Genomic DNA, 45816 nt, shown 5'->3' on the forward strand with positions numbered 1-45816 from the left:
TGCCGACCGTCACGTCGACGCACGAACTGGGCGTGGAGTTCGGCAACTATCGCCATCAGCAATTGCAGGCCGACTTCTCCGGGCCGATCGCCGGCGACCAGCATTACCTCTATCGCTTCACGGCCATCGCGCGCCAGGAAGACGGTCAGGTGGAAAGCACGCGCAACGAGCGCATCGCCGTCGCGCCGTCGTTTACGTGGCGTCCCGACGATAAAACGTCGCTGACCGTCTACGCGCTCTATCAACGCGATCCGGCCAGCACGTCGTATGGCAGCGTGCCTTCGGTCGGCACGGCAATCTACGATCCGCTCGGCACCATCGCACGCAACTTCTACGACGGCGAGGAATCGTTCGAACGCTTCAGCCGCACCCAGGAAGCGCTCGGCCTGAAATTCGAGCATCGCCTGAACGACACGTGGCAGGTGCGCTCGAACGCGCGCTACTACCACATCAGCCAGGACTACCGCAGCGTCTACGGCAGCGGCCTCGAAGCCGACGGCTACACGCTCGACCGCGCGTCGATCGCCTCGTATGAACAGCTCAACTCGTTCGCGATCGACAACCAGGCGGAAGGCAACTTCTCGACCGGCCCCGTCGATCACACCGTGCTCGCGGGCTTCGACTATCAGCACTTCGGCACCAACTACGCGACCGGCTACGGCAGCGCGCCGTCGATCAACGTGTTCGATCCGGTCTACGGCGCGGACATCGACATGCCCGCGCTCACGAAGACGCACGCCACGAGCAATCAGTACGGCATCTACGCGCAAGACCAGTTGCGCTACAAGAAAGTGCTGATGACGCTCGGCGTGCGCCAGGACTGGGCCAACACCACGACGCGCGACGTCACCGACAACGGCACGCCGCAATGGCAGAACAATCACGCGTTCACGTGGCGCGGCGGCCTCACGTATCTGTTCGACAACGGCGTCGCGCCGTACTTCAGCTATTCGGAGTCGTTCGCGCCGCAGTCGGGCACCGACATCAACGGCAAGGCCTTCGATCCCGAGCGCGGCCACCAGTACGAACTGGGCATCAAGTTCCAGCCGAAGCGCTACAACGCGCTGTTCACGGCCGCGATCTTCGATCTCACGCGCAAGAACCTGCTGACCACCGACCTCGCCAATCCGAACTATCAAACGGAAGCGGGCGAGGCGCGCTCGCGCGGTCTGGAACTCGAGGCGAAGCTGAGCCTGACGAAGTCGCTCGACGTGTCGGCGAGCTATACGTATCTGAACACGGTCTACACGAAGGACAACAGCGGGCTGCAAGGCAAGCATCTGGCCGCGATTCCGTCGAACCAGGCGTCGCTGTGGGCGTACTACACGATCCACGGCGGCCCGCTCGCGGGTCTGTCGCTCGGCGGCGGCGGACGCTACACGGGCGCGACGTATAGCACCGATAACAGCTTCGAAGTCCGAAGCTTTTTCCTCGTCGATGCCTCGCTGCGTTACGACCTCGGCTACGCGATCCCGCGCATGAAGGGCGCGGAGCTGTACGTCAACGCGCAAAACCTGTTGAACAAGACCTACGTGGCCTCGTGCTACTACGGCAACTGGTGCGCGTATGGCTACGGCCGCCAGGTGTTCGCGGGAATGAACTACCGCTGGTAAGCGGTGGATGCGATTGATGCGATTGATGCGGTCGATGCGGTCGATGCGGTCGATGCGCGAGCGCACCAACCGCGCGAGCGCTCAGCCGGCCTGCGCAAGCAGGCTGGCCGCGCCCGCGTGACGATGCAGCCAGCGGATCATGTCCGAGTGCCTGACGACGCCGACGAGCCGCCGCGCGTCGTCGAGCACGGGGACTTCGTAGTACGCGTGATCCGCGAAAATCGGCACGAGGCTCGCGAGCGGCGCGCCGCGATGCACGGCGTGCACGCCCGCCGCCATGACGGCCTCGACCGTCTCTTCCATCTCGAGCGTGCGGCGGCGCAGGACGCGCCATAACGCTTGTCCCAGACCCAGCCCCAACGCCAGCCTACCCCCTCCCTCAGGCCGCCGCGCCGCCAGTTCCCGATGCGTCACCACACCGACCACGCGACGCGCCTCGTCGACCACGGGCAACGCATGCGCGCCATGCCGATGGAGACGCTCCCACGCGGCGTGGCGCGCCATCGTCAAGGGCACGGCGTGATCGGCGGCTGTCATCACGTCTTCGCAGGTTAGCGCGTCGAAGGTTTTGGCTTGTTGTGCTGCCTGTTGTGCTGCCTGTTGTGCTGCTTGTTGTGCTGCGTGTTGCGCCACCTGCCGCGCCGACGCCAGCGCAGCCACCACGTCGCGCGGATAGCGGTGGCCCGTGAGCGCATGAAAGCACAGCGCGGCGCCGAGCAAGGCCATCGACTGAAACGCGATCGGCGTGGCCACGAAGCCGAAGCCCAGCGCATGCACCGGCGGGCCGCCGAGCACGGCGGTCAACGCGACCGCGCCCGAAGGCGGATGCACGCAACGGCACACGAACATCGCGCAGATCGCGAGCGCCACCGCGACCGCCGCCGCCGCGACCGGCACGCCGATCCAGCGCGCGCACGCCACGCCCACGAGCGCCGAGACGAAGTTGCCGCCGAGTATCGACCACGGCTGCGCGAGCGGACTTTCCGAGGCGCCGAACAGCAGAACCGCCGACGCGCCCATCGGCGCGACGAGCATCGGAATGTCACGCGTGCCGCCGAACACCAGATGCGTGGCGACGCCCGTAACCGCGATGCCCACCAGCGCGCCCGCCGCGCGCCGCACGCCTTCGCGCCACGACGGTGCGGCAGGGTGCGGCCTGAAACGCCTGAGCCAGGCGAGGAGCGCGGTGCGCGACATGCGGGTATCCGGTAAAGATGACGTGGACTCAGCCTACCCGTTCGCCCGGCCTGCCAACAATTGAACTTTCTGAGCGGATATATAATTCATTGTTAATGCATGTTTAAATGCGCGCGATGAATCCCGAGCTTTCATTTACGTTTCGACACGCGGAAATTAATTCGGATTCCAGATTATTAAGCCACGAGCGAGGCTAGGCATTGTACCCGCCCGCGGCGCGCCCGCTACGCGCTACGACGCGCCACACTGACTAACGTTAGGAAACGTCACACATCAAACTAAAAATACCGACAAAGAATGTTAGCCTTGGTGTGCAATGTCTGGTCAGCATGTGCAGCGTTCGGATCATCGAATACAGGGAAAACAACAGGAGCTAGACGGTGACGATCAGGAGGCAACCTACTCGGAATACGCAGCGGAATACGCAGCGCCGTGCCACGCAAACATTCCAGCGCACCTTCAGGCGCACCGCCTGTCAGGCCGCCGTCGTCGCACTCGGGCTGGCCGGAGCCACCACCGGGCACGCCACGGAAAGCGCGCTCGGACGGCCGGTGGCCGGCACCAGCGTGCTCACGGGCGTGGGCGAGGTGCCGCCGGCCGGCATCTATGTCGTCAATATCGAGGACATTTATCTCGACGGCTCGATCTCCGGTTCGCGCACGGTGCCGCTCAACGGCAAGGCCTCGCTCGGCATCGACGCCAAGATCAACTTCACGCTCGCCTCGATCCTGCGCGGCTGGGGCAGCCTGGGCGGCTGGAGTTTCGCCTCGGGCATCACCGTGCCCTATATGTGGACCGAAGTGACCGGAACGGCGAGCGTCGGCCGGTTCGGGAATTCAACCACGCAAACCGCGTCGAACTTCTACGACCTCTACTTCACGCCCATCGAAGCCGGTTACAGCTTCTCGGCAAACTCGCATATCGCGCTGAGTTTCAACTTCTGGGCGCCCACGGGTTCGTACAATTCCAGCGCACTCGCCAACACGAGCCTGAACAACTGGACCTTCGTGCCGCAGGTCGCATGGACGCAACTCGTGCCCGAATACGGTCTGGAATTCGACGTGGTCGCCGGGCTGCAGTTCTATACGCGCAATCACGCGACCGATTATCAGAACGGCACGCTCTTCACGCTCGACGCGCTCGCGCTCAAGCGCTTTTCGAACGGCGTGGGCGTGGGTGTCGTGATGGGCACGGTCCAGCAGCTCGCCGACGACACCGGTCCGCTCGCCGACCGTCTGAATGGCTTTCGCGGCCACGACTTCTCGCTCGGCCCGATCATCACGTACGACACCAAGCTCGGCGGCAAAGCGCCGTTTTCGGCGAGCCTGCGCTGGGTGCCGAGCATCGCGAGCACCAATCGTCTGAAGAGTACGTCCACCTTCATGGCCACGGCCACGCTCGCATTCTGAAGGCTTCATCGAACGGACGAAAACCGTCCGTCTCGCGCACGCGCGTCCATCCGCCGCATGAGTCGGGCATAAGCCGCAGCTTGACCCGGTAAGTTAAATGACACGGCTGTCATGCAACGCCGCGTGCGCCTGCGATTTTCACGTCGCGCGCCCGCCCGTCGTCACGTTCGCGCCGCTCGCAAAGTCTGCGCAACTTAATGCTTTCTAAATTAGTTTTCATGTTTGGTGCGCGGCAACTTAAAACACCGCAACCGTACCGGAACCGATAATCCTCTACAGATTCAGGACTGAGAGGAATGCACCATGCAAAAGCCGATGTCGGTCGAACTCGTAAATGAATATGGCGAGCAGGCGCTCTGCGTGAAAGTCGACGGCAACACCGCGCTGCTCGACGCCGCCGAAGTCGATGGCTTCATCGAGGAACTCAGCAAGCTGCGCGCGTCGATGCGCCCCGCCGTGCCCGATCAGCCTTTGCGCTCGCATGAATATGTGATCGAAATCGATCCGTGCTGGTACACGGAACGCAATCCGCTGTTCGACGGCGCGGTGCTGTTCCTGCGTCACACCGGCCTCGGCTGGGCGGGTTTTGCGATTCCCACCGAAAGCATGCATCGACTCAAGGACGCACTGAGCGCGCACGAAGCCGCCGCGCAGCGCGAGTCGCACCTGCCCATGCACGCGCTGCCCAACTGAGTGCGTGCACGGCGCGCCGCCGGGCGTGCACCGTCCCGGTTCGACGCAGTCCGCCGCAGTCACTGTACTCCGCCACATCCCGTGAATCCGGGCCGCGCGTCGCGGACCGGGCAAGCGCGTTCGCCTGCGCGGCGCCGGCTCGTCCCTGCATTTCAGGGCATGTTTTACGGACCCATTCGCGCAGCCTCGTTTTGAGCCTTTACCGGCACGGACTCGTCACATGAACCAGCTACAAGCCATGCGCGTGTTCACGCGCGTCGTCGATCTGAGCAGCTTCAGCCTCGCGGGCAAGCAGCTCGGCATGTCCGCCGCGGCCGTCACGCGCAGCGTCGGCATGCTCGAAGCGCATCTGAACATGCGCCTGTTGAACCGCTCCACGCGCAGTCTCTCGCTGACCGAAGCGGGCCGTCTCTATCTGGACGGCTGCCGTGCGGTGATCGACAAACTCGACGAAGTCGAGTCGGAACTCGTGCGCGCCACGCGCGATCCGAGCGGCGTGCTGCGTATCGCCGCGCCTTCGGTGTTCGCCAGCGGCGCGCTGACCACGCTGCTGAGCGCGTATCGCGACGTGAACCCGCGCGTCGATTTCGACGTGACCGCTTACGACACGCATATCGACATGATCGAAGGCGGCTTCGACGTCTGCTTCGCGACCGATCGCCAGCAGGTGAACGCGTCGCTCGTGAGCCGCAAGATCACGTCCGTGAAGGAAATCGTGGTCGCCACGCCCGCTTATCTGTCACGCCGCGGCGTGCCGCGCGCGCCCACCGATCTCGCGCAGCACGATCTGCTCGCGGTCTCCGATGCGCCGCGCTCCTGGGAGTTCGCCGACACCGACGGCGTGCAGCGCGTCAGCACGAACGGGCCGCTCACGGCGAGCGGCTATGCGACCGTGCGCGCGGCCGTGCTCGCCGATATGGGCGTGGCGCTGCTGCCGCTGCCGCTCGTCGCCGACGACATCGCGCGCGGCGTGCTGCTGCCGGTGCTCAACGCCTTCGACGTGAACGGCGGCATGCAGCACGTCTCGATCGTCTATTCGGGCCGCAATTATCTGACGATGAAGGTGCGCAGCTTCATCGACTTCGCGGTCGAGCAGTTCCGCTCCCAGCACGGTCACGCCGCCGGCAACCTGCACGCCCCGCCGCTCGCACTGCGCGCCGTAGCCTGACGCGCGGCGCGCGGCAACGCGGCTTGCTGTTGCATCTGTATTTGCGAACGGCCCGCGTGCGGCTGCGTTTTCGCCTGCGTTTTCGTCTGCGTTTGCACCCACGTTTGCGCCCACGTTTGCCCTCGCATTCGTGCCGCTTTCGCGCGTCCGCCCCGTGCGTTCCGATTGCGCGCGCGGCCCGGCGCGCGACTCCCCGACTCCGTTTCCCCTGCCACGACGCCTGGAAAGCCATGCCCAGAATCCTCACCATCGAAGACGACGCCGCCACCGAGGCGAGCGTCGTCCCCACGCTCGCCTCCACCGGCTTCACCGTCGATGTCGCCCGCTCCGGGCGCGAGGGCATCGCGATGGTGATGGCCGGCGACTACGACGTGGTCGCGCTCGAACGGCGCCTGCCCGATCTCGACGGCCTCACCATCGTCACCACCATGCGCGGCGTGGGCATCGAAACGCCCGTGCTCGTCATGAGCTCCACGACCAGCGTGGAAGAACGCATCCAGGGCCTGCGCGCCGGCTGCGACGACTACCTCACGCGGCCCTTTTCGATCGATGAAATGTCGGCGCGCGTCGAGGCGCTCGTGCGCCGCCGCACGCGTCCCACCACGACCGAAACCGTGCTGCGCGTCGGGCCGCTCGAACTCGATCTCGTCAAGCGCAAGCTCACCTGTCGCGACAAGGTCCTGCGTCTGCGTCCGACCGAGCTGCGTGTGCTCGAATTCATGATGCGTCACGCGGGCCAGGTGCTCACGCGCACGATGATCTTCGAAGGCGTGTGGGGCGGCCGCTTCGATCCGGGCACCAATCTCGTCGACGTGCACGTGGGCCGCCTGCGCAATCGCGTCGATACGCCCGGCGAGCCCTCGCTCATCCGCACGATCCGCGGCTCGGGTTATCTGCTCGGTTGACGTTTTCGATCGCATGGCATACGGCTATTTTCCTTTTAGCGTTTCGTAGTCCTTTTTTTTAAAAAAACCGGCCGATAACTAAAACTTGTTTCATTTGTCTGGTTGCCGGACGTTACAACCCGCCCGCCACAATACCGGCGTCGGACTCCCCCGAGGAGGGCAAGCCTTGCCCGCTTTCGCCACGAGGGATCCGACGCCGATGTTCTGAACGGAGCCCCTTCTGATGCTGAAAATCGTCCGGCTGGCCTTGAACCGACCGTACACGTTCATCGTGCTGGCCCTGCTGATCCTGATCGCTGGCCCGCTCGCTGCGTTACGCACGCCAACCGATATCTTTCCGGATATCCGCATTCCCGTGATCAGCGTGGTGTGGAACTACGCCGGTCTGCAACCCGACGACATGTCGGGCCGTATCGTCACTTACTACGAGCGCACGCTCGGCACGACCGTCAACGACGTCGCGCACATCGAATCGCAGTCGTTCCGCGGCTACGGCATCGTGAAGATCTTCTTCCAGCCGACCGTGGACGTGCGCACGGCCACCGCGCAGGTGACCTCGGTGTCGCAGACCGTGTTGAAGCAGATGCCGCCCGGCACCACGCCGCCGCAGATCCTGAACTACAACGCGTCCACCGTGCCGGTGCTGCAACTCGCGCTCACGAGCAACACGCTCAACGAGCAGCAGCTCGGCGACTACGCGACCAACTTCATCCGCCCGCAACTGCTCTCCGTGCCCGGCGTGGCGATTCCCACGCCGTACGGCGGCAAGACGCGCGAAGTGCAGATCGACCTGAATCCGCAGGCGCTGCAGGCACGCAAGCTCTCCGCGCAGGACGTGGCGAACGCGCTCGCGCAGCAGAACCAGATCATTCCGGCGGGCACGCAGAAGATCGGTCAGTTCGAGTACAACGTGCGCCTGAACAACAGTCCGCTCACGATCGACGCGATCAACAATCTGCCGATCAAGACCGTGGACGGCGCCGTGATCTACATGCGCGACGTGGCGCACGTGCGCGACGGCTATCCGCCGCAAGGCAATATCGTGCGCGTGGACGGCCACCGCGCGGTGCTGATGTCGATCCTCAAGAACGGCTCGGCGTCCACGCTCGACATCATCGCGGGCGTGAAGGCGAAGCTGCCGCTGATCGAACAGTCGCTGCCGCCGAGTCTCAAGCTCGTGCCGCTCTCGGATCAATCAGTGTTCGTGAAGGGCGCCGTGAGCGGCGTGGCGCGCGAAGGCATCATCGCCGCCGCGCTCACCTCGGCCATGATCCTGCTGTTCCTCGGCAGCTGGCGCTCGACGCTGATCATCGCGGCCTCGATTCCGCTCGCCGTGCTCGCGGCCATCGCGGGTCTCGCGGCCTGCGGCGAAACGCTCAACGTGATGACGCTCGGCGGCCTCGCGCTCGCGGTGGGTATTCTCGTCGACGATGCGACCGTGACGATCGAGAACATCAACTGGCACCTGGAACAAGGCAAGGACGTGCGCAGCGCGATTCTCGACGGCGCCGCGCAGATCGTCATGCCCGCGCTGGTTTCGCTGCTGTGTATCTGCATCGTGTTCGTGCCGATGCTGCTGCTCGACGGCATCGCGCGCTACCTGTTCGTGCCGATGGCCGAGTCGGTGATCTTCGCGATGATCGCCTCGTTCGTGCTCTCGCGCACCTTCGTGCCGATGATGGCGCGCTATCTGCTCAAGCCGCATGCGTCGCAAGGCCATGCGTCGGGCGAACTCGCCGCCGTGATGGCGCCGCATGGCGCGCACGATCACGTCGCGCCGTCGCGCAATCCGCTCGTGCGTTTCCAGCGCGGTTTCGAGCGCCGTTTCGAACGCGTGCGCGCCGGTTATCGCGGCGTGCTCGGTCTCGCGCTCACGCATCGCAAGCCGTTTATCGTCGGCTTTCTCGCGATCGTGATGCTGTCGTTCGCGCTGGTGCCCTTCCTCGGCCGCAACTTCTTCCCGAACATCGATTCGGGTGAAATCGAAATTCACGTGCGCGCGCCGATCGGCACGCGCGTCGAAGAAACCGCCGACCTGTTCGATCACATCGAAGACACCGTGCGCGAGGCGATTCCCGCCGACCAGCTCACGAGCATCATCGACAACATCGGCCTGCCGAACAGCGGTATCAACCTCACGTATAACAACAGCGGCACGATCGGGCCGCAGGACGGCGACATCATGATTTCGCTGTCGAAGGACCACGCGCCCACCGCGCAATACGTGAAGGCGCTGCGCACGCAGTTGCCGCGCCTGTTCCCGGGCACGTCGTTCTCGTTCCTGCCCGCCGACATCGTGAGCCAGATCCTGAACTTCGGTGCGCCCGCGCCGATCGACGTGCAGGTCAGCGGCCCGAACATGACGGCGAACCGGCACTACGCGAACGAACTGCTGCGCCGCGTGAGCAAAATTCCGGGCATCGCCGATCCGCGCATCCAGCAGGCGTCGACCTATCCGCAGCTCACCGTGGCCGTTGACCGTTCGCGCGCGGACGAACTCGGCATCACCGAACAGGACGTGACGAATTCGGTGGTCGCGAGCCTCTCGGGCACGAGCCAGGTGTCGCCGACCTACTGGCTCAATCCGAAGAACGGCGTGTCGTATCCGATCGTCGCGCAGACGCCGCAGTACCGCATGACCACGCTTTCGGATCTGCAGAATCTGCCGGTCACGAGCAAGGGCGGCGGTTCGCAGATTCTCGGCGGCATCGCCACGATCACACGCGGCACCGCCGACGCCGTGGTCTCGCACTACAACATCGAGCCGCTGTTCGACATCTACGCAACCACGCAGGGCGCCGATCTGGGCGCGGTGTCCGCGCAGATCCAGAAGGAGATCAAGGCCACCGTGAAGGACGTGCCCAAGGGCTCGACCGTGACGATGCGCGGCCAGGTGCAGACCATGAACAGCGCGTTCGCGGGCCTGCTGCTCGGTCTCGCGGGCGCGGTGCTGCTGATCTATCTGCTGATCGTCGTGAACTTCCATTCATGGGCCGACGCGTTCGTGATCGTCTGCGCGCTGCCCGCCGCGCTCGCGGGCATCGTCTGGATGCTGTTCACCACGCACACGCCGCTGTCCGTGCCGGCGCTCACGGGCGCGATTCTCTGCATGGGCGTGGCGACCGCGAACGCGATTCTGGTGGTGTCGTTCGCCCGCGAACGCCTCGCCGTCACGGGCGACGCCATGCGCGCCGCGCTCGAAGCGGGCTTCACGCGCTTTCGCCCCGTGCTGATGACCGCGCTCGCGATGATCATCGGCATGGCGCCGATGGCGCTCGGTCTCGGCGACGGCGGCGAACAGAACGCCCCGCTCGGCCGCGCCGTGATCGGCGGCCTGATCTGCGCGACCTGCGCGACGCTGCTCTTCGTGCCCGTGGTGTTCAGCCTCGTGCACCGCAACGACAAGCGCGATGACGACAACGACATCGCCGACGCATCCCACCATTCGGAACACCTTGCCCTCGAGGGAGAATCCCATGTCCACTGAAGTCGACATCGCCTCGCCGCAACCGCTGCGCCATCTGAAAACCGTCGCCGCCGTGGCGCTGCTGGTCGCCGCCGGGATCGTCTCCGGCGGTCTGTTCAGCCGCGTGCACGCGCATCAGGAACTCACCTCCTGGACCGACGCGCAGGCCGTGCCCACGGTCGCCACCGTGCTGCCGGAACCGAGCCCCGCTTCGCAGATGCTGGTGCTGCCCGGCCATCTGGCGGCCTACATCAACGCGCCGATCTACGCGCGCGTCTCGGGTTATCTGCACGCCTGGTACGCCGATATCGGCACGCACGTGAAGGCCGGGCAACTGCTCGGCGTGATCGACACGCCCGATCTCGACCAGCAATTGCAGCAGGCGCGCGCCGATCTGCAGAACTCGATCGCGAACGAAAAGCTCGCGGCCACCACGGCGAAGCGCTGGACCGAAATGCTCAAGCAGGATTCGGTCTCGCAGCAGGAAGCCGATGAAAAGACCTCGGACCTGATCGCCAAGCAGGCGACCGTGGAAGCGAATCAGGCGAACGTGCGCCGTCTGGAAGCGCTCGAATCGTTCAAGCGTTTGACGGCGCCGTTCGACGGCGTGGTCACCGCGCGCAAGACCGACGTGGGCGCGCTGATCGACGCGGGCAGCGGCAGCGGTCCCGAACTCTTCACGGTCTCGGACGCGAGCACGCTGCGCGTCTACGTGAGCGTGCCGCAGAGCGACGCGGCGTCGATCCAGCCCGGCATGCACGCGACGCTCACGGTGCCCGAGCGCCCCGGCATGAAGTTCGACGCCAAGCTCGTGGACACCGACCAGTCGATCTCGCCCGCTTCCGGCACGATGCTCGTGCAGCTCGCCGTCGACAACAAGCAGGGCCTGCTGTTCCCCGGCGAGTACACCGAAGTCCATCTCGCGATGCACGGCGACGCGAACGCGCTGTTCGTGCCCGCGAGCGCGCTGATCTTCCGCGCGCAGGGCATGCAGGTCGCGGTGGCCGGCGCCGATCACAAGGTGCAGCTGCGCGACGTGACCATCGGCACCGATCTCGGCACGCGCGTGCAGATCATCGCCGGTCTCAAGGCGGGCGAGCGCGTGATCGACAATCCGCCCGATTCGCTCGCGAACGGCGACGTCGTGCGCCTCGCGGCCACGGCGGCGACGAACGCGCCGGGGGCGGCGAGTGCGGCGAATGCGTCCGCGAACACCCCCGCGACCCAGGCCACGCAAACCGCGCAGACGGCGGAGCCGGCGCATGGTTAAGGCGTCCGGTTTGCACACCAAAGTGCGGCTCGTCGCGCTTGCGGGCGCGATGCTGCTGAGCGCGTGCTCGTTCGCACCCACGTATCACGCGCCGGCCGCCGCGATTCCCACGCACTTCAAGGAAGCCGGCGACTGGCAGACGGCGCAGCCCGCCGACCAGATGCCGCGCGACGGCTGGTGGAAGGCGTTCAACGATCCGATCCTCGATCAGCTCGAACCGCAGGTCCAGAAGGCCAATCCGAACATCGCCGCCGCGCTCGCGCGTCACGACGAGGCCGATGCGCTCACGTCCGAGGCCCGCTCGGCGCTGATGCCGACCGTCGGGCTCGGCGCACAGGTGCAGCGCGACCGGCAGTCGGCGCTGCGTCCGCTGCGCGGCTCCGACCAGCCGAACGTGTACGAGACCAACACGCTCGGCGTGAGCATCGGCTACGACCTCGACTTGTGGGGCAAGGTGCGCAACGAGGTGAAGGCGGGTCAGGCGAACAGCGAGGCGAGCGAAGCCGATCTTGCGTCGCTGCAACTGAGCCTGCAGGCGAAGCTCGCGACGACGTGGTTCGACCTGCTCGGACTCGATCAGCAGTCGCGGCTGCTCGACGACACGATCGCCGCCTACCAGCGCGCGTTGAAGCTGACCGAGAGCCGTCATCGCGGCGGCATCGCCTCGGACCTCGACGTGTCGCGCGCGCAGAACCAGCTCGCCGCCGCGCAGGCTTCGTCCGACGACGTGAGCGCGCGCCGCGCGCTTTACGAGCACGCGATCGCCACGCTCGTGGGCGTGCCGGCTTCGGAGTTCAACGTCGCGCCCGACACGCTGCGTCCGCGCCTGCCGAACCTGCCCGCCGGGCTGCCTTCGGCGCTGCTGCAACGGCGTCCGGACATCGCCGCCGCGGAGCGTCGCGTGGCCGCGGCGAATGCGGAGATCGGCGTGGCCAAGGCCGCGTTCTTCCCCGACATCTCGCTCGATCTGCTCGGCGGCTATCAGAGCGACACGTTCAATCCGTGGCTGTCGGCGCCCAACGAGATGTGGGCGATCGGCCCGTCGCTGATGGAAACGATCTTCGACGGCGGCCGCCGCGAAGCGCTCGTGCGCGGCGCGCGCGCGAAGCTTGCGGAGAGCGGCGCGGACTACAAGTCGGTCGTGCTCAACGCGTTCCAGCAGGTCGAGGACAACCTCGCCCTGCTCCATCACCTCGGCGACGAGGCGCAGCGCGAGAACGAGGCGCTCGACGCGGCGCAGCGCACGCTCACGCTGTCGATGTCGCGCTATCGTGACGGCGTGGTGAGCTATCTCGACGTGGTGACGGCGCAGACCACCGCGCTCTCGACGCAGATTTCGTCGCTCGAACTCGACACGCGGCGGCTCGACGCCACGGTCGGTTTGATCCAGGCGATCGGCGGCGGCTGGAGCACGAAGCAGCTCGATGGCGATACGGCGGCGGCTTCTGCGCCTACGAAGGCCGCTACCGCGATAGCACCCGCAGCGACGAAAACCGAAGCGAGCGCCGCCGCGCCCGCGAAGGCGTCGTAACGCGCCTTCATCGGTTCATCACTGCGTCGGTTCATCGACGCAGCGCCCCAAGCGGCGCACGCGGCACGCCACACAGAGTGGGCGCGCCGCGTGCGCCGCTTTTTCGTGGGCGGCCGCGCGGCCGTCGGTCGGCAATGTCATCGCACGGTCATGTAAGGCAGCCATCGTTTCGCCGACACTCCACGAAGCTTGCGACGAAGCGTGCACGATCCGCCGCGCATTTTTCGCACGGCAGCGCTCGCTTCGACGCTCCATTCACGAGGCGATGGCAGATGACCCAGAAAAACAGTCCCGACACCGAGAACACCGGCAGCAACAACAGCACCAGCAACACCACCACCGGCAGCTACCTCAACGCGGAAAACGCCGCGAACGTCTCGCGGCGCGGCTTCCTCAAGCTCGCGGGCGCGTCCGGTTTCGCGAGCGCGGCGGGCGCCGCCGCGGCGCTCGCGGGCGTCGCGCGCGCCGACACAACCACGCCCGACGGCACGCCCGAGCAGATCCACCTCACGTGGGGCGCGGACCCGACGAGCGAAGTCGTGATCTCGTGGGCCTCGCTTGCGGCCGCCACACATCCGCGCGTGAGCTACGGCGCGGACCGCGGTCGCCGCGAAAACGTCGACGCGCTCCAGCGCACCTACACGGACGGCCTCACCGGCGTGGTCGTGTTCACGTATCACGCGCGCCTGCGCGGCCTGCACGCCGACACGACCTATCGCTACGAAGTCACCGCCGACAACGACAGCCGCGCGGGCAGCCCCTTCAACGCGACCTTCACGACCGCGCCGCGCGGCCGCAAGCCGTTCCGCTTCACGAGCTACGGCGACCTCGCCACGCCCAATACGGGCTGGGTGCTGTCGTCGCCGCAAAGCCGCTTCGCCGTCGAAGCCGTCGAGCGCTTCCAGCCGCTCTTTCACCTGCTCAACGGCGACCTCTGCTACGCGAACCTGAACCCCGCGCATCAGACCGAGGTGTGGCGCGACTTCGGCAACAACGCGCAGACGTCGGCCTCGAACCGCCCGTGGATGCCCTGCCCCGGCAACCACGAAATCGAGTTCTACAACGGCGCGCAGGGGCTCGACTCGTATCTCACGCGCTACACGCTGCCCGACAACGGCTCGCGCTTCGCGGGCCGCTGGTATCGCTTTCGCGTGAGCAACGTGCTGTTCATTTCGCTCGACGCCGACGACGTCGTCTATCAAGACGCCGCCGCCTTCGTCGCCGGCCCCGCGCCGCTCGTGCCCGCCGCGAGCACGGGCAACGCGCCTGTCGCGCCCGGCACGTCGTTCTACGTGCGCGGCTACAGCAACGGCGAGCAGACGCGCTGGCTCGAACGCACGCTGAGCGAAGCCGCGCACGACGAGGACATCGACTGGATCGTGGTGCAGATGCATCAGGACGCGCTCAGTTCGTCGAAGACGGGCAACGGTTCGGACAAGGGCATCCGCGAGGTCTGGCTGCCGCTGTTCGACCGTTACGGCGTCGATCTCGTGGTGTGCGGCCACGATCACGACTACGAGCGCAGCTATCCCGTGCGCGGCTGCAATCATCATGCGGGCACCGATGCCAAGACGGGCGCGCCCGTCGATACGCTGCAGCCGAAGCCCGTCACGCACGCGCAATCGGCGGCCAACACCTTCGACACGCGTCACGGCACGATCCACCTGATTCTCGGCGGCGGCGGCACCAGCGCGCCGCTCGACGTCTACGGCGTGGATGCGGGCAACGGTCTGCCGCAGGCGCAGATCTTCACGAAGCCCAATCGTCCGGTGGCGGGCGCGACGGCGGGCACCTTCGTGCGCCCCGCCGCCGACGCGGTCGAGGACGCCATCTGGTCCGCGCAGCGCGATACGGGTACCGGTTATGGGATCGCGGTGTTCGACGTCGATCCGGGCGCGCATGGCGGCAAGACCACCATCACGATGAACTACTATCACGCGCCGGGCGCCGACCAGACGCCGACGCCGAACTACGAACTGTTCGAGACGATCACGCTCAAGAAGTCGCGCGGGTAGTCGCGCGGGTAGTCGCGCGGGTAGTCGTACGGGTAGTCGTACGGGTTGCTGTACTTCCGCGCCAAAGAAAAAGCGCCGCGATGTGCGGCGCTTTTTTCATTGATGCGCACGGCAAGCGGCGCGCTTTGTCACGCCACGCCGGGCGCCGCCGCTTCGTACACGTCGATGCGCCTGGGCACGAGGCCGAGTTCGAGAAAGGTATCGGCGATCTTCTGCTGCTCGCCGAGTATCGCCTTCGTGATCGGCACCGTGCCGAACTGCGTGCGCGCCACGGCCTGCTCGACGATCGGCGCGGGCAGGCCCCAGAGCTTCGCCAGCTCCCCCGCGTACTCGCTGCGATGCTGCTTGCCCCAGTCGTCGGCCTTGGCGATTTCGTCGATCAGCGTGCGAATCACATCAGGGTTGCGCTTCGCATAATCGAGCGACGAAAAATAGTAGCCGCGATTGCCGACCACGCCGCTCGCGTCGGCGAGCACGCGTGCGCCGAGCGTCGCCTGCGCCGCCGCGTAGAACGGGTCCCAGATCACCCAGGCGTCGATCGAGCCGTTCTCGAAGGCCGCGCGCGCGTCGGCGGGCGCGAGAAACACCGGGCGCACGTCGCGGTAATCGAGGCCGTGGTGGCGCAGCAACTGCACGAGGAAATAGTGCACGTTGCTGCCCTTGTTGAACGCTACGCGCTTGCCCTTGAGATCGGCGACCGTGCGCAGCGTCGAATCATGCGGCACCAGCACGGCTTCCGATTGCGAGCGCGGCAGCGTCGCGGCCACGTAGGCGAGCGGCGCGCCGGCGGCCTGCGCGAAGATCGGCGGCGCGTCGCCGACGTCGCCGAAATCGATCGAGCCGACGTTGAGCGCTTCGAGCTGCACCGGTCCCGCGTTGAACTCGGTCCACGTGACCGATACGCCGAGCGGCGCGAGCCGCGTTTCGAGCGTGCCGCGGCCTTTCAGGATGCTCAGCGCGCCCTTCTGGTTACCAATGCGCAAGGTGCGCGCGCCGCTCGCCGCGAACGCGCGCGAAGGAGCGAGGGTGCCCAGCAGCGGCAGCGCCGTCGCGGCGGCGCCGAGCGAGAGTTTGAGGAAATCGCGGCGTGTGCTCATGGGATCGGATCGATTTTCGTATTGGCTGTTATCAACAACGGCATCGGATTGAAAGGTCCGATCGATTCTACGAAGCCGCGCGCCGATTCAGAACGATTGAGTTTTGCGATTCAAATCAGCCACAGGACTTAAGCATCGCGCTTTCTCAACGATTTCTCGCTCCCCGATGAACGTTTCTTCATATTGCTGCATCGGGTTCGATAGGCTGACCTAACTATTCTCTCTCTACCGGGATGCGATTTATCGCATTCGCTTACCGGCCAATCGAATATGTTCTCTGGAGGATAGTCCCATGAAATCGCTCATGATCGTTGCTGCGCTCGCCGGTGCCGTCGTCACCACGTCCGCCTTCGCGCAAACCACCAATCCCGCCGCGTCGCAAACGCAGACGCAAACGGCGGCCGCCACGCAAGTCGCCGCGACGAGCACCGCGCCCGTCGCGCAAGCCGGCGGCTGGGTAGCGCCGTATGGTGAACCGGTGCATCAAAAGACCCGCGCCGAGGTGTATCACGAACTCGTGCAAGCCGAGCAGGACGGTCAGCTCGCGTACCTCAATTCGACGCTCTACGCGCATTGAGCCCTTGCTGCGCGGTGTTTTCGCGCACATCGGCACGCAGACAAACGGCACGCGAGGTTCGCGTGCCGTTTCTTTTTGGGGTGCACAGGTGCACGGCGCATCGCGCGCACGTGACCTCAGTTCCCACAGATGGTTACCTTGCGCTTGCGCGGCGCGAAGTCGGATGGGCGATCAGGCGCGCGCGCCGTTCGCGCCGGGCAGCGTGAGTTGATAGCCGTAACGGCTGATGGTTTCGATGCGCATTTCGATCGCTTCGCGTTCGAGCTTGCGGCGCAAGCGCGAGACGACGAGATTCACGGTCGACGGATCGATATCGTCTTTCTCAGGCCACGCATAGCGGATCATCTGATCGCGCGGCACCGGCATGTTGGCTTGGCGCAGCAGGCATTCGATCAGCAGATATTCGCGCCGCGTGAGTTCGGCGCGGCGCGCGCCTTCGACGATCTCGCGCGTGCTCGCGTCGAGCAGCGGCGTGGCCGCCGCGTTGTCGGCCGCCGGCGAAACCGCGAGCGCGGGTCCGATGCGCAGCAGCGCGAGCATGCGCTCGTGCATTTCGATGAACGAGAACGGATAGCGGAAGCACGCATCGGCGCCCGCGCGCAGCAGTTGCGAGCGATCGTGCGCGCTCGCCTCGATGCCGAGCACGGCGATGATCGTCGCGCCGTTGGTGACCTTCGCGAGCGAGGGCAGGAGCGCGTGCAATTCGGGCAGCAGCGCGCGTTCGAGCGCGACGGCGATCACCACGTCGAACGGTTCTTCACCCGCGACGTAGAGACCGTCGCGCAGCTCTTCCGCGCGTTGCAGACTGTGCGCGCTTTCCTGCAGGGCCTTTTGCAGCCACGCGGCTTCGGCGTGGCTCGGCGAAATGAGGAGAATGCGCATGGGTTCTTCTTGAGGGTGACGACGGTCAGGTGAGCGCGCGCGACCAGCACTCGACGCTCATGCGCACGCCGGGGCCGCCCGGGCGGCGAGGTGCGCTTTGCGGCGCGTCGGCCTGGGTGCCTTGATGTTCGCCGTCTTGCTGGCCTTCGTGCGCTTGCGCGCCGGCATCGGACGCATCAGCTGCATCGATGGCATCGTGGGACCTGGCGAACTCGGGCGCGTCGTCGATGCGCAGCGTGAAATCGTGCACGCGCATCACGGCGGCCACCACGCTCAGGCCGAGGCCCGAGCCGGCGATGTGACGCACGGCGTCGCCGCGATAGAAACGTTGCAGCACGGCCGCGCGTTCGGCGGGCGCGATGCCGGGGCCGTTGTCGGCGACTTCGAGCTGCGGACCGAGCGGCGTCGCGCGCAGCGTCACGCTGACGATGCCGCCTTCCGGCGCGAACTTGATCGCATTGTCGATCAGATTGCTGAACGCCTCGAACAGCAGCGCGCGGTCGCCGTGAATCTCGCTCACCGTTTCCGCGCTCACGCGCCATTCGATCTCGCGGCTTTCCGCGAGCGGCTCGTACAGCTCGGCCAGTTCCTGCACGAGCGACTGCAGATCGACGGTCGCGAAACCGCCGCGCCGATGCAGCGTGCCGATCTCGGAGATGCGCAGCATCGCGCGAAAACGTTCGAGCAGCTGGCCGGTTTCGGTGCGCGCGCGCTCGAGCATGTCGGCGCCTTCTTCGTCGGCGCGCAGGCTTTCGCGTTCGGCGATGCGCGCGAGCAGCGTATGCAGATGCACGAGCGGCGTGCGCAGATCGTGCGCGATGCCGTCGCACGCGCCTTTCACTTCGCTCATCAGCCGCTCGATTTCATCGAGCATGTGATTGACGAGATGCGCGAGCATGTCGAGTTCGTCGTCGCCGCCCACGGGCAGACGCTGGTCGAGATCGCCGCGCGCGATGCATTGCGTGACGCGGCGGATTTCGCGCACGCGGCGGATCTGCCGCATGCCGAGCACGAGACCGCCCGCGGCCGCGCCGAGCAGCGCGAGCACCGCGCCCACGGCGAGCGTGCGCACCACGAATTCGCGGATCTCCAGCACGTTGGTCATGTCGCGCGTCACCACGAGGCGCATGCCGTTCGGGCGGATCTCGCCCATCGCGCGCACGATCGGCGACTGTTTGCGGTCGCGCAGCTTGAGCGTGTGCTTGAGCGTGCAGCCCACGCGGTCGTAGGTGATGTTGGGCGGCACTTCGAGCAGGTCGCCGGCCACGTAGCGGCCGTCGGCGGTGAACAGGCCATAGTAGTTCACGTGCATGCGTTCGTGCTCGAGGCGCTGATAGATCGCGTCGGGCAGTTGCGCGTCGGGAATCGAATCGAAGTAGATGAGCTGCCAGCTCATGATCGAGTCGGTGTCGCGTTCGATCGAACTGGTCGCACTCCACGCGATGAAGCCGACGAGCAGCGTGAGAAACACGCCGAACATCGCAGTGTAGGCGCACAGCCAGCGGAACGTCGTGGTGTGCCAGCGCCGGCGCGGCATGGCGGGCGCGGCGGCGGGGGAGGGACGGCTGGACACGCGGGATTATCCGAGAATATAGCCGGAGCCGCGCACGGTCTGGATAAGCGGCGGCACGCCCGGCGGATCGATTTTCTTGCGCAGGCGGCCCATGTGGACGTCGATCAGATTGGTGCCCGGATCGAAGTGATAGCCCCACACGGCCTCGAACAGCATGGTGCGCGTGATGGTCTTGCCCGCGTGGCGCATCATGAATTCGAGCACGCGGTATTCGGTGGGCAGCAGCGCGACTTCTTCGCCGTCGCGGCGCACCTTGCGCGAAATGAGGTCGAGTTCGAGCGGCCCGACGTGCAGCGCGGTTTCGCGCGCGACCGTCGCGGCCTGGCGGCGGCGCAGCAGCACTTCGAGCCGCGCCGTGAGTTCCTCGGGATCGAAGGGCTTGGTCAGATAGTCGTCGCCGCCCGCGCGCAGGCCGCGCACGCGTTCGTCCACGTCGCCGAGCGCGCTGAGCATCAGCACCGGCGTCTGGATGCCGACCGTGCGCATCGCCGTGAGAATCGACAGGCCGTCGACGCCCGGCAGCATCCGGTCGAGCGTGATGGCGTCGTATTCGTCGCTCATCGCGCGCGCCATGCCGTCGCGGCCGTTGTCGACCCAATCGACGGCAAAACCGCGCTGTGTCAGTTCACTGACGATTTCGTTGGCTGTGACGGCATCGTCTTCCACCGTCAATACACGCACCTGGCTCATGTCCTCGCACTCCGCCGCGCGCCCTCGCGCAGCCTCTCTCGAAATGCAAGTTTACCGTCGTGAGGCCGCCGTGCCGCGTTGGCTTTCATTAAATTAAATTTAAGTTTGCAAACAGCGAAACAGTGGTGGCGGCGGGCGGGCACGCCGCCACCGGCTTGCAACGGGCTTACGGACCGACCTCCCTACGTCGGCGCGGGCGTGCCGCGCAGATCGAGCTGATAGCCGAAGCGGTTGATCGTCTCGATCTGCGTGCGCGCGCCGTGCGTGATGAGCTTGCGGCGCAGCCGCGAGACCACCAGATTGACGCTCGACGGCTCGACGTCGCCCTTTTCCGGCCACGCGTAGCGGATCAGCTGCTCGCGCGCGACCGGCGCGTTGGCGTGCCGCAGCAGGCATTCCACGAGCAGATATTCGCGCGTGGTCAGCGAGATGCGGCGCTCGTCCTCGACCAGATCGCGCGTGAGCGGATCGAGCCGCGCCGCGCACGGACCGGACTGCGCGAGCGCGGTCCGGCGCAGCGCGAGCATGCGCTCCTGGATTTCGAGGATCGACCAGGGCTGCACGAAACAGGCGTCGGCGCCCGCGCGCAGCAGTCGCGCGCAATCGGCGGGCGTGCCGCGCGTGAGCGCGATCACCACGGCGGGCGCGTCGGGCAGACGCGTGAACGAGGCGAGCGCGTCGTGCAACCCCTCGGGCGCGTTGACGCTGGCCGCGCACAGGATCACCGTATCGAACGGCTCGTGCGAGGCGAGATAGACGGCGTAGTAGAGGTTGTCGGCAACCTCGACGCTATTGAGGCTTTCGCTCAGCGCCTTGTATAGATAGCCCCGCTCCGCGTCGGAGGAGGAGCACAGCAGAACTCTCATTGATAACGCGTATTGGGCCAGGAGTGGAAGGGCCAGCAGTCGATGGCGACCGTGGTGCCCGTGGAGATGGCTGCTGTCGTGGGCGCGTCGGCGAGCGTGGCTGCGCCGGTGTGAGCGCTTGTTGCGCTTGTTGCGCTCGTCGCGTTCATCGTGCTTACGGCGAGCGTCTGCGGGTCGGCATCGCCGATCGACAGGCGAAAGTCGTGCAGACGCAGCACGGCGGCCACGATGCCGAGCCCGAGTCCGGTGCCAGGCACGTGGCGCGCGGCTTCGCTGCGGTAGTAGCGGCCGAGCACGGCGTCGCGTTCTTCGGGGGCGATGCCGGGGCCGTTGTCGGTGACGCTGAAGCGCGGCCCGGCGTCGCTCGCGCGCAGCGTCACGCTGACGAAGCCGCCGCGCGGCGCGAACTTGATCGCGTTGTCGAGCAGATTGCTGAAGGCTTCGAAGAGCAGCGCGCGGTCGGCGTGGATCGGCGCGACCTCGGCCACGGCGATGCGCAGCTCGACGTCTTTCTCCTCGGCGAGCGGCGCGTAGAGATCGCAGAGTTCGTCGACGAGCGCCGGCAGCGCCACCTGCGCGAAGCCGCTGCGCCGCTTGATCGCGCCGATCTCCGAAATGCGCAGCAGCGCCGCGAAGCGCTCGAGCACCGTGTCGGCCTCGTTGCGCGCATCGACGAGCACGTTCGCGATGGCCGGCTCGCCGCGCCGCTGCATCGACTCGGCCGCGTGCGACAGGCGCAGCCGCAGCCGCGTGAGCGGCGTGCGCAGGTCGTGCGCGATGCCGTCGCAGGCGCTTTTCACTTCGGCCATCAGGCGTTCGACTTCGTCGAGCATGCGGTTGACGAGGTCGGCCAGCATGTCGAGTTCGTCGCGGCCCGCGACGGGCAGACGCTCGCCCAGCTCGCCGCCCGCGATGCGACCGGTCGCGCGACGGATCTCGGCGACGCGCCGGATCTGCCGCATGCTCAGCAGCAGGCCCGCGCAGAGGCTGCCGCACAGGCACAGCAGACCGCCGCCGAACAGCGCCTTGAGCAGTTCGTCGTGGACGTGGTGGACATCGGTGAGCGAGCGCGCCACGACGATGCGTGCGCCGTCCGCCCGCACTTCGCCCATCGCGCGCAGGGCGGGGACGGCCGTGCCGGTATCGAGGCGCACGGTCTGGCCGCTCGCGTGTTCGTGCGAACGGCCCCAGGGATCGAGCGTCAGTCCGGCGGGCAGGCTGTGGATGTCGCCCGCGAGCCAGCGGCCGTCGGGCGCGAACAGACCATAGAAGTTCTCGCGACGGTTTTCGCGATGCAGGCGCGTGTCGATGGCGGCGCCGAGCGCATCGTCGCTGCGCGAATCGAAATAGCGCAGTTGCCAGCGCAGGCCGCTGTCGGTCTCGCGGATCATCGCGCGCGTGACCGAGAACTCGATGAAGCCGAGCAGCACCATGAACGACACCGAGAAGATCGCGGCGTACGCGGCGAACCAGCGGAACGTGGTGGTCTGCCAGCGATCGTGGCCGATGGCCGCCGGGGCGGCGCCCGAGCGCGGCGCTTCCGGTACGAACGCGCCCGCGCGGCCGGCGACCCAGCCGGGGAGATTCATCGCGTGCCTCGCGCCGGCGCGTGCAACGCCGTGCCGCGTGCGAAGCATGCGGCGCGTTCTGCGCTTGCTGTGCGCCCGGCGTATCCGGCCCGCGATCGCGGCGTGAATGCGCTGACTGACATGATGACCTCCCCGATGGCTTGCTCCGCCGACGACAATCGATCGTCGCGCGACGGTCCGATCAGGACGGTTGCGCGCGTGCCCGGTCATGATAGTGGGGGCTTCACCGCGCAACGGCATCAAGACCATGAAGAGCGAGTCATGTTCTTACCGGCGGTTGACGCGTAGCTGTCAGTTTGTCAATGCGGGGGAACGCGAGGAGGACTTGGGTGCAGGGGCATCGATCGGCGTGCGAGGCTGCGCCGGTGCTTTTCGCCAATGTTCGGCTCGCGCTCATCCATGAACGTTGTTTCATCCTGCTGAGCGGATTGCGAAGTGAGCGGCTGCTTATTCTGGATTTCGCATGGGTGTCTGTACGGATGGGGATCGGGCGTAGCGGTGCTGTGCATCCTGCTCGGCCTTGCCATCGCCATCGTCATCGAACCGGATACCAATGTGTTCGTCCAGTCCGCTCACATTCAAAGGAGACAGCCGTGAAACCTCTGCTCAAGTTCGCGTTACTTCCACTCATCGGCGCGGCGAGTGCGAGCGCCTTCGCCGCCCCGCATCTCACGCCCAGGGAATGTCATGGCTATCCGTTCGTGCGGCCCGCGCACGAGGTCACGCATCAACAGTTGATGCAGGAGCTTCACGACCTGTCGCTGGTCGGTTACGACGAGCACGCCGTGGACAACGATTACCCATCCGATCTGCAAGCGGCCGAGCAACGGCTGGCCGAGCTTTATCGGCAGGATTGCGGCGCGCGCCATACCGCGTCGACCGCGCAACCGACTCGCTCCGCTCAAGCCGATTGATCGATTGATTGATGGGCGACGGTGCGGTCGCCGTCAGGTCACCGCGCCGGATTTAGCAGTGCACCTTCAAGGTGACCACCGGTCCGCAATGAGGTCGCGCTGCGCTTTTCTTCTCCTCCGATCGCTATTCATCACTCTCGATCCCATATTCGGGTACCTGGCCCGGGTAACCGGATATGGGAACCGGCTACCTTTACTTGAACTCCGCAGCCGCAAAGGTCAGTGTGATCGGCAAAGCCACAGCTCAAACGCTCCCATAGGCGGTGACCTCATCTGCAGGTTTTCTCCCATAACTTGCAACCACACCAATTTTCCTCCTTAATAATCAATGTATTAGTACGTATACTGAAAGTGGTTAACGAGGTAAACACGCCAAGGTAGCGCAATGTGGGAGCCTTCCAGCGGTTCACGCTCACAAGGTTACCGGCTATGGGGCCACGGAAGTTGGTGATCACTTACATTTGCAAAGGGTACCGGTTTTGGGAGATGTCTCTCTTATCGGACGCGGGTTTTAGTGTTTACCAAATACGCTTTAGAACCTTTAGTAAACCTTTAGGCGGCTGGAATCCTTGCCTGGCGTGGGTTTGCGGCCGAAAAGGTGTCGCACTATGGGGACTGCGGTACCGGCTATGGGGGCTCGGGGTTGTGGATATGGGATTTCGGTGCCCGCGGATGGGGATTTGAGGGTGTGGATATGGGAGCAAGGTCGCCCGGTATGGGAAAAATGCCCGGAAAGTCCTCAAGTCCACGTTTATGGGAAGCCTCGAAGGTCGCGTTTTATGGGACTTCTTGACTGCGTCGAGCCTGATTTCAGTCGCTGAATGGCCCGATTGGGTCACGCGTTATGGGAGATTCGAAAGGTAACCCCTTATGGTGGGCGTCGATTGACGCTCACACAGGTAGCCGAGATCGCATTTCCCGTGAACTCCAGCTGACGTGACCTGGAGAACAGGGCCTTTTCAAGGGTATCCAGTTATGGGATCGATTGAAGGTAGCCAGTTATGGTGGATCGAACGGCATCGACGTGCTGGAAACGGGCCGGTGCGGGCTGTTTCAGGTCGCCATTTATGGGGACAAGCAAAGGTTACCGCCAGTGGGACGATTCTCCAGTGCGAGGCACGGCAGACGTCGACCGCGCCTGAATGGCCAAAATCCCATATCCGTGCACCTGTGGGTAACTTTGTTTCGAGAGTGAGTACTCACATCTTTTCTAAAGGTTGCCGAATATGGGACGAGAGACGAGCGTTTCAGTCCAAAAGGTCACTGGATTTGGGATCGTTTCGTTGCAAGCTGGTCCGGGAGGAACTCGGCCCGGCGGCCTTCCCCACCGGGTTGAGTACTGCATCTGTCAACTTTTCCGACACACGATGTCGTGCTCTCGCACAGACGCGACGGCGGCCTTGAGTCACCTGGTCGCTTGGTATACAGTTACCAACCGACCAGGTTCCCTTTTTACGTGGGTCATATGGCAAGAAAAAAGGCCGACGCCGGCGATGCCGACAAGCAAGGCGCACTCGTATTTCAAGGCCAGCCGCCTGATCTCTTCCGCAAAGCGGTCCCCGCGATTCACATCGCCCCGAAGTCCGGATCGATCAGTCTCCAGCAGCGCAAGATGTTCAGCTCGCTGATCAAGAACGCGATCCGTCAGGACTCACTCGAGCCCGGCCGCTCCTCGTTCGAGATCACGATTTCCGCCCTGTCGCAGGACGTCGATCTGAACAGCAACAACACCGAATACGTCAAGGAAACGATCAACTCGTTGATCAGCACGGTCGTCAACTGGGACTACCTCACGCAGGATAAACGCAGCATCTGGAAGGCATCCGGTCTGCTTGCGGGCGCCGAACTCGAGCGTTCGGTGCTGCGCTATACGTTCTCGGAACAGATTCGCGGCGAACTGCTGAATCCCGAAATCTACGCGATGATCGACATGCGGATCACGCGTCAATTCAGGAAAGCGCATTCGCTGGCGCTCTGGGAAAACGTCGTGCGATACGAAGCGGTCGGCGTGACTGCGCGCTTTCCGCTCGCGACCTTGCGCGATCTGATTCTCGGCCAGGATACGTCGGCGCAATCGTACAAGCTCTACAAGCAATTCAAGAGCCGCGTGCTGGTGCCGTGCATCAAGGAAGTCAACGAGATTTCGGATCACAACTTCGAGCTGATCGAGCACAAGGTGGGGCGCTCCGTCGTCGCGTTGCAGTTTCGCGTGACGCGCAAGCCGGAGACCGATCCGTCGCAAGAACTGCGCGCCAATGAGACGCTGCTGATCGGCGAGATGTCGAAGTTCAGTATTCCGGTCTCGGAAGCGCGTCGTCTGTTCAAGCAGTACGGCGAGGAAAAGATCCGCACCGCGGTGGCCTACACGGCGGCGCGCGTGGCGCAGAAGAATGCCGCGCCGCTCGCGAATGTCGCGGCCTACTTCCGCAAGGCGTTGATGCAGGGCTACGAGTTGCCGGGCGCGAATGCCGCGGCCGGCGCCGCTCCCGATGCAGGCAAGGCGCGCGAAAGCCAGGATCAGGTGAAGGACCGCTACATCGCCGCGAAGATCAACGAGGCGCGTTCGTACTTCAACGAGCTCGAATACGACGATCAGACGGCGCTGATCAAGCGCTACAACGAGACGGTCGGGATGGACAAGCTCAAGGTCTCGACGTCGAAAGTGCCGAGCAAGATGGCATCGACGAACTTCTTCCGTTGGGTTGTCCTGGACACCTGGGGCCAACCGACGGCGACCGATCTGCTCGAATTCCTGCTTAGTGGACAGCAAGGCTCGGGTGCCGGCGATACGCAAGCGATGGGCGATATCGAACTCGCGTTGAAGACGCGCGAAGAGTGATTGGCGAATCGGGGTAGTGGTTTTGCCTCGGCGCATATGGGCATCATCGAGATGCTCAGTCTCGCAATAAAATCTGGCGAAATTTACCCAATAAAAATACATAGGTAAATTTCGACCGCTCTATTTCCCCTGATCTTCTGATCGTTGGATGCTGCGTTGGCGGCAGGTTCGGATCGAGCACGGGCGTTAGCGCTCGTTTTGACGTGGCTGTAGATTCCTGACGAATGGCGCCTGTTAATCTCCACGTGGAGATTGAGTATGTGGCGCTGACGATAGTACGGCGGCATAGGCCTACGCAGCGTGTCTTTGAGTAAGCGCGTCTGGTTAAGTCGCGAAATCGTGGATGGCTGTTGTATTGTCGTGGGACGTGATTCTCCACGTGGCGAATCACGTCCCACGTTCGAGGGCATCAAACCACACAGGTGATCTCTTTGATTTGATCCGCGCGATGATGGTCTGGCGGCGGCGATTTCCGGGATATTAGGCTGATGTGATCGCTTGATTGGCGCAAGCAGTCACTAGGCAGGAAAGCGCTGTTCTCCACGTGGAGAAAATCTTCTGAATGCAATTACATTAGGCAATCGATACGGCTTGAGATTAACCACCAAGCACATGTCCTGAGCGCTGCAACACAACTTAGGAATTCTGCGCCCCTGTTCCTTCAATCTCAAATCTATTTCAAACGAAGCTCGCTCTCCACGTGGAGATTGCCGTCCGTTTCACGCGTAAGCCGCGTTGACATTGAGACTCCCCAGTACGCATGCAATCCAGTCTGTTTCTCAATTCCGCATAGAACACGCAGGTCTGTGCAGATGGCGGCGCTAACATAGCCGACCCCGAGCCCTTCGTCGCCAAAGCATGAGCCATACACCTGATCTCCACGTGGAGATCAGACCTACGCCCTTAGCCTTCGCCAATCCGTTCCCAACCGCCTCGGCGCCTACAAAAAATAGCAAAACCCATTCACTCTCTTATCCCAATGGCCATTTTGGTGGTGAACAGCCAACGATTTGAGCCTGGAAGCTAGAATTTACTTTAACTTGCCGTTAGACTCCCAAAAGACTTGCTGGAGAGTCTCCACGTGGAGATTGAGCGTGGTGCACTTCTCCGTTGAACTTTGCATGGAGAACCGAATGGGTCTGGTCATCGCCGTAGCGAACCAAAAGGGTGGGGTCGGCAAAACCACCACCAGCATGAATTTGGCTGGTGCATTTCAAGCCGAAGGCTACAAAGTCTATGTCGCCGACGCCGACGGCCAGCAATCCTGCATGAGCTGGTGCGCGGCTGCGGGTCCGGAAACACCGCTTCCATTCCGCGTCGGTAGCATCAACAAGCTCGAAAAGATGATCGGGCCTGAAATTGCCGCATTGGCGAACGACTACGACGTCGTCATCGTCGACTGTCCGCCGAACATCAACGATCTCACCACCGCGCGCGTCCTCGCTGTTGCCGATGCAACCGTCATCCCGACGGACGCTTCTCCGATCGACATCTGGAGTAGCGAAGGGATGATGGAGTTGGTGGAGCGCACGCGCGTCGCGAATCCGGCTGGAAAATTCGCAATTTTGCTGAATAAATCGAATTCGAAAACGATCCTGCATACGCAGATGAGCGCAATCCTGGCTGAGAGCAACGTTCGCGTACTCGCTGCCACGGTCAAGCAACGCGAACTGTATCGTCAGGCCGCTGCACTCGGGCGCACCGTCTTCGACGTGCGGGGCGTTCGCGGGACGAAGATCGCCAAGGACGAGATCACGGCCGTCTACAACGAAATCATCGCGCTCGTTCAGGAAGAGGAGGTGGTCGATGGCAACTAAGCTCAATTTCACGAGCAAGGTTCGCGCGGGCATGGCGGTCGAGCGCGCTTCGGCTGGCGAGCGTCTGGCCGATGGCGACGTCGTCGGCATCGCGCAGCGCGACGCGGGCGCGGCCCCCGCCCCCGCCGAACAGGCTACAGCCCCGACCGCGCCACAAGTCGCACCGCAACCGGAGATCGCCGCAGTCATCGAGACGGTGGCAACCCATGCCGTGACGCGGATCTCCGTCGATGACGTCGTGTCGAATCCGTACAATCCGCGCGCGTTCTATAGCGCCGAGACGATCGATGAACTCGCGGAGAGCTTCGCGAGCCAAGGTCAGATCACGCCGATTCTGGTCACGCGCCTGCCGCAGTTCCCCGGCAAATACGTGATCGTCGACGGTGAGCGCCGGATTCGCGCGGCCCGTTCGCGCGGCGACAAGCTCATCGATGCCGATGTGCGTGACGGCCTCGACAACCAGAATCTCTATCTGCGCGCGTATCACGCGAACAAGGAGCGCGAAGAGCAGACCGTTTTCGACGACGCGCTTGCATGGAAAAAGCTCCTCGACGACGGCGTCTATGTCGATCAAACCGAACTGGGCGTCGCTGTGGGCGAGGACCCGAAGCACATCAGCAAGGTCATTTCGCTGACGTCGCTGCCGCCGTATCTGCTTCAGCGCATGGCGCAGAATCGTCAGGACATTGGCCTCGGGCATGCCTACAACATCAAGCTGATTTTCGATCGCGCGGGTGCGAGCGTTGCCGAGCATTGGCTCGAACAGGTAATCGAAGGGAAGGCGAGCGTGCGCAAGCTCGAAGCCGCTGCGTCGGCCGAGGCGGGTGCTCGGCGCGTGGGTCCGCGTCGCACGCATTATCAATCGCGCGTGCAATTCAGCCGTCCGGACGGTGTGGCGCTCGGCGAACTGAAACTGTTCGGCGACGGTCGCGCGGAGTTGAACCTCAAGGGCATCGCCGCAGCGGATCAGCAGCGCCTGGCCGAACGGATGAAGGCGGTCATCGACGAATGGGCGTCGGAAATGGAGCCCGTCGCCGTCGGTTGAGCGGGCGTCTGGCAATAATTTCGCACTAGACGCACGAGGAAGAGGGCAGGGCCGTCAGGTGCCTGCCCTCTTGCGTTTCTAGGGCGGTTTGCGTGCTTTCGCATCGATTTTCCGCGTCTTGTGACGGCGAGGGTCGAATCCGTGGAACACCGACCGATCATTTTGAAATCGCCGAAAACCCCGTCAAATCAAGGGGATATGAGACAATTCCTAGAATGTTTCACGCTCAGACGCGTTTCGCTGAGGGTCAAAGTGGGTTTATCCGCACCAAGCGACACTTCCCGGCGCTCAAGGCATTGAAGTGTAATGATGTGAATGTATTTCGTAGTTATCTGAACATTTATGCGCGAATTACCCGTGGATTGACAATTCTCGCTGCCTACGCCATGCTTGTAGGAATGAACCGTCGCCAAAGCCCGATTTCGCTGATTATTCGCACCATTCCTCGAATGGTGGGTTAGCGTACGACTGGCAAAAACGACAACGACCCGCCCCACGAGGCGGGTTTTTTATTTCCGCCTCCTGGCTAAACAAGTATCACAAGAGACAGCACAGGAGCCGTCATGCAGGCCAATTCGCGCCAAACCGCAGTCCAAGCCGACGCACACCACCCGCAGCAGACCGATTACCTCCGTTTGATCCTCACCGCGCGCGTCTATGACGCGGCCCGCGAAACCGAGCTCGAACCCGCGCCGAACCTCTCCGCGCGCATCGGCAACACGGTGCTGCTCAAGCGCGAGGACAACCAGCCGGTCTTCTCGTTCAAGCTGCGCGGCGCGTACAACAAGATGGCGCATCTTTCGCCTGAGCAGCGCGAGCGCGGTGTGATTACCGCGTCGGCGGGCAATCACGCGCAGGGCGTGGCGCTGTCGGCGGCGCGGCTCGGCGTGAAGGCGGTGATCTGCGTGCCGGAAACCACGCCGCAGGTGAAAGTCGACGCCGTGCGCGCGCACGGCGGCCAGACCGTCGAAGTCGTGCAGGCGGGCGAGTCCTACAGCGATGCCTACGCCCACGCCGTGCGTCTGCAGGAAGAACGCGGCCTGACCTTCGTGCATCCGTTCGACGATCCGCACGTGATCGCCGGCCAGGGCACCGTCGCGATGGAAGTGCTCAGCAAGCATCAGGCCCCGATTCACGCGATCTTCGTGCCGATCGGCGGCGGCGGTCTGGCGGCGGGCGTGGCCGCGTACGTGAAGGCCGTGCGCCCTGAGATCCGCGTGATCGGCGTGCAGACCGACGACTCGTGCGCGATGGCGCAGTCGCTGAAGGCAGGCAAACGCGTCGAGTTGAGCGAAGTCGGCCTGTTCGCGGACGGCACGGCCGTGAAGCTGGTCGGCGAGGAAACCTTCCGGCTGTGCCAGCAGTATCTCGATGAAGTCGTGACCGTCGATACGGACGCGCTCTGCGCCGCGATCAAGGACGTATTCCAGGACACGCGCAGCGTGCTCGAACCGGCGGGCGCGCTGGCCGTGGCGGGCGCGAAGAAGTACGCCGAGCGCGAAGGCATCGCGGGCCAGACGCTGATCGCGATCACGTCGGGCGCAAACATCAACTTCGACCGCATGCGTTTCGTGGCCGAGCGCGCCGAAGTGGGCGAGGCGCGCGAAGCCGTGTTCGCCGTGACAATCCCCGAAGAACGCGGCAGTTTCAAGCGTTTTTGCGAACTCGTGGGCACGCGCAGCGTGACCGAATTCAACTACCGTATCGACGACGCCGAGCGCGCGCATATCTTCGTTGGCGTGCAGATCCGCAATCGTGGGGAATCGCGGCAGATCGCGCAGACCTTCGTCGAGCACGGTTTTCCGTGCGTCGATCTCACCGGCGACGAACTCTCGAAGCAGCACATCCGCTACATGGTCGGCGGACGTTCGCCGCTCGCGCACGACGAGCGGCTGTTCCGCTTCGAGTTTCCGGAGCGTCCGGGCGCGCTGATGCGCTTCCTCTCGTCGATGGCGCCGAACTGGAACATCAGCCTGTTCCACTACCGCAATCAGGGCGCGGATTACAGCTCGATTCTGGTCGGGATTCAGGTGCCGGCGGCGGAAGACGCGGAGTTCCGCCGCTTCCTCGCCACGCTCGGCTATCCGCATTACGAAGAGACGCAGAATCCGGCGTATCGGTTGTTTCTCAAGTAATTCGACATCCTGAGTACTTGATGAGTGTTCCCGAGCCTCTTGCTCGACGCGCTGCGAGGCCGGGAACACGACGCCGCAATTCGCGGCAAAATATCGATTCGATCTTCCGCTGGATTCCCGCACTCCCGTTCTTCAGGCGCCTCACCATGAATCGAATCGATCCCACTGAAATCACCGGCTGGCACGCTCACATTTATTTCGATGCCGATACGCGCGACGCCGCGTGGGCCTTGCGCGAAATCATCGACGCGCGTTGGGGCAATACCGTGCAAATCGGTCGTTTCCACGAGCGTCCGGTTGGGCCGCATCCGATGTGGTCGTATCAGCTCGCGATCGCCAACGCGGACTTCGCCGACGTCTTTGCATGGCTTACGCTTAATCACGGTCGTTTCGACGTATTCGTGCATCCGAATACCTCCGATTCTCTGCGCGATCATCGCGATTCCGCGGTGTGGATCGGCCGTTCGCACACGCTCAATCTCGGCGCATTCGGCGTGTGAGATTTCTTCGCGCACGTCGCGACAGCAACACATTGTGCTGATCCGTTGGTTCGGATGCCAAATAAAACGCGCTAATCGTGTGAATAATAAGTCTTTAAAGCGGCCGTAAAGAGCCGCACAAATTCCGCCAATGGGCACGCTGTGCACCACAATAAATCGCGCCAAACGACTCAATAACGACGTAATTTTTACCGCTAAACCACAGTTAAAGCGACGCTAATTCGTCAGTCGAAACCGGTGCGTCAATTCGCTGTTCCAGCCCTCTTTGCATTCCTGCATAATCGCGCGTTTTGCCGGAAAAGCCCGGCAGAAACGCGTTCCGACGCTCTCCCGCAGCAATGCTCAAGTTCATTCGTGTTCTGCCGTTAGTCAGGATGCGCAATCAATTTTCTGCAATCGAATGGCGTTGCCGGATTGAAAGCTGCCGAACGATGTTCGCATCGTGACGCAGAGGGAGTAAGGGCATGAATGGACGCGCCAGCAATAACCGGCATTACACCGGCCGGGGCGACTTCTCGAATAAACAACAAAAGGCTTGTCATGCGGTTTTCCACACTCAAACTCGAAGCGGCTGCCGTGCTGGCCGCTGCGCTTCTCGCTGCTTGCGGCGGCGGTGGCGGTGATTCGTCCGCCTCGTCCGGCTCGTCGTCCACCAACTCGTCCGGCAGCAGTTCGTCGCGCTCCTCCGCGACCAGCGTGCCGACCACGTCCAGCTCGGGCTCGAGCGACGTTGTGCTGCTCGCGCCTGCCGCCACCGCCACGACGTTGCCTTCGGCCAGCGGCAATGCGACCACCGACGGCATCGCCTGGCTGAACGCCGTGCGCCAGAACGTCGGCCTCGCCACGCTGCCGACCGACGCCGGGCTCGCCACGGCGTCGCTCGACCACGCAACCTATCTGGTCGACAACCAGACCTACGGCCATACCGAAGTCTCCGGCAACACCGGTTACACGGGCGCATCGCCGTTCGACCGTATCCAGGCCGAAGGCTCGTACTCGATGATGGGCGAAGTGGTGGTGGCCGGTCAGCCCGCCGCGTTCAACGACAGCCTGTCGCCGGTCGAAACGCTGTTCGACGCGCCGTTCCATCGCATCGTCATGCTCGACGACTTCACGCTGATGGGCGTCGGCTCCATGCAGAACGCGAGCTGGGAAGCATTCAACATCGACTTCGGCAGCAAGGGCGCCGACACGATGTCTGTCACCACGCTCGTCGCGTATCCGTACTCCGGCCAGCAGGGCGTGCCGACGAGCTGGTTCTCGAACGAAGATCCGAACCCGTTCGCGAGCCAGCCGACTTACGAAAATACGACGGTCGGCTATCCGGTGACGATCCAGAGCGCCTTCGGCACCACGCTCAGCTCGTTGAACTTCACGATTACGTCGGCGAGCGGCGTGAGCGTCTCCTGCCTGCCGCAGACGCCGCAAACCACGCCGTCCGAACTCAGCAACGCGGCGATGTGCGTGCCGTACACGGCGCTCGCGAGCGGCACGACCTACACGGTGCAGGTGACCGGCGTGCTGACCGATTCGTCGAGCAAGACGTACTCGATCAACGTGGCGTGGACGTTCACGACGGCGGCGTCGGGCATCGCGCATTCGGCGGTGCAAAGCACGCAAAGCCGTCCGCTGCCGAAGTTCTGATCGCCGCGAACGCAGCGCGCAGCACGTAACACGTAGCACGCAGCAAAACAAAGGGGCCGCATCGAGCGACCCCTTTTGTTCATGTGCGCGCGTCGAGCGCGCGCGATCTTGCCGTGCAGATTGCGCGACTCAATGCCCGAACGATTCGGTTTTCGCCGCGCGCGTCGCTTCGATCGCCTGCGGCCGGGCCGCCTGTTTCACCAGCAGCGCCGCGCACGCGACAAGACCTGCCACGGCGATCGTCGCGAAGATGCCGGCGAACGAGAAATGACGGCGCGCGAGTTCGGCCACGAGGAACGAGCCGGCGATGCCGCCGAAGCGTCCGATGCCGAGCATCCACGCGACGCCGGTGCCGCGGCCCTGGGTCGGATAGAAGGCGGCGGCGAGCGCGGGCATCGACGACTGCGCGGTGTTCATCAGCACGCCGGCCACGAACACGATCAGCACGAGCGCGCCGACGTTGCCCACCGCCTGGCCGATCAGCCAGACCGACAGCGCGGTGAGCGCGTAGCAGGCCGCGATGATGCGATTGGCGTTGAAGCGATCCATCAGCACGCCGCACAGCACCGCGCCGATGCCGCCGAGCGGGAACAGCGCGGCGATCAGCGTCGCGTGCGCGGGCGGCAGGCCGGCGTCCTTGAGCAGCAGCGGCATCCAGTTGATCGACGCGTAGAAGATCACGAGGCCCATGAAATAGGCGATCCACAGCATTACCGAGCCGATCAGATAGCGGGCCGACAGCACCACGCCGAGGCCCTTGCCTTCTGCGTGCGGCGCGGTTTCGGTCATCGTGAACGACTGGGCCGCGAGCGCATCGGCGGAAATGCGCGCCAGCGCGGTGCGGATGCGTTCGGCCGGTTTCGCGTTCGCCACCATGTAGCGCACCGACTCGGGCATGCGCAGCGCAAGCGGCACGGCCAGCACGAGCGGCGTGACGCCGCCTAGCACGAGCACGCTGCGCCAGCCGAAGTGCGGGATCATCCACGCGGCGAGAAAACCGCCGAACGCCGCGCCGAGCGGGAAGCCGCAAAACATCAGATTGATGATGGTCGCGCGGCGATTGTCGGGGCAGTACTCGCCCATCATCGTGACCGCGTTGGGCATCGCCGCGCCGAGCCCCACGCCCGTGACGAAGCGCAGCCAGGTCAGATGGTCGATGCTGGTGGCGAATGCCGAGCCGAGGCACGCGACGCCGAACACCAGCACCGAGCCGAGCAGCATCGCGCGGCGGCCGAGCCGGTCGGAGAGCGGGCCCGAGGCGAGCGCGCCGAACGCGAGGCCGAACAGCGCGGCGCTGAGCACCGGCGCGAGCGCGGGTTTGGCGATGCCCCATTCGCCGAGCAGCGACGGCGCGATGAAACCGATCGCCGCCGTGTCGAAGCCGTCGAGCAGGACGATCGCGAAACACATCGCGAAGATGAACCACTGGAACGGAGAAAACGGATGCTCGTTGAGAAACGTCTGAACGTTGACGGCGGGACTGCGACTCATGAATGTCTCCTCGTTGCGTGAGCGCGCGCGTGGGTTCGCGCGGAGCACGCTTCTTATGCTTGAAATGCCGAGCACGAATAGTACGCCCGTGCGTGCGCGGCCGATATCGGGGACATTATCGAGTGAGGGCGGCGGGCTGGCGCGCGAGACGCATCCGCGAGACGGCGCGCTTCGTATCTTTGCTGACGGCCGGTGCGCGCAGGACGGGCGCGCCAACCCGAACGTGCGCGAGCGTGTCGAACACACCATTTGTTGGCGTGTCGAATCAGCATCGAGCCCGGCGTAGTCTGGAGTAGCGATCTGGCCTGGATGGCCAAAGGAGTCCGACGTGAAGATCCCGGCGTTTTTCCCCAAGGCGCGCACCGGCGCGCTCGTTCTCGTTGCCGCCACCGTTGCGGTGGCCGCCGCGCTGCCCGCGCGTAGCGCCTTCGCGCAGATGTCCGCCGCGGACGATCTGCGTTCGCCGCAAAACGGCCTTCAGCTGATGCCGGACGCCCCCCGCGGCAGCGAATATCCCACGCACGGCAATCGTCAGGCGGGCGAGTTGCCGGTCGGGCCCACCGATCCGCGCGGCCAGTTGGCCAACGGTCTGCCGAACAATGCGCAGGCGGGCGGTTACGGCGCGCCGCAAGCGGGCGTGCGCACGTCGTCCGGTATGTAAGGTGGCGCGATGCTCGGGTCAATGCCTCCGCGCTAGATCCGTCCGGGCAGCCAGGCGAGGTGCGCTTCGACGCTCTCGCCGGGCGCGAGCACGGTGCCGCCCACGTCGAGCCGGCCCGCGAGTCCGTCGAGTTGCAGATTCAGCCAGTCCGTCGTGTTGCTGACGGGCTCCGCACAGAACCACGGCAATCCCGCCGCGCTATAGAGCACGAAGTAGTCGAGCGGCGCACTCGCGCGCAGCGTGAGGCGCCGCCCTTCGGCCGGCCACTCGATCAGCGCCTCGCGACGCCAGCCGGAAAAATTGTTGTCGAGATCGAATTCATCGACGACGAGACCGTCTTCGAGCGCCTCCACGGCCGGATGCGCGCTGAGCGTGACCGGCAGCACCTCGGCGTCGATCTCCCACATCGCACGCACGCGCGCGGCGATGCGCGTGCCGGGCGGGCGCGGATAGTACGGGTGATGGCCGAAGCCGAACGGCATGGCGCGCGTGCAGAGATTGCGCGCCCACAGCCGCACGGCGAGCCCGCTTTCGTCGAGCGTGATGTGCTGGCGCGCCTCATAGCTGAACGGCCAGCCCTCGCCGCCGCGCGCGGGCGCCTCGTGCACGAAATGCAGCGTGACCGAACCGGCGTCGCGCGATTCGACGCTCCACGGCCGCCGCCACGCATGGCCATGCAGCGCGTGACGCAGCGCGCCCGTGCCGCTCGGCAGGTCGATCATCTCGCCTTCGAAGCGAAAGCGTCCGTCGCGGATGCGGTTGCAGTACGGCATCAGCGGAAAACTCGCCATGCCGAGCGGATCGCGTGCGTCGAGCGCCTCCGCTGTCGCGGGGCGCAGCCAGTGTTGCGCGCCGTGGATCGGATCGTCGTCATAAAAGGCGGCAATCGAGCCGCCGACGTGCGGGGCGATCAGCGCGCGCGAGGCGCCATGCGCGAGCGCGATGAGCTGGTTGTCGTCGAGCGCGGCGGCGTCGAACGGCGTTGGCGAGGCGGCGCGGGCGATCGAGGCCCGGCGTGGCGAGGAGGCGGTCAAAGGCGCGGTCTCCGGAAGCGGGAAAGCGGGGAAGAAGCGAGTCGGAATAGTCGTGTAATTGTTACTAATAAAAAATAATATAGTCGCGATCGATGGGAGAAGGAGAGGATGTCGTATGGCGACTTACGCTAATTGTTTGGCCTAAATATTAGTGCTACGCTTCGGCCCAACAGCGCGGGCCCGGCCCGCGCCGCCTTCCGGCCGCCATGCGGCGAAGCGCGACGCCGTTCGGCAACGCGCTTCGCGGCACGCCTGGCGGCTCGATTTGCGGACAATCCGCACGATCCGCGGCTCACCTCGCATCCGATGAAAAAATCGACCCAGCGCCGTCCGACCATGACCGATATCGCGAAGACCGCGGGCGTGTCGCAATCGACGGTCTCTCTCGTTCTCAATGGCGCGGTCGGCGCCAAGCTCTCCGAGGCCACCCGCAACAAGGTCCACGAAGTCGCGCAGCAACTCGGCTATCAGTTGCCCGTGCGCGCCGCGCAGCCGCCCGCGCGCGCGGGCGATCGCAACCTGATCGTCTATGTCGCCGACGAGGTGTCGACCAGTCCGCATCCGGTCGTGAGCATCGACGGTGCGCGCGACGCCGCCTGGAACGCGGGCTGCGTGCTCGCCGTGTTCTCCACGCACGGCAACGCACAGATGGAGCAGCAGGTGTTGCAGACGCTCGCGATGCCCAACGTGCTCGGCGTGATCTACGCCACGGTCTACACGCGCAAGGTCGCGGTGCCGCCCGCGCTGCTCAAGGTGCCGGCGGTGCTGCTGAACTGCTACGCGTCGGACCACGCGCTCTCCTCGGTCGTGCCGGCCGAAGTCGCGGGCGGTCACACGGCCACCGACTATCTGATCGCGGCGGGCCACCGGCGCATCGGCTTCATCAACGGCGAGACCTGGCAGGATGCGGCGAAGGATCGTCTCAAGGGCTATCGGCAGGCGCTTGCGACCGCCGATCTGCTATTCGACGAGCGCCTCGTGCGCGACGGCGACTGGAGCCCGGATCAGGGTTTCGAGCTCACGCTCTCGCTGATGCGCGAGCCGCAGCCGCCCACGGCCATTTTCTGCGCCAACGACCTGATGGCGATCGGCGCGATCGAGGCGCTCAAGCAACTCGGTCTGCGCGTGCCCGAGGACGTCTCCGTGATGGGTTACGACGACCAGGAAATCGCGCGTCACACGCACCCGGCACTCACCACGGTCGTGCTGCCGAACTACGAGCTCGGCCGCTGGGCCGTCGACACGCTGCTCCAGGAGGAGCAGAACCGCAGTGCCGGCGCGCCCGTGCGCCATCGCACCGTCAAGCTCGACGGGCCGCTCATCGAGCGCGCCTCGGTCTGTGCGCCCAGCACCGCCGCGGCACCCGTGAATACCCTCATTAATATCTCCTGATTCATACTGGTAATATTAGTTGAAGCAGTGGCCGTAATATCCGTCACACGCACCATGCAGATGCGTGTGCCGGAGATCAGGAAGACAGAAAGACAACAAGGCAGCGGGAGGGCGCGCAGCCCGTACCGTCCACGTCATTTCACCGCTTTGCATGGGACCGCCCCAAGAGCCTCAGTGCCCCCGCGGTCAACAGGAGACAGCCATGCGTCATCAACGAATCCAGTCCGCCCTCTTTGCCGCCGGTCTGTGCGCGGCGCTTGCCGCGTTCGCTTCGAGCAGCGCCTATGCGCAGTCCGACGCCGGCGCGCAGAAGGTCCAGGCCAATTCCAGCGAGACCTGCACGAATCCCAAGCCGTCCAACCTGAAACTGAGCGGCATGGTGGTCGGGTTCTCGCAATCGGAGAACGAACAGAATCCGTTCCGTGCGACGGAAACCGCGTCGGTGCGCGCGGCCGCGAAGGCGGCGGGCGTGAAGCTGCTGTATACGAACGCCAATGCGAACCAGGCCAAGCAGGTCGCCGACATCGAAAGCATGATCAATCAGGGCGCACAGGCGCTGATCGTCGCGCCGAACGACTCGACCGGCCTGCAACCCGCCTTCGCGCAGGCGCGCGCCAAGGGCATTCCGGTCGTCACGATCGACCGTCAGACGGCGGGCACGGTCTGCGAGGATTTCATCACCTTCCTCGGCTCGGACTTCTACAAGCAGGGCGAGCGCGCGGCCAAGGCGCTTGCGGACGCGACCGGCGGCAAGGCCGTGATCGCCGAAATCCAGGGCGGCTACGGCAACACGGTCGAAAGCCAGCGCACCGACGGTTTCGCGGCGGGGCTCAAGGCCTATCCGAACATGAAGATCGCCGCCGCGCAGACGGCCAACTGGTCGACCACCGAAGCGCAGAAAGTGATGGAGCAGATCCTGCTCGCGCATCCGGACGTCGACGCCGTCTACACGCACGCCGACACCATGACGGTCGGCGCGATCACCGCGCTGCGCCAGGCGGGCAAGCTCAAGGGCGTGAAGATCGTGTCGATCGACGGCACCAAGGAAATTGTCACCGATATCGATCAAGGCAGGGTGGCGGCGGACGTCGAAACCAATCCGCGCTTCGGGCCGCTCGCGTTCAAGTCGCTCGAGGACTGGCTCGCGGGCAAGCCGGTCGCGCAAAAGCAGATCATGGACGACGCGCTGTTCGACAAGACCAACGCGAAGCAGTCGCTCGCGGCGGGCAAGGTCTACTGAGCGGCGGCCCGGCGATGACGACGGACGCAGCCCCCGCCCACCCGGTCGCCGACGCGACGCCGCGCGCCGTGCTCGACACGCGCGGCGTCTCGAAGACCTTCGGCGTCGTGCGCGCGCTGCGCGACGTCTCGCTCACCTTGCGCGCGGGCGAAGTGCACGGCCTGGTCGGCGAGAACGGCGCGGGCAAGTCCACGCTCATCAAGGTGCTCACGGGTTTTCATCAGCCCGACGCAGGCACGCTCGCGCTCGACGGCGCGAGCGTCGCTTTCGACAGTCCGCGCGCCGCGCAGCGCGCGGGCGTGTGCGCCGTGTATCAGGAAATCAACCTGATTCCGGAGCGCAGCGTCGCCGACAATATTTTTCTGTGTCACGAGCCCAAACGTTTCGGCATCCTGACCGATAGAAAGCAGATGCTCGAACGCACCGCGCAGATCGTGCAGCGTTACCGGCTCGCGGTCGATCCGGCGGCGAAGCTCGGCACGCTCGGGCTCGGCGCGCAGCAGATGGTGGCGATCGCGCGCGGCGTCTCGCTCGGCGCGCGTGTGCTGATTCTCGACGAACCGACTTCGGCGCTTAGTGGCGCGGAAGTGGACGTGCTGTTCGATGTGGTCGACGCGTTGCGCGCGGAAGGCATTGCGCTGCTGTTCGTGAGCCATCGGCTTTCCGAGTGCTATCGGCTGTGCGACCGTTTCACCGTGATGCGCGACGGCGCGGTGGTGCGCACTGGCACGCCGCAGGAGTTGCCGCGGGCCGCGCTGATCGCCGCGATGCTTGGCCGTGAAAGCGCGGGCGAGCACGCGTGGACCGACCGCTCGGGCAAGGCCGACGCCGGCGCGAGCACGACGCCCGCGCTCGAAGTCGACGGCCTGCAATGGGGCAACCGTGTGCGCGACGTGACGATGCGCGTGGCGCCGCGCGAGATCGTCGGGCTGGCCGGCTTGCTCGGCTCGGGCCGCACGGAAACCTTCAAGACGATCTTCGGCGCGCAGAAGCCCGATGCGGGCGACGTGCGTCTCGCGGGCCGTGCGCTCACGCACGCCACGCCCGCGCGCTCGATCGGACGCGGTCTCGCGTTTCTCTCCGAGGACCGGCGCGCCGAAGGGATCTTTCCGCGGCTGTCGGTGCGCGAGAACATCGTCGCGAGCCTGCTGCCGCGGATTTCGCGCTTCGGTTTCATCTCGCGCGCGAAGGAAGCACAGGTAGTGCGCGAGGCGATTGCGCGGCTCGGCATCAAGACGGCGGGGCCGGGCGCGCTGATCACCACGCTCTCGGGCGGCAATCAGCAGAAGGCGCTGATCGCGCGCTGTCTGTCGACGCAACCCGACGTGCTGCTGCTCGACGATCCGACGCGCGGCATCGACGTCGGCGCGAAGGAGGAAGTGCATCGCGTCGTGCAGCAGCTTGCGCAGGAAGGGCTCGCGGTCGTCGTCACGTCCTCGGAGATGGAAGAACTGCTCGCGCTGACGGACCGACTCGTGATGCTCAACGAAGGCGCGACGCACGGCGGCATGCCGACCGCGGGCGCGCATCCGGACGACGTGCTGGCCGTACTGGCGGGCCAGGCTGCGGACGCTGGCCCGGACAGCGGCGGCGCGTGAGCGCGGTTGACCGCTTGGCCCACCGCTGACACCGCGCGCGAGTATCCGCAAGAAGCGCCTAAACGACGCACCAACGACGCACAATCGACGAATCCCGCACCGATGGCGACCAACATTGAATCGAACGAGGAACGCTTGAGCCCCTCGAACTTCCCCGCGCCGCGCGCCGATCAGCCCGAAGCCGCGTCGCGCGGCCCCGCCGCCTGGCGCGTGGTGCTGCGCGAGCACAGCGTGTATTTCGCACTGGCGGCGCTCGTCGTGTTCAATCTGATCGTGACGCCCGGCTTCAAGAATCCGTTCGCCGCGCGCAGCCTGCTGTTCGAGGCGGCGCCGATCGTGTTGATCGCGCTCGGCCAGAACCTCGCCATTGCGACGCGCGGCATCGACCTCTCGGTCGGCTCGGTGATGGCGCTCGCGAGTGCTTCGATCGCCGTGTTTTTGCCTTATGGCGTGGGCACGGCGCTCGTCGGCGCGATTGCGGTGGGCGCTGTGGCGGGCTTGTGCAATGGCGCGCTGGTGGCGCTGCTGGCGATCGATCCGCTGATTTCCGGGCTTGCGCTGCTGGTCGCGGCGCGCGGGCTCGCGCAGGCGCTGCTCGGCGGCTCGCGCGTGAATTTGCCCGATGCGCCCGCCTTCGATCTGCTCGGCGCGGGCGCCCTCGGACCGGTGCCCATCGTCATGCTGATCGCGATTGCGCTGGCCGTGGTGGTGGCGTTCGTGGTGCGCCGCACGACCTTCGGGCGCTACACGATTCTCGTCGGCGCGAGTCGCAGCGCGGCGTTTCTCGCGGGCATTCCGGTGCGCCGCACGCTGTTTCTGGTCTACGCCGTGAGCGGCACGCTCGCGGGACTGGCGGGGCTGTTCGCGTCCTCGCGGCTCGGCGCGGCCGATCCGAATTACGTGGGCGTGAACTTCGAACTCGATGCGATCGCGGCTTCGGTGATCGGCGGCACGCCGCTGTCGGGTGGACGCATCTCGATCGTCGGCGCGGTGTTCGGCGTGTTGCTGCTTCAGGTGCTCGATGCGAGCTTCATCATGAACAACATCAGCTTTACGTATGCGCAGATCCTGAAGGCGGTGTTCATCGTCGTCGCGCTGTATCTGCAGCGCTCGGGAGCGTGAAGCGATGGCACACGAAACGACATCGACTCCCGCTAACGCCACAAACGCCGCGAATGGCGGCCGGCGCGCGCGGATCATCGCGCTCGTGCAGTCGCGCGGCGCAATCGGCATGCTGGTGGTCGTCGCGCTGATCGCGGGCCTTGTGTTCCCCGACTTCCTGCACTTCTCCAATCTCGCCGATATCGTCTCGAACAGCGCGTTTCTCGGACTCGTCGCGGTCGGGCAGAGTCTTGTGATCATTCTGGGCGGCTTCGATCTGTCGGTCGGCTCGATGGTCGGGCTCGGCACCGTGCTGTCGGCGTATGCCGCGCCCTACGGATGGGGCGCCGCGCTGCTCGCGCCGGTCGCGGCGGGCTTCGTCATCGGACTGATCAACGGTCTGCTGATCGCGCGCGCGAAGATGGCGCCGTTCATCGTCACGCTCGCCGCGTTGCTCGGTTTGAAGGGCTTCGCGCTCGTGCTGGCGAGTCAGGATCTGCTGATCGCGAATCCGGGTTTCTTCGCGCATATCGCGAACGGCGCGATTTTCGGCATCAGCAATCTGATCTGGGTGCTCGCGGTGGTCTACGGGCTCGGCGCGGTGCTGCTCAATCACACGCGTTTCGGCGCGGCGATTTTCGCGATCGGCGGCAACGAGGAGGCGGCGCGCATGCTCGGCGTGCGCGTGGAGCGCGTGAAGGTGCTCGCTTATGGGTTGTCGGGTGCGCTGGCCGGATTGTCGGGCGCGCTGCTGGCCTCGCATCTGGATTCGGGGCTGGCGGCGGCGGGCACCGGTTACGAGTTGCAGTCGATCGCGGCGGCCGTGATCGGCGGCGTGCTGTTGACGGGCGGCGTCGGGACGATGGCGGGGCCGCTCGCGGGCGTGCTGTTGCTCGGCGTGATCGATAACGTGATCAATCAGGTCGGCACGCTCAGTCCTTACTATCAGAATCTCGCGAGCGGCGCGTTCCTGCTTGCGGCGGTGATCGTCCAGACCGTGCTGACGGGGCGTCGACACGGCGTCGCGCGTGCGACGCCGGGATCGGGCAAACCGCGCGGCGGTGCAAGCAAGGGCGAGGCAAAAGGCGCGGCGGGCTGAGGCCGGCTGCGGCTAACTCTCACTTATTGATGAGAGACGGTCAGCTTCACGCGTGCGCCGCCGTCGGTCTGGGCGGTGATTTCGGTGCGGCTGCCGCGGGCGCCCAGATAGAAGTGCTGGCGGTTGGGCGAGTTGACGTCGTGTGTGGCGTCGGGCAGACACGAGGCGATGTCGGCCCCGACGCCTTCCAGCGCGTTGGTGCCGGAGCCGGCGTTGCGCCCGCTCCACATGCACTGATAGGTGCCGCGGCTGGCGGCGCATTGGGCGTCGTCGCCATAGGGTTGCGCGACGGCGCGGCCATCGTCGGCGCGCAAACCGGCGAAGTGTTGCGGCGCGGCGGCGACGATGCGTTTGAGCGCGGCGCAAGGGCTGGCGCTGTCGTCGGCGTGGACGGTGAGCGGCGCGGCCAGGGCAAGCGCAAGGGCGGCGCCGGTCGCGAGACGTTCAATCGCGGTCTTCATGGTGGCTACGCTGCGGGGCAGCGCCTCGTCGTGAGATCTTGCCGGGCGCGCAAACGGCGTGCCGGGAACGCGCTTTGCAATCCGTCGCTGACTACGCTCAACGAGGACAGCGATATGACAAAGCACACTCCCACCCTGCGAGCGGCCGCCTGGATGCTCGGATTCGCGTTGATCGGCGTGGCGGGCGCGAGCCACGCGGCGGCGCAAGACGAACAGGAACACGCGTGCCGTGGTGACGCGTTCCACTTCTGTGCGAGCGACATTCCTAATAAAGAGAAGATCACCGTGTGCATGAAGCAGCACTACGATGAGCTGTCGCCGCCGTGCAAGGCGATGTTCAAGAAGCCGCCGAAGGGCAGCAAGTCTTAGAGAACGGAGAGGCCAGGTGCTGGCGGTGTAATTGGCTGAAGCTGGCCGAAGGCGAGAGGCGCGGAGCGCCTCTATTTTTTTGCGGATTATTTTCGCGATGGGGCTTGCGTGAATGGTATCGCCTCGCTAAGATTCGCCCCCTTCGCTGCACGCAACAAGCAACACGCCGCAGCGAAGCCCGCGACGAAACCAGCGGGTTCGCAGGATCAACAAGCTTTTTAAGCGGTAACGTAAAAAAAGATGTTGACGAAACGAAAAAGAGACTTCATAATCTCGTTTCTGTGCTGCTGACGCAGCAACGCAGCAAACGCCGGGTAGTAACAGCGCACTACGGTGCGGCAGTCGAACCGGGCAGTTTGCGCGACGCGATCTTTAAAAATTTACAGCCGATAAGTGTGGGCGCTTGATAGGTGATGCGACCTGGCGGGTTCTTCGGAGCGTGTCAGGAGAAGCAAAAGTATCAAGAGTCTCACACTAAAGTAAGTCAGGTTTTTGAAGTAATTCAGATACCTGTCAGCTTTGAGTGAGCGACCGGTTCGAAAGAACCGAAAACAGTAACAGGTTTAAACTGAAGAGTTTGATCCTGGCTCAGATTGAACGCTGGCGGCATGCCTTACACATGCAAGTCGAACGGCAGCACGGGTGCTTGCACCTGGTGGCGAGTGGCGAACGGGTGAGTAATACATCGGAACGTGTCCTGTAGTGGGGGATAGCCCGGCGAAAGCCGGATTAATACCGCATACGATCTACGGATGAAAGCGGGGGATCTTCGGACCTCGCGCTATAGGGGCGGCCGATGGCGGATTAGCTAGTTGGTGAGGTAAAGGCTCACCAAGGCGACGATCCGTAGCTGGTCTGAGAGGACGACCAGCCACACTGGGACTGAGACACGGCCCAGACTCCTACGGGAGGCAGCAGTGGGGAATTTTGGACAATGGGCGAAAGCCTGATCCAGCAATGCCGCGTGTGTGAAGAAGGCCTTCGGGTTGTAAAGCACTTTTGTCCGGAAAGAAATCCCTGGTCCTAATATGGCCGGGGGATGACGGTACCGGAAGAATAAGCACCGGCTAACTACGTGCCAGCAGCCGCGGTAATACGTAGGGTGCAAGCGTTAATCGGAATTACTGGGCGTAAAGCGTGCGCAGGCGGTGATGTAAGACCGATGTGAAATCCCCGGGCTCAACCTGGGAACTGCATTGGTGACTGCATCGCTTGAGTATGGCAGAGGGGGGTAGAATTCCACGTGTAGCAGTGAAATGCGTAGAGATGTGGAGGAATACCGATGGCGAAGGCAGCCCCCTGGGTCAATACTGACGCTCATGCACGAAAGCGTGGGGAGCAAACAGGATTAGATACCCTGGTAGTCCACGCCCTAAACGATGTCAACTGGTTGTCGGGTCTTCATTGACTTGGTAACGTAGCTAACGCGTGAAGTTGACCGCCTGGGGAGTACGGTCGCAAGATTAAAACTCAAAGGAATTGACGGGGACCCGCACAAGCGGTGGATGATGTGGATTAATTCGATGCAACGCGAAAAACCTTACCTACCCTTGACATGTACGGAATTCCGCTGAGAGGTGGAAGTGCCCGAAAGGGAGCCGTAACACAGGTGCTGCATGGCTGTCGTCAGCTCGTGTCGTGAGATGTTGGGTTAAGTCCCGCAACGAGCGCAACCCTTGTCCCTAGTTGCTACGCAAGAGCACTCCAGGGAGACTGCCGGTGACAAACCGGAGGAAGGTGGGGATGACGTCAAGTCCTCATGGCCCTTATGGGTAGGGCTTCACACGTCATACAATGGTCGGAACAGAGGGTTGCCAAGCCGCGAGGTGGAGCCAATCCCAGAAAACCGATCGTAGTCCGGATCGCAGTCTGCAACTCGACTGCGTGAAGCTGGAATCGCTAGTAATCGCGGATCAGCATGCCGCGGTGAATACG

At 64.6% G+C, this 45816-nt stretch carries 37 protein-coding genes and 1 rRNA gene (1 of these 38 only partly in view); 27 read left to right on the top strand and 11 right to left on the bottom strand.

All coding sequences use genetic code 11. The features are described 5' to 3' along the window. A protein-coding gene (locus SB764_RS22215) for a TonB-dependent siderophore receptor (RefSeq protein ID WP_321905943.1) crosses the window boundary here: on the top strand, positions 1–1613 show its 3' portion. The gene continues 898 nt to the left of window position 1, outside the view; the window shows 1613 of its 2511 coding nt (coding positions 899–2511); its start codon lies beyond the left edge, outside the window; its stop codon occupies positions 1611–1613. 81 nt (positions 1614–1694) lie between these two features. Here SB764_RS22215 and SB764_RS22220 read toward each other — a convergent pair whose 3' ends face one another. After that, a complete protein-coding gene (locus tag SB764_RS22220; RefSeq protein ID WP_410864900.1) occupies positions 1695–2810 on the bottom strand; it encodes an HPP family protein in 1116 nt (371 codons plus the stop codon). 500 nt (positions 2811–3310) lie between these two features. Here SB764_RS22220 and SB764_RS22225 point away from each other — a divergent pair, with 500 nt between their 5' ends. The 8 genes from SB764_RS22225 to SB764_RS22260 all read left to right on the top strand — a co-directional run bounded on the left by SB764_RS22225 (position 3311) and on the right by SB764_RS22260 (position 15267). Beyond that, positions 3311–4219, top strand: coding sequence for a transporter (locus tag SB764_RS22225; RefSeq protein ID WP_410864929.1), 909 nt, complete (start codon positions 3311–3313; stop codon positions 4217–4219). A gap of 303 nt (positions 4220–4522) precedes the next feature. After that, positions 4523–4912: a hypothetical protein gene (locus SB764_RS22230; RefSeq protein ID WP_410864902.1), complete on the top strand. Its 390-nt coding sequence runs from the start codon at positions 4523–4525 to the stop codon at positions 4910–4912. Between the two features lie 220 nt (positions 4913–5132). Continuing rightward, entirely contained in the window at positions 5133–6080 is a 948-nt protein-coding gene (locus tag SB764_RS22235; protein ID WP_080180663.1) for a LysR family transcriptional regulator, read from the top strand. 230 nt (positions 6081–6310) lie between these two features. Further along, positions 6311–6985 carry a response regulator transcription factor gene (locus SB764_RS22240; protein WP_065059892.1) on the top strand — a complete coding sequence of 225 codons (675 nt, stop codon included), beginning with the start codon at positions 6311–6313 and terminating at the stop codon, positions 6983–6985. A gap of 223 nt (positions 6986–7208) precedes the next feature. Beyond that, complete coding sequence (locus SB764_RS22245) at positions 7209–10472, top strand: efflux RND transporter permease subunit (protein WP_065059893.1); 3264 nt, start codon at positions 7209–7211, stop codon at positions 10470–10472. After that, positions 10462–11721, top strand: coding sequence for an efflux RND transporter periplasmic adaptor subunit (locus SB764_RS22250; RefSeq protein WP_074987477.1), 1260 nt, complete (start codon positions 10462–10464; stop codon positions 11719–11721). Before SB764_RS22245 ends, SB764_RS22250 begins: the two co-directional genes overlap by 11 nt. Continuing rightward, positions 11714–13252: an efflux transporter outer membrane subunit gene (locus tag SB764_RS22255; RefSeq protein WP_183717448.1), complete on the top strand. Its 1539-nt coding sequence runs from the start codon at positions 11714–11716 to the stop codon at positions 13250–13252. The genes SB764_RS22250 and SB764_RS22255 overlap by 8 nt, the downstream gene beginning before the upstream one ends. Positions 13253–13524: 272 nt before the next feature. Continuing rightward, the gene (locus tag SB764_RS22260; RefSeq protein ID WP_410864905.1) at positions 13525–15267 is read left to right on the top strand and encodes a purple acid phosphatase family protein; all 1743 of its coding nucleotides are present in this window, start codon (positions 13525–13527) and stop codon (positions 15265–15267) included. Between the two features lie 128 nt (positions 15268–15395). Here SB764_RS22260 and SB764_RS22265 read toward each other — a convergent pair whose 3' ends face one another. Beyond that, positions 15396–16364 carry a sulfonate ABC transporter substrate-binding protein gene (locus SB764_RS22265; protein WP_110329684.1) on the bottom strand — a complete coding sequence of 323 codons (969 nt, stop codon included), beginning with the start codon at positions 16362–16364 and terminating at the stop codon, positions 15396–15398. A gap of 292 nt (positions 16365–16656) precedes the next feature. Between SB764_RS22265 and SB764_RS22270 the strand changes: the two genes are divergently transcribed. Then, positions 16657–16941 carry a DUF4148 domain-containing protein gene (locus SB764_RS22270; protein WP_065059897.1) on the top strand — a complete coding sequence of 95 codons (285 nt, stop codon included), beginning with the start codon at positions 16657–16659 and terminating at the stop codon, positions 16939–16941. A 171-nt stretch (positions 16942–17112) separates the two neighbouring features. On the opposite strand, the gene SB764_RS22275 is transcribed toward SB764_RS22270, so the two are convergent. The 5 genes from SB764_RS22275 to SB764_RS22295 all read right to left on the bottom strand — a co-directional run bounded on the left by SB764_RS22275 (position 17113) and on the right by SB764_RS22295 (position 22541). Continuing rightward, on the bottom strand, positions 17113–17823 hold the full coding sequence (locus tag SB764_RS22275) for a response regulator transcription factor (RefSeq protein WP_065059898.1): 711 nt from the start codon (positions 17821–17823) through the stop codon (positions 17113–17115). 25 nt (positions 17824–17848) lie between these two features. Then, positions 17849–19360 carry a sensor histidine kinase gene (locus SB764_RS22280; RefSeq protein WP_110329682.1) on the bottom strand — a complete coding sequence of 504 codons (1512 nt, stop codon included), beginning with the start codon at positions 19358–19360 and terminating at the stop codon, positions 17849–17851. Between the two features lie 42 nt (positions 19361–19402). Continuing rightward, a complete protein-coding gene (locus SB764_RS22285) occupies positions 19403–20077 on the bottom strand; it encodes a response regulator transcription factor (RefSeq protein WP_065059912.1) in 675 nt (224 codons plus the stop codon). Between the two features lie 191 nt (positions 20078–20268). Beyond that, positions 20269–20952 carry a response regulator transcription factor gene (locus SB764_RS22290; protein ID WP_110329681.1) on the bottom strand — a complete coding sequence of 228 codons (684 nt, stop codon included), beginning with the start codon at positions 20950–20952 and terminating at the stop codon, positions 20269–20271. Next, positions 20949–22541, bottom strand: coding sequence for an ATP-binding protein (locus SB764_RS22295; RefSeq protein ID WP_410864908.1), 1593 nt, complete (start codon positions 22539–22541; stop codon positions 20949–20951). Before SB764_RS22295 ends, SB764_RS22290 begins: the two co-directional genes overlap by 4 nt. A gap of 593 nt (positions 22542–23134) precedes the next feature. Here SB764_RS22295 and SB764_RS22300 point away from each other — a divergent pair. The 7 genes from SB764_RS22300 to SB764_RS22330 all read left to right on the top strand — a co-directional run bounded on the left by SB764_RS22300 (position 23135) and on the right by SB764_RS22330 (position 31791). Next, positions 23135–23455 (top strand): DUF4148 domain-containing protein, encoded by a 321-nt coding sequence (locus SB764_RS22300; protein WP_065059902.1) that lies wholly within the window; start codon positions 23135–23137, stop codon positions 23453–23455. Positions 23456–24920: 1465 nt separating this feature from the next. Beyond that, the gene (locus SB764_RS22305) at positions 24921–26294 is read left to right on the top strand and encodes a replication initiation protein (protein ID WP_065059903.1); all 1374 of its coding nucleotides are present in this window, start codon (positions 24921–24923) and stop codon (positions 26292–26294) included. A 1133-nt stretch (positions 26295–27427) separates the two neighbouring features. Then, positions 27428–28111, top strand: a complete 684-nt coding sequence (gene parA / locus SB764_RS22310) for a ParA family partition ATPase (RefSeq protein ID WP_410864911.1) — start codon at positions 27428–27430, stop codon at positions 28109–28111. Beyond that, entirely contained in the window at positions 28101–29156 is a 1056-nt protein-coding gene (locus tag SB764_RS22315) for a ParB/RepB/Spo0J family partition protein (protein ID WP_124262180.1), read from the top strand. The genes parA and SB764_RS22315 overlap by 11 nt, the downstream gene beginning before the upstream one ends. Before the next feature lie 92 nt (positions 29157–29248). After that, a complete protein-coding gene (locus SB764_RS22320) occupies positions 29249–29617 on the top strand; it encodes a hypothetical protein (RefSeq protein ID WP_124263366.1) in 369 nt (122 codons plus the stop codon). Positions 29618–29719: 102 nt separating this feature from the next. Beyond that, positions 29720–31291 carry a threonine ammonia-lyase, biosynthetic gene (gene ilvA, locus SB764_RS22325; protein ID WP_183040608.1) on the top strand — a complete coding sequence of 524 codons (1572 nt, stop codon included), beginning with the start codon at positions 29720–29722 and terminating at the stop codon, positions 31289–31291. 146 nt (positions 31292–31437) lie between these two features. Then, a complete protein-coding gene (locus tag SB764_RS22330) occupies positions 31438–31791 on the top strand; it encodes a DOPA 4,5-dioxygenase family protein (RefSeq protein ID WP_065057933.1) in 354 nt (117 codons plus the stop codon). A gap of 365 nt (positions 31792–32156) precedes the next feature. Here SB764_RS22330 and SB764_RS22335 read toward each other — a convergent pair whose 3' ends face one another. Then, complete coding sequence (locus SB764_RS22335) at positions 32157–32498, bottom strand: hypothetical protein (RefSeq protein WP_410864913.1); 342 nt, start codon at positions 32496–32498, stop codon at positions 32157–32159. Here SB764_RS22335 and SB764_RS22340 point away from each other — a divergent pair. Next, positions 32488–33435 carry a CAP domain-containing protein gene (locus SB764_RS22340; RefSeq protein ID WP_410864915.1) on the top strand — a complete coding sequence of 316 codons (948 nt, stop codon included), beginning with the start codon at positions 32488–32490 and terminating at the stop codon, positions 33433–33435. The genes SB764_RS22335 and SB764_RS22340 overlap by 11 nt on opposite strands. Positions 33436–33564: 129 nt before the next feature. Here the strand turns inward: SB764_RS22340 and SB764_RS22345 are convergent, their stop codons facing one another. Then, a complete protein-coding gene (locus SB764_RS22345) occupies positions 33565–34926 on the bottom strand; it encodes an MFS transporter (protein WP_074987877.1) in 1362 nt (453 codons plus the stop codon). A gap of 397 nt (positions 34927–35323) precedes the next feature. On the opposite strand from SB764_RS22345, the gene SB764_RS22350 reads away from it, so the two are divergent. Beyond that, positions 35324–35587 carry a hypothetical protein gene (locus SB764_RS22350; RefSeq protein ID WP_065057941.1) on the top strand — a complete coding sequence of 88 codons (264 nt, stop codon included), beginning with the start codon at positions 35324–35326 and terminating at the stop codon, positions 35585–35587. A gap of 32 nt (positions 35588–35619) precedes the next feature. Here SB764_RS22350 and SB764_RS22355 read toward each other — a convergent pair whose 3' ends face one another. Further along, positions 35620–36621 (bottom strand): aldose 1-epimerase, encoded by a 1002-nt coding sequence (locus SB764_RS22355; RefSeq protein ID WP_321903609.1) that lies wholly within the window; start codon positions 36619–36621, stop codon positions 35620–35622. A 306-nt stretch (positions 36622–36927) separates the two neighbouring features. Here SB764_RS22355 and SB764_RS22360 point away from each other — a divergent pair, with 306 nt between their 5' ends. The 5 genes from SB764_RS22360 to SB764_RS22380 all read left to right on the top strand — a co-directional run bounded on the left by SB764_RS22360 (position 36928) and on the right by SB764_RS22380 (position 43051). Then, positions 36928–38013: a LacI family DNA-binding transcriptional regulator gene (locus SB764_RS22360; protein ID WP_082991687.1), complete on the top strand. Its 1086-nt coding sequence runs from the start codon at positions 36928–36930 to the stop codon at positions 38011–38013. A 202-nt stretch (positions 38014–38215) separates the two neighbouring features. Further along, positions 38216–39253 (top strand): ABC transporter substrate-binding protein, encoded by a 1038-nt coding sequence (locus SB764_RS22365; protein ID WP_110330081.1) that lies wholly within the window; start codon positions 38216–38218, stop codon positions 39251–39253. A 14-nt stretch (positions 39254–39267) separates the two neighbouring features. Next, complete coding sequence (locus SB764_RS22370) at positions 39268–40851, top strand: sugar ABC transporter ATP-binding protein (protein WP_183040611.1); 1584 nt, start codon at positions 39268–39270, stop codon at positions 40849–40851. 102 nt (positions 40852–40953) lie between these two features. After that, complete coding sequence (locus SB764_RS22375; RefSeq protein ID WP_080180717.1) at positions 40954–41973, top strand: ABC transporter permease; 1020 nt, start codon at positions 40954–40956, stop codon at positions 41971–41973. A gap of 4 nt (positions 41974–41977) precedes the next feature. Further along, positions 41978–43051: an ABC transporter permease gene (locus SB764_RS22380; RefSeq protein WP_410864918.1), complete on the top strand. Its 1074-nt coding sequence runs from the start codon at positions 41978–41980 to the stop codon at positions 43049–43051. A gap of 23 nt (positions 43052–43074) precedes the next feature. Here SB764_RS22380 and SB764_RS22385 read toward each other — a convergent pair whose 3' ends face one another. Further along, positions 43075–43512, bottom strand: a complete 438-nt coding sequence (locus tag SB764_RS22385; RefSeq protein WP_065057938.1) for a hypothetical protein — start codon at positions 43510–43512, stop codon at positions 43075–43077. Positions 43513–43665: 153 nt separating this feature from the next. On the opposite strand from SB764_RS22385, the gene SB764_RS22390 reads away from it, so the two are divergent. From SB764_RS22390 to SB764_RS22400, 3 genes are all read left to right on the top strand, one after another. After that, positions 43666–43881, top strand: a complete 216-nt coding sequence (locus SB764_RS22390; protein WP_410864932.1) for a hypothetical protein — start codon at positions 43666–43668, stop codon at positions 43879–43881. Between the two features lie 104 nt (positions 43882–43985). Continuing rightward, on the top strand, positions 43986–44288 hold the full coding sequence (locus SB764_RS22395) for a hypothetical protein (RefSeq protein ID WP_410864920.1): 303 nt from the start codon (positions 43986–43988) through the stop codon (positions 44286–44288). Positions 44289–44446: 158 nt separating this feature from the next. Next, a 16S ribosomal RNA gene (locus SB764_RS22400) occupies positions 44447–45816 on the top strand; the annotation flags it as partial.

The organism is Paraburkholderia sp. SIMBA_027 (assembly GCF_046535315.1).
In the GTDB taxonomy this organism is placed as follows: domain Bacteria; phylum Pseudomonadota; class Gammaproteobacteria; order Burkholderiales; family Burkholderiaceae; genus Paraburkholderia; species Paraburkholderia tropica.

Excerpts from the sequence above, each read along its gene's own strand:
- SB764_RS22295 (WP_410864908.1), bottom strand. The coding sequence starts at position 22,541 with ATGAATCTCCCCGGCTGGGTCGCCGGCCGCGCGGGCGCGTTCGTACCG.
- SB764_RS22385 (WP_065057938.1), bottom strand. The coding sequence starts at position 43,512 with ATGAAGACCGCGATTGAACGTCTCGCGACCGGCGCCGCCCTTGCGCTT.
- parA (WP_410864911.1), top strand. The coding sequence starts at position 27,428 with ATGGGTCTGGTCATCGCCGTAGCGAACCAAAAGGGTGGGGTCGGCAAA.
- SB764_RS22275 (WP_065059898.1), bottom strand. The coding sequence starts at position 17,823 with ATGCGCATTCTCCTCATTTCGCCGAGCCACGCCGAAGCCGCGTGGCTG.
- SB764_RS22380 (WP_410864918.1), top strand. The coding sequence starts at position 41,978 with ATGGCACACGAAACGACATCGACTCCCGCTAACGCCACAAACGCCGCG.
- SB764_RS22360 (WP_082991687.1), top strand. The coding sequence starts at position 36,928 with ATGAAAAAATCGACCCAGCGCCGTCCGACCATGACCGATATCGCGAAG.
- SB764_RS22370 (WP_183040611.1), top strand. The coding sequence starts at position 39,268 with ATGACGACGGACGCAGCCCCCGCCCACCCGGTCGCCGACGCGACGCCG.
- SB764_RS22315 (WP_124262180.1), top strand. The coding sequence starts at position 28,101 with ATGGCAACTAAGCTCAATTTCACGAGCAAGGTTCGCGCGGGCATGGCG.
- ilvA (WP_183040608.1), top strand. The coding sequence starts at position 29,720 with ATGCAGGCCAATTCGCGCCAAACCGCAGTCCAAGCCGACGCACACCAC.
- SB764_RS22220 (WP_410864900.1), bottom strand. The coding sequence starts at position 2,810 with ATGTCGCGCACCGCGCTCCTCGCCTGGCTCAGGCGTTTCAGGCCGCAC.
- SB764_RS22290 (WP_110329681.1), bottom strand. The coding sequence starts at position 20,952 with ATGAGAGTTCTGCTGTGCTCCTCCTCCGACGCGGAGCGGGGCTATCTA.
- SB764_RS22375 (WP_080180717.1), top strand. The coding sequence starts at position 40,954 with ATGGCGACCAACATTGAATCGAACGAGGAACGCTTGAGCCCCTCGAAC.
- SB764_RS22255 (WP_183717448.1), top strand. The coding sequence starts at position 11,714 with ATGGTTAAGGCGTCCGGTTTGCACACCAAAGTGCGGCTCGTCGCGCTT.
- SB764_RS22365 (WP_110330081.1), top strand. The coding sequence starts at position 38,216 with ATGCGTCATCAACGAATCCAGTCCGCCCTCTTTGCCGCCGGTCTGTGC.
- SB764_RS22260 (WP_410864905.1), top strand. The coding sequence starts at position 13,525 with ATGACCCAGAAAAACAGTCCCGACACCGAGAACACCGGCAGCAACAAC.
- SB764_RS22345 (WP_074987877.1), bottom strand. The coding sequence starts at position 34,926 with ATGAGTCGCAGTCCCGCCGTCAACGTTCAGACGTTTCTCAACGAGCAT.
- SB764_RS22330 (WP_065057933.1), top strand. The coding sequence starts at position 31,438 with ATGAATCGAATCGATCCCACTGAAATCACCGGCTGGCACGCTCACATT.
- SB764_RS22265 (WP_110329684.1), bottom strand. The coding sequence starts at position 16,364 with ATGAGCACACGCCGCGATTTCCTCAAACTCTCGCTCGGCGCCGCCGCG.
- SB764_RS22250 (WP_074987477.1), top strand. The coding sequence starts at position 10,462 with ATGTCCACTGAAGTCGACATCGCCTCGCCGCAACCGCTGCGCCATCTG.
- SB764_RS22230 (WP_410864902.1), top strand. The coding sequence starts at position 4,523 with ATGCAAAAGCCGATGTCGGTCGAACTCGTAAATGAATATGGCGAGCAG.
- SB764_RS22235 (WP_080180663.1), top strand. The coding sequence starts at position 5,133 with ATGAACCAGCTACAAGCCATGCGCGTGTTCACGCGCGTCGTCGATCTG.
- SB764_RS22390 (WP_410864932.1), top strand. The coding sequence starts at position 43,666 with ATGCTCGGATTCGCGTTGATCGGCGTGGCGGGCGCGAGCCACGCGGCG.
- SB764_RS22280 (WP_110329682.1), bottom strand. The coding sequence starts at position 19,360 with ATGCCGCGCCGGCGCTGGCACACCACGACGTTCCGCTGGCTGTGCGCC.
- SB764_RS22240 (WP_065059892.1), top strand. The coding sequence starts at position 6,311 with ATGCCCAGAATCCTCACCATCGAAGACGACGCCGCCACCGAGGCGAGC.
- SB764_RS22245 (WP_065059893.1), top strand. The coding sequence starts at position 7,209 with ATGCTGAAAATCGTCCGGCTGGCCTTGAACCGACCGTACACGTTCATC.
- SB764_RS22305 (WP_065059903.1), top strand. The coding sequence starts at position 24,921 with ATGGCAAGAAAAAAGGCCGACGCCGGCGATGCCGACAAGCAAGGCGCA.
- SB764_RS22270 (WP_065059897.1), top strand. The coding sequence starts at position 16,657 with ATGAAATCGCTCATGATCGTTGCTGCGCTCGCCGGTGCCGTCGTCACC.